This window comes from Caldimonas manganoxidans ATCC BAA-369 (assembly GCF_000381125.1).
Taxonomy (GTDB): Bacteria; Pseudomonadota; Gammaproteobacteria; order Burkholderiales; family Burkholderiaceae_C; genus Caldimonas; species Caldimonas manganoxidans.
On sequence record NZ_KB905949.1, the window covers coordinates 1 to 56,818 of the forward strand.

At 65.3% G+C, this 56,818-nt stretch carries 48 protein-coding genes, 1 other RNA gene and 1 pseudogene; 33 read left to right on the forward strand and 17 right to left on the reverse strand.

Translation table 11 applies throughout. The annotated features are described in order from the left end of the window. From F615_RS0111595 to F615_RS0111620, 6 genes and pseudogenes are all read left to right on the forward strand, one after another. Positions 1 to 883 (forward strand): annotated as a pseudogene (locus F615_RS0111595) (phage tail protein); the annotation flags it as partial. After that, complete coding sequence (locus F615_RS0111600) at positions 883 to 1,515, forward strand: glycosyltransferase family 2 protein (RefSeq protein WP_019561358.1); 633 nt, start codon at positions 883 to 885, stop codon at positions 1,513 to 1,515. The pseudogene F615_RS0111595 and the gene F615_RS0111600, both read left to right, overlap by 1 nt. Before the next feature lie 3 nt (positions 1,516 to 1,518). After that, a complete protein-coding gene (locus F615_RS0111605) occupies positions 1,519 to 1,869 on the forward strand; it encodes a DUF2793 domain-containing protein (RefSeq protein WP_019561359.1) in 351 nt (116 codons plus the stop codon). 68 nt (positions 1,870 to 1,937) lie between these two features. Continuing rightward, positions 1,938 to 2,243, forward strand: a complete 306-nt coding sequence (locus F615_RS0111610; protein ID WP_019561360.1) for a DUF6127 family protein — start codon at positions 1,938 to 1,940, stop codon at positions 2,241 to 2,243. Beyond that, entirely contained in the window at positions 2,240 to 2,716 is a 477-nt protein-coding gene (locus F615_RS0111615; RefSeq protein ID WP_019561361.1) for a hypothetical protein, read from the forward strand. The genes F615_RS0111610 and F615_RS0111615 overlap by 4 nt, the downstream gene beginning before the upstream one ends. Beyond that, the gene (locus tag F615_RS0111620) at positions 2,713 to 3,201 is read left to right on the forward strand and encodes a lysozyme (protein ID WP_019561362.1); all 489 of its coding nucleotides are present in this window, start codon (positions 2,713 to 2,715) and stop codon (positions 3,199 to 3,201) included. The genes F615_RS0111615 and F615_RS0111620 overlap by 4 nt, the downstream gene beginning before the upstream one ends. Here the strand turns inward: F615_RS0111620 and F615_RS0111625 are convergent. The 11 genes from F615_RS0111625 to F615_RS0111680 form a co-directional block, all read right to left on the reverse strand. Continuing rightward, on the reverse strand, positions 3,175 to 4,125 hold the full coding sequence (locus F615_RS0111625) for a toll/interleukin-1 receptor domain-containing protein (protein ID WP_019561363.1): 951 nt from the start codon (positions 4,123 to 4,125) through the stop codon (positions 3,175 to 3,177). The two genes, F615_RS0111620 and F615_RS0111625, sit on opposite strands and share 27 nt — an antisense overlap. Continuing rightward, positions 4,122 to 6,971: an ATP-binding protein gene (locus tag F615_RS0111630; protein WP_019561364.1), complete on the reverse strand. Its 2,850-nt coding sequence runs from the start codon at positions 6,969 to 6,971 to the stop codon at positions 4,122 to 4,124. Before F615_RS0111630 ends, F615_RS0111625 begins: the two co-directional genes overlap by 4 nt. A 4-nt stretch (positions 6,972 to 6,975) precedes the next feature. Then, on the reverse strand, positions 6,976 to 8,739 hold the full coding sequence (locus F615_RS0111635) for an acetate and sugar kinases/Hsc70/actin family protein (protein ID WP_019561365.1): 1,764 nt from the start codon (positions 8,737 to 8,739) through the stop codon (positions 6,976 to 6,978). A gap of 47 nt (positions 8,740 to 8,786) precedes the next feature. Continuing rightward, complete coding sequence (locus tag F615_RS0111640; RefSeq protein WP_156824623.1) at positions 8,787 to 10,253, reverse strand: hypothetical protein; 1,467 nt, start codon at positions 10,251 to 10,253, stop codon at positions 8,787 to 8,789. A gap of 10 nt (positions 10,254 to 10,263) precedes the next feature. Then, positions 10,264 to 13,140 carry a DUF1156 domain-containing protein gene (locus F615_RS0111645; RefSeq protein WP_026330260.1) on the reverse strand — a complete coding sequence of 959 codons (2,877 nt, stop codon included), beginning with the start codon at positions 13,138 to 13,140 and terminating at the stop codon, positions 10,264 to 10,266. A gap of 12 nt (positions 13,141 to 13,152) precedes the next feature. After that, entirely contained in the window at positions 13,153 to 13,770 is a 618-nt protein-coding gene (locus tag F615_RS0111650) for an NYN domain-containing protein (protein WP_019561368.1), read from the reverse strand. Positions 13,771 to 13,972: 202 nt separating this feature from the next. Next, a complete protein-coding gene (locus F615_RS0111655; RefSeq protein ID WP_019561369.1) occupies positions 13,973 to 17,509 on the reverse strand; it encodes a helicase-related protein in 3,537 nt (1,178 codons plus the stop codon). Positions 17,510 to 17,538: 29 nt separating this feature from the next. Then, positions 17,539 to 17,745 (reverse strand): hypothetical protein, encoded by a 207-nt coding sequence (locus F615_RS0111660; protein ID WP_019561370.1) that lies wholly within the window; start codon positions 17,743 to 17,745, stop codon positions 17,539 to 17,541. 66 nt (positions 17,746 to 17,811) lie between these two features. After that, positions 17,812 to 18,702, reverse strand: coding sequence for a BrxR family transcriptional regulator (locus F615_RS0111665; RefSeq protein ID WP_026330261.1), 891 nt, complete (start codon positions 18,700 to 18,702; stop codon positions 17,812 to 17,814). Between the two features lie 476 nt (positions 18,703 to 19,178). Then, complete coding sequence (gene rpoH / locus F615_RS0111675) at positions 19,179 to 20,108, reverse strand: RNA polymerase sigma factor RpoH (protein ID WP_019561373.1); 930 nt, start codon at positions 20,106 to 20,108, stop codon at positions 19,179 to 19,181. A gap of 116 nt (positions 20,109 to 20,224) precedes the next feature. Continuing rightward, positions 20,225 to 21,241: an LLM class flavin-dependent oxidoreductase gene (locus F615_RS0111680; protein WP_019561374.1), complete on the reverse strand. Its 1,017-nt coding sequence runs from the start codon at positions 21,239 to 21,241 to the stop codon at positions 20,225 to 20,227. Between the two features lie 147 nt (positions 21,242 to 21,388). On the opposite strand from F615_RS0111680, the gene imuA reads away from it, so the two are divergent. The 26 genes from imuA (at position 21,389) to F615_RS0111805 (ending at position 51,048) form a co-directional block, all read left to right on the forward strand. After that, complete coding sequence (gene imuA, locus F615_RS18410; RefSeq protein WP_156824624.1) at positions 21,389 to 22,168, forward strand: translesion DNA synthesis-associated protein ImuA; 780 nt, start codon at positions 21,389 to 21,391, stop codon at positions 22,166 to 22,168. Continuing rightward, positions 22,104 to 23,429 carry a Y-family DNA polymerase gene (locus F615_RS0111690; protein WP_051090241.1) on the forward strand — a complete coding sequence of 442 codons (1,326 nt, stop codon included), beginning with the start codon at positions 22,104 to 22,106 and terminating at the stop codon, positions 23,427 to 23,429. The genes imuA and F615_RS0111690 overlap by 65 nt, the downstream gene beginning before the upstream one ends. Before the next feature lie 8 nt (positions 23,430 to 23,437). Continuing rightward, entirely contained in the window at positions 23,438 to 26,602 is a 3,165-nt protein-coding gene (locus tag F615_RS0111695; RefSeq protein ID WP_019561377.1) for an error-prone DNA polymerase, read from the forward strand. Between the two features lie 63 nt (positions 26,603 to 26,665). Next, the gene (locus F615_RS0111700) at positions 26,666 to 27,757 is read left to right on the forward strand and encodes a 6-phosphofructokinase (protein ID WP_019561378.1); all 1,092 of its coding nucleotides are present in this window, start codon (positions 26,666 to 26,668) and stop codon (positions 27,755 to 27,757) included. After that, positions 27,754 to 28,677, forward strand: coding sequence for an ion transporter (locus F615_RS0111705; RefSeq protein WP_019561379.1), 924 nt, complete (start codon positions 27,754 to 27,756; stop codon positions 28,675 to 28,677). Before F615_RS0111700 ends, F615_RS0111705 begins: the two co-directional genes overlap by 4 nt. A 33-nt stretch (positions 28,678 to 28,710) precedes the next feature. Beyond that, positions 28,711 to 29,751, forward strand: a complete 1,041-nt coding sequence (gene pyrC / locus F615_RS0111710; RefSeq protein ID WP_019561380.1) for a dihydroorotase — start codon at positions 28,711 to 28,713, stop codon at positions 29,749 to 29,751. 8 nt (positions 29,752 to 29,759) lie between these two features. Further along, positions 29,760 to 30,512 carry a DUF3025 domain-containing protein gene (locus F615_RS18415; RefSeq protein WP_019561381.1) on the forward strand — a complete coding sequence of 251 codons (753 nt, stop codon included), beginning with the start codon at positions 29,760 to 29,762 and terminating at the stop codon, positions 30,510 to 30,512. Next, positions 30,511 to 30,841, forward strand: an RNA gene (gene rnpB, locus F615_RS19450) — RNase P RNA component class A. Before F615_RS18415 ends, rnpB begins: the two co-directional genes overlap by 2 nt. Positions 30,842 to 30,857: 16 nt before the next feature. Next, entirely contained in the window at positions 30,858 to 32,114 is a 1,257-nt protein-coding gene (locus tag F615_RS0111720; RefSeq protein WP_019561382.1) for a multidrug effflux MFS transporter, read from the forward strand. Positions 32,115 to 32,354: 240 nt separating this feature from the next. Next, positions 32,355 to 32,786 (forward strand): division/cell wall cluster transcriptional repressor MraZ, encoded by a 432-nt coding sequence (gene mraZ / locus F615_RS0111725; protein WP_019561383.1) that lies wholly within the window; start codon positions 32,355 to 32,357, stop codon positions 32,784 to 32,786. Positions 32,787 to 32,791: 5 nt separating this feature from the next. Beyond that, complete coding sequence (gene rsmH / locus F615_RS0111730) at positions 32,792 to 33,754, forward strand: 16S rRNA (cytosine(1402)-N(4))-methyltransferase RsmH (RefSeq protein ID WP_019561384.1); 963 nt, start codon at positions 32,792 to 32,794, stop codon at positions 33,752 to 33,754. Then, complete coding sequence (ftsL, locus tag F615_RS0111735; RefSeq protein ID WP_019561385.1) at positions 33,751 to 34,047, forward strand: cell division protein FtsL; 297 nt, start codon at positions 33,751 to 33,753, stop codon at positions 34,045 to 34,047. The genes rsmH and ftsL overlap by 4 nt, the downstream gene beginning before the upstream one ends. Beyond that, the gene (locus F615_RS0111740) at positions 34,044 to 35,867 is read left to right on the forward strand and encodes a peptidoglycan D,D-transpeptidase FtsI family protein (protein ID WP_019561386.1); all 1,824 of its coding nucleotides are present in this window, start codon (positions 34,044 to 34,046) and stop codon (positions 35,865 to 35,867) included. Before ftsL ends, F615_RS0111740 begins: the two co-directional genes overlap by 4 nt. Further along, positions 35,867 to 37,348, forward strand: coding sequence for a UDP-N-acetylmuramoyl-L-alanyl-D-glutamate--2,6-diaminopimelate ligase (locus F615_RS0111745; protein WP_019561387.1), 1,482 nt, complete (start codon positions 35,867 to 35,869; stop codon positions 37,346 to 37,348). The genes F615_RS0111740 and F615_RS0111745 overlap by 1 nt, the downstream gene beginning before the upstream one ends. Then, positions 37,345 to 38,790 carry a UDP-N-acetylmuramoyl-tripeptide--D-alanyl-D-alanine ligase gene (locus F615_RS18420; protein WP_051090242.1) on the forward strand — a complete coding sequence of 482 codons (1,446 nt, stop codon included), beginning with the start codon at positions 37,345 to 37,347 and terminating at the stop codon, positions 38,788 to 38,790. The genes F615_RS0111745 and F615_RS18420 overlap by 4 nt, the downstream gene beginning before the upstream one ends. Next, positions 38,784 to 39,962: a phospho-N-acetylmuramoyl-pentapeptide-transferase gene (gene mraY / locus F615_RS0111755; RefSeq protein ID WP_019561389.1), complete on the forward strand. Its 1,179-nt coding sequence runs from the start codon at positions 38,784 to 38,786 to the stop codon at positions 39,960 to 39,962. The genes F615_RS18420 and mraY overlap by 7 nt, the downstream gene beginning before the upstream one ends. A gap of 22 nt (positions 39,963 to 39,984) precedes the next feature. Beyond that, positions 39,985 to 41,769, forward strand: coding sequence for a UDP-N-acetylmuramoyl-L-alanine--D-glutamate ligase (murD, locus tag F615_RS0111760; protein ID WP_019561390.1), 1,785 nt, complete (start codon positions 39,985 to 39,987; stop codon positions 41,767 to 41,769). Next, entirely contained in the window at positions 41,766 to 43,034 is a 1,269-nt protein-coding gene (gene ftsW, locus F615_RS0111765; protein WP_019561391.1) for a putative lipid II flippase FtsW, read from the forward strand. The genes murD and ftsW overlap by 4 nt, the downstream gene beginning before the upstream one ends. A gap of 17 nt (positions 43,035 to 43,051) precedes the next feature. Further along, positions 43,052 to 44,137, forward strand: coding sequence for an undecaprenyldiphospho-muramoylpentapeptide beta-N-acetylglucosaminyltransferase (gene murG / locus F615_RS0111770; protein WP_083932465.1), 1,086 nt, complete (start codon positions 43,052 to 43,054; stop codon positions 44,135 to 44,137). Then, positions 44,134 to 45,543, forward strand: coding sequence for a UDP-N-acetylmuramate--L-alanine ligase (murC, locus tag F615_RS0111775; protein ID WP_019561393.1), 1,410 nt, complete (start codon positions 44,134 to 44,136; stop codon positions 45,541 to 45,543). The genes murG and murC overlap by 4 nt, the downstream gene beginning before the upstream one ends. Next, positions 45,540 to 46,508, forward strand: a complete 969-nt coding sequence (locus F615_RS0111780; RefSeq protein WP_019561394.1) for a D-alanine--D-alanine ligase — start codon at positions 45,540 to 45,542, stop codon at positions 46,506 to 46,508. The genes murC and F615_RS0111780 overlap by 4 nt, the downstream gene beginning before the upstream one ends. A 24-nt stretch (positions 46,509 to 46,532) precedes the next feature. After that, complete coding sequence (locus tag F615_RS0111785; protein WP_310732002.1) at positions 46,533 to 47,273, forward strand: cell division protein FtsQ/DivIB; 741 nt, start codon at positions 46,533 to 46,535, stop codon at positions 47,271 to 47,273. 8 nt (positions 47,274 to 47,281) lie between these two features. Then, complete coding sequence (gene ftsA, locus F615_RS0111790; RefSeq protein ID WP_019561396.1) at positions 47,282 to 48,511, forward strand: cell division protein FtsA; 1,230 nt, start codon at positions 47,282 to 47,284, stop codon at positions 48,509 to 48,511. A 72-nt stretch (positions 48,512 to 48,583) separates the two neighbouring features. Next, positions 48,584 to 49,795: a cell division protein FtsZ gene (ftsZ, locus tag F615_RS0111795; RefSeq protein ID WP_019561397.1), complete on the forward strand. Its 1,212-nt coding sequence runs from the start codon at positions 48,584 to 48,586 to the stop codon at positions 49,793 to 49,795. Positions 49,796 to 49,911: 116 nt separating this feature from the next. After that, positions 49,912 to 50,847, forward strand: coding sequence for a UDP-3-O-acyl-N-acetylglucosamine deacetylase (gene lpxC / locus F615_RS0111800; protein WP_019561398.1), 936 nt, complete (start codon positions 49,912 to 49,914; stop codon positions 50,845 to 50,847). Positions 50,848 to 50,859: 12 nt separating this feature from the next. Continuing rightward, positions 50,860 to 51,048, forward strand: a complete 189-nt coding sequence (locus F615_RS0111805) for a hypothetical protein (RefSeq protein WP_019561399.1) — start codon at positions 50,860 to 50,862, stop codon at positions 51,046 to 51,048. Here the strand turns inward: F615_RS0111805 and ruvC are convergent. Genes ruvC through dusB form a run of 6 tightly spaced genes read right to left on the reverse strand, consistent with a single transcriptional unit; the run spans position 51,042 to position 56,100 of the window. Next, positions 51,042 to 51,593: a crossover junction endodeoxyribonuclease RuvC gene (gene ruvC / locus F615_RS0111810; RefSeq protein WP_019561400.1), complete on the reverse strand. Its 552-nt coding sequence runs from the start codon at positions 51,591 to 51,593 to the stop codon at positions 51,042 to 51,044. The two genes, F615_RS0111805 and ruvC, sit on opposite strands and share 7 nt — an antisense overlap. Next, the gene (locus F615_RS0111815; RefSeq protein ID WP_019561401.1) at positions 51,590 to 52,579 is read right to left on the reverse strand and encodes a phosphatidate cytidylyltransferase; all 990 of its coding nucleotides are present in this window, start codon (positions 52,577 to 52,579) and stop codon (positions 51,590 to 51,592) included. The genes ruvC and F615_RS0111815 overlap by 4 nt, the downstream gene beginning before the upstream one ends. Continuing rightward, a complete protein-coding gene (locus F615_RS0111820) occupies positions 52,576 to 53,205 on the reverse strand; it encodes a lysophospholipid acyltransferase family protein (protein ID WP_019561402.1) in 630 nt (209 codons plus the stop codon). Before F615_RS0111820 ends, F615_RS0111815 begins: the two co-directional genes overlap by 4 nt. A gap of 19 nt (positions 53,206 to 53,224) precedes the next feature. Next, the gene (gene purH, locus F615_RS0111825) at positions 53,225 to 54,811 is read right to left on the reverse strand and encodes a bifunctional phosphoribosylaminoimidazolecarboxamide formyltransferase/IMP cyclohydrolase (RefSeq protein ID WP_019561403.1); all 1,587 of its coding nucleotides are present in this window, start codon (positions 54,809 to 54,811) and stop codon (positions 53,225 to 53,227) included. Positions 54,812 to 54,826: 15 nt separating this feature from the next. Then, entirely contained in the window at positions 54,827 to 55,063 is a 237-nt protein-coding gene (locus F615_RS0111830; RefSeq protein WP_019561404.1) for a Fis family transcriptional regulator, read from the reverse strand. Further along, a complete protein-coding gene (gene dusB / locus F615_RS0111835) occupies positions 55,060 to 56,100 on the reverse strand; it encodes a tRNA dihydrouridine synthase DusB (RefSeq protein WP_019561405.1) in 1,041 nt (346 codons plus the stop codon). Before dusB ends, F615_RS0111830 begins: the two co-directional genes overlap by 4 nt. A 116-nt stretch (positions 56,101 to 56,216) precedes the next feature. Between dusB and F615_RS0111840 the strand changes: the two genes are divergently transcribed. Beyond that, entirely contained in the window at positions 56,217 to 56,711 is a 495-nt protein-coding gene (locus F615_RS0111840) for a YqaA family protein (RefSeq protein WP_019561406.1), read from the forward strand. Positions 56,712 to 56,818: the final 107 nt, after the last annotated feature.

Genomic DNA, 56,818 nt, shown 5'->3' on the forward strand with positions numbered 1-56,818 from the left:
CGGTGGCCAAGGGCAGCTCAACTGGCAACTGGCCACCGGCGCATCCAGCGGCGATCTCGCGCCCGTGGTGGGCGAGGACTATGCGCCGCTGCTCACGCTCGATGCGGCACTGCCGGCGAGCGAGGCCGATGCGCTGGCCGTGCCGGTGACGGCCCTGGCCCAGCCCGAGCGCCTCACCATCGGCGACTACGCCTACCTGGTCGATGCGCTTGGTGCGATCCGCGAAGCCGTGGCGATCCTCGCCTTCGATGCCCCCGCGGGCACGGTGGATCTCGCCCGCGGGGTGCTCGACACCACGCCGCAGATGCATCCGGCCGGCACGCGGCTGGTGGGCGTGGGCGAGTGGCTCGCCGCCGAGACCACCGAACGCGCGCCGGGCGAGTCGGTGTTCGTCGCCGCCATTCCGCGCACCTCCACCGACCAGGGCGATGCCGTGCTCGCCGTCAACGGCCAGCCGCTGCTGCTCACCGGCCGCCAGGCACGGCCCTATCCGCCGGGGCGCATCCGCCTCAACGGCCAGACCGAGCCCGCCGTGGTCGCCGGCGACCTGACCCTCGCCTGGGCACACCGCGACCGCACCCAGCAGACCGCCTACCTCGTGCGCCAGGACGAGGGCGACATCGGCCCCGAGCCCGGCACCACCTACAGCGTGCGCCTGCGCGACCGCAACGGCGCGCTGGTGCGCACGCAGAGCGGCCTGGCCGGCACCACCTGGACTTGGGACGTGGCCAGCGCTGCGGCAGATGCGGGCAGCGCGGGCGATACCGTGACCATCGAAATCGAGTCCGAGCGCGACGGGCTGGCGAGTTGGCAGGCGCAGGTGCGCACCACCGAACGCGCCGGCTACGGCCTGCGCTGGGGGCAGTACTGGGGTGGGGTGTGATGCAAGCGCCCATCGACCTGCACCTCCAGCCGCGTATCGACGTGCACATGCTCACGCTCGATGAGCCGGCCGCATGGCGCGAAGCATGTCTTGCCAGCCTCGCAGAGGCCCCGATCCGTCTGCACGTGCTGCCGGGCATTCCGGGTCGGATCGGTGAGGCGCGCGCAGCCGGCTACGCGCGAGGGACATTGCCGCTGGTGTCCTTCGTCGATCCCGACGACGTGTACGAAGCCAGTGCCTTCACACACTTAGCCGATGCGCTGGAGGCCTGCCCGCAGGCCGTGATGGCCTACACCGACGAGGCGCTGATGGACGAGCAAGGCCGAGACGTCGGCGTGCGGCGGCTGGCCTACAGCGCCTTCCAGCACGCCCACTCGGCCAGCCATGTGCACGGGCTGATCGTGATGCGCCGCGCTGCGGTCGAGGCCGTGCTCGCTGCCACCACCGACATCCACCCCATGGCCGACTGGCTGTTGACCCGGCTGGTGGCCCAGCGCGGCCGTGTGCTGCACCTGCCCGTCGTCGGCCGGCACTGGCGGCAGCACCCACGGCAAGTCCATCGCACCGCGGACCTGAGCGTCATTCAGCGCATCCGTCAAACCATTCGGCAAACCTCGAATCCCTGGAGATAGACCATGCCATCGACCGATCCGAACCTGGGCCTTGCCTACGGCTGGACGTTGGGCGAATCCGGCTGGCACACCGACATGGATGCCAACCTCAAGCGCCTGGGCGCCATCGTCGGCCTGTCGGTCAAAGACCGCGACCTGACCACACCGCCGGCGAGCCCTACCGACGGAGACCGCTACATCGTGCCGGCCGGTGCCACCGGCGCCTGGGCCGGCAAGACCGACCAGATCGCCGTGCGCATCGCCGGTAGCTGGGAGTACCACGCGCCCCGGGTCGGGTGGCTCGCCTACGTCGAGGACGAGGCCAAGCTCTCGGCCTACAAGCCCACCGGCTGGAGCGCGGGCATCGCCATCTGACCCTCACACCGATCCGTCACCCCTGGACCCGCCCGCGTGGCGGGTTTCGCATTTTTGGGAGACCTGCAATGACCGAACCCGAACGACAACCCCCTGCGCTCGTCGAGAACATGCTGCTTCTGCGCCGTGAGGACTTCGACGAACTGCTCGACCGTGCCGCTGAACGAGGAGCCGAGCGTTGCCTTGCCCATCTCGGACTGGAGAACGGCAGTGCCGCCAAGGACATCCGCGAACTGCGCGACCTACTCGAAGCCTGGCGCGACGCCCGCCGCACGGCGTGGCAGACGACTGTAAAGGTCATCACCACCGGCATTCTGGCCGCGCTGCTGGTGGGGGCCGCGATCAAACTCAAGCTCATGGGAGGTGGCCAATGATCGAGACTCTGCTCGGCGGCCTCCTGGGAGGAGCCTTCCGTCTTGCGCCGGAGATCCTCAAGTGGCTCGACCGCAAGGGCGAGCGCAGCCATGAACTCGCGATGCAGGACAAGGCGCTGGAGTTCGAGAAGCTGCGTGGCGCGCAGCGCATGGCCGAGATCGGTGCGGCAGCGGATGCGGCGTGGAATACCGGGGCCATCGAAGCGTTGCGCGAGGCGGTGGCGGCGCAGGGGCGGCCCTCGGGGGTGAAGTGGGCCGATGCACTCTCCAGCAGCGTGCGGCCCGTCATCACCTACTGGTTCATGGCCCTCTACTGCGCCGCCAAGACCGCCGCCTTTGTGGGCACCGTCGATGCAGGTGCCGAGTGGATCCCGGCGATCCAGGCGGCCTGGACCGAGGCCGACCAGGCGCTGTGGGCCGGTGTCCTGAACTTCTGGTTCCTGGGCCGAGTCTTCGACCGGGTGCGGCCGTGATCGCAGTACCCCAGGCGGCCATCGACCTGGCCAAACGCTTCGAGGGCTTTCATCGCGTGCCGAAGCACGACCCCGGCCGCGCGCACCCGTACCTGTGCCCGGCCGGCTACTGGACGATCGGCTACGGTCACCTCTGCGATCCGGATCATCCGCCGATCACAGAAGCCGAAGCGGAAGTCTATCTGGCCCGTGACCTGCAGACGGCGCTTGCCGCCACACTGCGCTACTGCCCGGTGCTGGCGACCGAGCCCGAGGGGCGGCTGGCTGCCATCGTCGACTTCACCTTCAACCTCGGCGCGGGGCGACTACAGACGTCAACGCTACGGCGACGTGTCAACCAACGGGACTGGGTGGGCGCCGCGACGGAGCTGCGCCGCTGGATCTACGGCGGCGGGAGAGTGCTTCCGGGACTTGTGAGCAGGCGATTCGCTGAAAGCGATCTGATCCAGAGCCCGGACTCACACGCTCTGAAGCGCACGGCGTAGCGACGCTGAAACTTCCCAGACGTGAGATTGGCCGCCGAGGTACTTCGAGACCTTGATGTAGTTGTTGCTCTCCATCAGGTTGAGAACGAAGTCGACAAAGGCTACGGGCTTGTTCACCCTTGCAGCCAGTTCCTGATTCTGTCGAACGTCCTCGTTCACGAGCAGCGCGGCGATTTGATTCACCGTGCCTTGGTAGTCATCGACGTACGCTTCGGCGAACTTCAGGAAACCGAAGTCAGTCAGGACGACATGCGACAGCGGTGCTCCGATGACCTTGCCTACCTTGACGAAGTGGTGCTGCTCAAGAATCTGCAGCGAATCGAGCAGCTCTTGCTGCGGGACGTCTCGCAGAAGCGGTTCGGCTTTCAACCGATCCCACTCCACCAGTCCTGCGCCCTCGTCGATCTGTATCCGAGCAATTACACGGATGACCAGATCATCGACGCGCGACAGCCCTGCGATCAACGGCGCAGGACCGGCGAAGCGCGCTGGCGGTGCACCTAGCGCCGGCTTGTCGGTCACATCGAAGATGACCGACAAGATTCGTTGCAGGCTCGCGCCGTAGTCGTTGAGGTTATCGACCTTCTGCCAAACCGTGGATCGCAACGCCTCCGGAACCTCGCAGTCGTCGATGACGACGGGGATCAGCTTGGTCCCGCGGCTGAGCCGGTTGACTACGGATGCATTCAGCTCTTCCCGGACCCAGGGCTTCTGAACGCTCGTCGCGGACAAGACGATAACGACGGCACGTGCCTCCTTAAGCCCTTCCTCGAAGATCTTGTCTACAAGGCTGTCGCCTGGCTTCATCTCCCACTGGTCGAGCCACGCGTCTACGCCGTTCTCACGTAGGCGCCTTGCGAAGTCGACCACGAAGCGGGCTTTGTCCTCGCTCGCGTGGCTGACAAAGACCTTCGGAGCCGTCATTCTCCCGACTCGAACTCGGCGTTCTTGAACTTCAGCACGTTGCAGTTCTCCTTCACCACGCGCTGCAGGCCGTCATCGAATCCAGAGGGAGACTCGGCCTGGATCTCGATGGCGATCTTGACCTTTACATCGGGGCGCAAGGTGAATTGCTGGACCACCTCGTCCACCAGGTCTGCGAACTGCTTCTTGGCCAGGATGGGGTCGAGGTCGATGCTGCCGTAGAACTGCTTCTTGACGATCTGGCCGGCGGTCGCGCCACCGGCTTGGTAGCCCCCTTTGGCCGAGTCTTCGACGTGCGAGGTTTCGCCGCCGCCAGCCGGAGCCGTTGCGGTGCTTGCGCCCGTTCCGGCTTCAGCGGTCTTGGCACGCGAGGCCTCTTCAGACGCGCGCAGGGCTTCCATGTACGCGGCGGCCGTCAGCGGCTCGATCAGCAGCAGAGACGAGTCCATGATCAGGGACGTGCGCTTGCCGTAGCTGAAGCCGATGTAGCGCCCGTCTTCCTTGCCCTGCGCGAAGCCGAAGAACTCACGGCTCTCGGCGCCCGCTGCCATCGTGTTCTGGAACACGGTGTCGTCTTTTAGGCGGGGCAGGTAGAGCTGCTGGCAGCTCTGCTGCCAGACGGTAAGCGCCGGAACGTCCTTGACGTCATCCTTCCAGAACCAGTCCTTCAGCACCTTGGCCAGGTGGATCGGCGCCCACTCGGTGATGAGCAGCTCGTTCTCCTTGAGGACGCGTTCGATCTCCTGCGACCAGTTCTGCGCGCCGGGGTTGACTTGGAAGTGCTCCCATCGCAGCTCGGAAAGGCCTTTGCCGGGGCGCGCCTCCTGCATCGGCGCCACGAGCCACTTGTAGGTCTCGCGGATCATGCGGCGCACGGTCTCCTCGGCCTGCTCCAGGCTGGCGTTCGCCTGCTTGGCCATCAGGTTGTCGAGGACGATACGGTTGTCCTTGTAGTCGGCAACGATGCTGCGCCATGCCAGGAACGAGCGCACATGGTCCTTCAGCCGGCTCACGCTGTCGTAGTCGGCGGCCAGGAAGATCAGCCGGTTCTGCTTGAAGCGGGGCTGGTCGCCGCGCTTCTTCAAGATCTCGGTCGCGCGGTCGATGGCCAGGCTCTGGCCGCTCTTGCTGAAGGCGGCGTCTGGCGGTAGCACCACCAAACGCAGTGCCCAGTCGTCGGGCACGTCGCCGCTGTCCGTGAAGACGTGGATGCCGCCGAACACCCCGCTGGCGAAGCCGCGCTGGACGCGCTCGCGGACGGTCGGGAACACGTCTTCCTTGTCCTGGAACCGCCGCTTGCGCTCCTCCATCTCGCGCCGCAGGTTGGGCCGCGTGTCGAGCCAGAACCTGTTGTTGGCGTGGTTGAGGTAGTGCAGCCGGTCGGTGAGGCGCTTGAGCGCATCCTTGAACAAGCCGATCTGCTGGCCCGGTTGAATGACGCCGAGGATCACACGCTCTAGCTCAAGGCCCCGCACCAGCTGGTTCGTTGTGCTGGGCGCGCTGCCCAGGAACACCGCGCGTGCCGAACGACGGCAAGCCTGCACGCTGCCGAAGCGGGTGTCCTTGTTCTCGATCTCGGTGGTCTCGGCGCGCTCGCCGTCCACGTCACGCTCGATCACCGGGTCCCAGCCCGGGGGCAGGTAGTAAATGGCCTCATTGCGCACATCGGCGTCGTACAGCGGCAGGCTGCCTGGCAGTATCAAAAGATCATTGTTGCCATCTTTCCACAGCCGGTGAATGACTTTGGCCATCAATTTCAGCACGCCGCGGGTGCGCTGGAAGTTGTCCAGGGTCGACCAGTCTTTGTAGAGTCGTTCGAACACCTCGGGGTGGATCGGATAGGCGCGCACCAGCCGCTCGAAGTAGCGGCCCTCTTGCACCTCTTGCGGCAAGCCGTCGCGGTGGGCGGTGTAGAAGTCGGCAAAGGCGCGGCAGACCGACTCCATCGCCAGCTTGTCGTTGATCGAGGCGAACAGCCGCCGCCGCACGATCTCGAACGCCTCCTCGGTGGCCACCGGCTTCCACAGCGCCTGTACGCGGCCAAAGTAGTGTGCCAGCGCCTCCAGCGCCTTCACACCGCGCTGGCTGCCGGCTTCCTTGTCCGATTCGGGCAGGGATGCCAGCAGCACGGCGGTCGGCACGGCCTTCAGTGCCTCGGTAAGCGCCTGCACGAACGACAGGTTCGAGTCGAACGTTCCCCCGGTGAGCGTCTTGCCCTCCTCGAACTGGCGAACGTAGGCCACCAGTTCGTCAATCAGGATGACGCAGGGCGCACAGCGCGCGAGCAACGCCTCCAGCACCGCCTTGCCGGGCGAAGTACCCGAAGCATCAGCGTCAGCCACCAGGGCGTAGCCTTCGGCCCCCCCGAGTTGCCACGCTAGGTCGCCCCACAACGTGCGAATCGTCTGGCCCTCGCGCTTCACAGGCTGGTTGGGTGACGCCTTGATACCGTCGAGCACCGCAATGCGCGCGCGCGGCAATTCCATGATTCCGGCTGCATCGAGAATGGCGGAAATCCCCGGCAGATCACTCGGCGGTGCTTCGCCCTTGGCCAGGTGATACACCGCCAGCATGGTGTGCGTCTTGCCGCCGCCGAAGGCGGTTTGCAGCTGAATGACCGGGTCGCCGCCTTTACCGGCCAGGCGCTTGACCACCGAATCCAGCAGCAGGCGCATGCCCTCGGTGATGAAGGTGCGCTGGAAGAACAGCACCGGGTTCTGATACTCGCCGGTGGCGGTGCCTGCGTGCACGCGCGAAAGATCCGCCGCGAACTCGGCTTGCTGGAACGTGCCCTTGAGCACGTCTTCGTGTGGGACGGCGATCTCGCGCCAGGGTTTTACTGCCATCTATTTAGCCCCCGGTGATTTGTAGGTTACTGGCGACATAGCCGTGGTGTCTTGCCCCACCAAGGAAGACTGGTGGTGCGGTAAGCGTTTCAGGCATAGTTTCTGCGGTGCCACCGATTGCGACAGCCAACTGTGGGTAGACCGCCTTCAACTCAATCGGCATATCAGCCATCCAATCGGGCCGCGGGTCGACCGCCTCTCGAAGGATACGGTGCCCCTGCACGTCAATCAGTCCCTTGCCCAAAGCTTGCATCATCGGCAGGGGCGAACTGCCCCCTGTCAGGACAACCTTTAATCGGATGCCATCCGTAGCCAGCCAGCGAAGCCAGCTTTCATCAACAGCCTCCAGCGACTTCTTGAACCCAGCCTCCACTGCTTGAGTAAAGCGCTTCACCCTCTCGTCGGCAAGAAACTCGTCAAGGGTCACCTCGCCAGCGGTGCCATCTGCCAGAACGTACTCAAGCTTTCCCGTCTTAAAGAGGGTCTCTTTTAATCCGCGGATTCGACGATTTAGGTCTGCCAGGATCATGCGGCCCGAGTTGTCACTGGGATCGATCGACTCACGTCGGGCAATGAATCCGCGTAACAGACCATCCACCTTGTCACCGGCTTGCATCAGCCCCTGAATCGATGCGGGTACTTGGAATACGCGGAACTCGTCCTCACCAGGCCGACGCGTAGTGATAAACAGACCAAAGTCCGTGGTGCCAGCCCCAACGTCCACCACCATGAAGGCATCCCGCGCGTGCTCGCTTTCGGCAAGCGCACCAGCGGCAACGGCAACCGGTTCCGGAACCCCGTCATCGATCAAATACTCTGGCCGTTTGTTCAGAGCTTTGATCTGCTCTAGAGCAGACTTCAACTCGCCCACCGGAATGCCACCCTGCCATCGGCCTGTAAAGGTGTCCGCAAGGATCTGCGCTTCCGCCAACATCCTGCGCATCAAGCCATCTGCCCATTCAGTCTGCACCGGATCAGGCCAGCAAGGCCTAGCGAAGCGTCGCTTTGCGTACCTTGGCTGATCGACCCCTTGGTGGGCCAATGAGCTTTCCGCGATGTCTGTCAGGTAGGCCAGATAGATCCGTATCAAATCACCTTCAGTCAACCGATAGGGGGTCGGGTTCATTGCCGGCTTTAGCACACAGGCTTCGCCATCCAGGTTGCCCTCTCTTCGAAGGCTTAGCCAACTTTTGATGGAATCCAGCCGCTCACGACCTGAGTCAACCAAATCCTGACTTAGTTCAATGGCTTCGAAGCCAAAGTAGGCCTTTCCGTCTTCGGCAATAAAGATCGACGAGGGCAGCGTATACCCCTGACGTCCGGATTCTGTGCCCAATTCGAGATCCAGATATTTGTCCGGGAACACCGTCGCGAAGGCCTTAGACATTGCCGTTCCGAAGTCAAGGCACAGCAGCACCTTTGGATCGGTCACTTCATCGCGTTCGATAGACTCCAAAGCAAGCGCAACCCTAGGCAGCGCCGGTGCAGACAAGGTGGAGGCATCTTTGGTGTCAGCATCTATTGACTCTGTGGATGGCGGGAGTGACGTTGCGTCGCTGACAGCAGCTCCTGCCTCCCTTTGAGTGGTAGAGACAGGTCCAGCCTGCTTAATGGCCTCAGAGGCGGGAGAATTGACCTCCCTTTTCAAGGCAGCCAAGGCCATTTGCAGGGCCTCGCGCTCCAACGATGAAACCGCACCGATGGTCTGATCACGCTCGATGCGCTCCAGCAAGCTGGAGATTAAAATTGCAGCAATGTTCTTGTCCAAAGCTTCCTCCTTGAGGACTTGTCAACAAGCTGAGCGTGAGGCGCCTGTTACTCCACGAGCCCCTTGGTGACGACGTCACCTATGCCGCCATCAGGTCGCTTGCGAACAATGGCCGGCTGTTTGACCACCATTCGTTGCCGAGGTGTTCCGCCAACTACCGTAAAAAACTTCGTCGATATTTCGATCTCCTCCCCCGGCACACCATAAAGATCCAAACCTCGCAAGGCGGCTGCCTGCTCCACTTGAATAGCAAGCGCCTGAACGCTATCAAGCAGGGCCTGAGCGGACGACACCAGCCCAGGGTCATAAATTTCCAGATTCGACACCAACGAGACGCACAGGCTATCGCGAAGCGCCCGAGCCGTGCGTGCTGCTTGAAGGGCAAGGCCGATGCTTTCATCTGCAGTGCTGGCAGCAGCCTCGATTGCCGAGTTGCTGGCTTGTCTCAAGTTGCGAATCCGTCCATGTTCAAGCCAGTCTCGAACTTCCTCATTGAGCTCAGGATGGCGAGCGGCCAATTCACGCGCCAGAGCCCGAGCCCGCTCTGGGTGGTTGCAAAGCACCTCCAACTGTGACAACAGCGCTTGGTCGCGTTGACCCTGTCGTCCCAGCAGGACCAACGCCTCGGATACATCGGTGATCAACCGCTCCAGGGGCTTTTCCAATTCAGCAGGCCACGATCGTCTGCCACACAGACGGCGGCAGTAATCAACGACCCGGTACATGGTCGGATCTGCAACAACCGAAATACGGGTACGGGCGATGTCATGCACCAGCAATAATGCTTGGCGAATCAAGTCGATTTGTGCCTTCTCATCTTGTGGCTTGCCTGCAGCCATCAATGGCGCGCTGACCCACTCATACAGTGCCACCCCTAAGTCATTGCCCGCGTCAAGTTCACTGTCAAGGAGGGCCTCCCGCAATGCCTCGATGGCCCGTGCAAGGCGGCGTGCCATCGTGTCGCCTGGAGCTTGCGTGTCGGGACGGAAGGCCTCGAACGCAGTGGCCAAGCTGCGCAGCACGTCAGCCAGGTTGGCGGCTTGCGCCATCAAAGCCACCATCATCTCCAACCGGGCTTTTTCTGCCGTCGGCTCTTCGGCGATGGAACGAGCCAAATAGTTGGGCATCCAAGGCACTGGCATCTGAGCACAGGCTCGCGCCAGGTTCAATCGATCATCTCCGCTGGATAACAACTGCATACTGGGCAACGGCGCAGCAAAGGCAGGTCGTAACTGCTCCAGCATCTCTGGCGCCCAGCGCTTGACGATCTGTGTCAGGCGAATGCACTCAGCGATGGCCAATAACCGATGTTCAGGATTTTCGGCCGACCTCGATTGCCGCAACAGATGGTCCCGCCCAGACATGATGGCTGGATGGTCCGCATGTTTGGGCAAAACCTTAGTCGCGCTGAGGGTAGAAAGAGCTTCGCGCCGCTCTTCCGGTGAGGTCGACGCTTCTGAAAACGTCGTCAAAGCCGCGATAGCCTCTGGACTGAAAGATGTAGTCGTCGCCATGAAGCCTCCCTCAAATATCCAACGAGCTCTGCGAGCCGACGATGCCTGCCTCACCCGCTGCCTGCTCGATGCCGCTCCAGGCGGTGACCAGCTCGTTGTAGGCGCGGGCTTCCTCGGCCCAGCCCTTGCGCTCGCAGAGGGTGTAGAGGCGATAGGCCAGCGCACGAATGGGCTCGGCGCGGGCGGGCATGCGGGCGAGCAAGTTGCCTGCGGCCGATTCGCCGTCTTGATTCAGTGCTCGGATCAGTTGGTGCAGCGCCTCCCACACCGGGAGCCGCGCGTCGGACTCAGGCGACCAGTCGCGCGGCATCTCAGCCCACTTGAGCAGGCGCAGCTCCCCCTTGCCGGAGGCGACCACGCCCGACGCCTTTAGACCTTCGACGCTCGTGCCCTTGGCCTTGGAGAGCACCTCCGCTTCGCCATAGCGGCCAGTGGCCCAGCCGTGCGTCTCGAACCAATGCAGGCAGAACTGGGTGTCGTGATCGAAGTCGTCCTCGGCGAGAAAGCGGTTGATGAGCGCAAGCGCCGTGCGCACCGACATCGGCGTGCCGTCGGCTTCGAGCACCGCGGCGTACTGGCTGAAGATCGCCATGCCGGGGCCGATGATGGCCTGGGAGAGGTCCACGGGCGCGACGGGGGAATGGACGCCGCCGCGGGTCATCGCCTCCAGCGCCTCGGGCAGCGTCGCATTCAATTCGCGCACGAACTCGCGGCGGCTGACCACCGGCGCATCCGGCGCGCGCTGGCGGCAGACCAGCACGATGCTGGAGGCAAGTGCGTTGGTGCCTAGTCCGATTGAACGAGCGTCACGCTCGGTGCGCATGGGCCAGGTTCCAGTGATCGCAAAGCCGGCGCGAATCACCGCCTCTAGAAAGGTCTCCCAGCCGGTACTGGCGGTGCCGGCCTCGTCCGTGGTTTCGCTTTGCTTGAAGGCATAGTAGATGGTGATCGGAAAGGCCGGGTGCGCCTGCTTGGCCAAGTTGTGGATAGCGCGGGTCATGCCCTCAAGGAAGAACGCTTCGGCCTTTTCTTTGCTGCCATGGCGGTAAGGCGTAGCGACCAGCTCCTCGGCCTTGGGCACCGCCAGCGTGGCAAATAGGTTAGGGAAGATGGGCTTGAGGCTGCGGCGCAGCCAGACGTAAAAGAAGTCTGACAAATCAGCGTAGCCGATGTTGTCGTAGTAGGGCGGGTCCGTCGAAACTACTTTTTGTGCGCCTATATCTTGTGTTTGAGCATCAGCTTGCATGGCAGCGCCCTGCCAAAATGGCGCGAGGCTTGCGAAAGTCTCGCAGGCAGATTCAACGGTCGAGTACCAGGACCCCATTTTCGAGAATGGAGATAGCTCAACGTAGTCCCAATTCATGGGTATAGCCTGACGAGAGAACAGTGCCCTGACGTTCTGATTTGTGTTGTTCCATCCTGCGAGTGAGTTACTCATATCGCCCCACCGGGAGGTGGCAAGGCCAAGATAAACACCCACCGCCTGCGCATACGCCGTCGCCCCGGTGCCGCCGGCGTCGAGGCCGCGGCCGTCGTCGGGCATGCCGGCGGCCAGGGCATCGGCCCTGGCCTTGGCGATGGCTTCGCCCACGAGATCGGAGAAGGTGGTGAGCGCCACCAGTTGGCGGGGGGTGAAGAGGTCGCCGTAAACGTCCAAGCCATAGTTGGACACATTCACGCGGCATTTTCCGTGCAACTTGACATCGGGCCTCCACATCGGCTGCGCCTGATGAGCGATGGCTTCGTGTGCCTCGCTCGGCGGCAGATACACCCGGCCCCGTGCGCCTTCGGCGACGATGGCCATCAACCGCGCGCCCATGCGCCCAGCCTGTCCTTCGTTACGGATGTACTTGTAATCGATCGGTGACTTCGACAGCAGGCAATAGAAGCCACCCCGCTTGCCCGCAGCGGTGCCCGCTTTCGCCGCCTCGGTCGACTTGCCCACCTTCACCGTGAAGCGGTAACTATCTCCCTCCACCACCGGCTCCACATACGCCTCCTTGCCCGCCTTGCTGGAGAGCACGAAGGTCGAGGCCAGCGGCACCTCCACATGGCTGAATGCCGGGTTCGGGCTCTTCACCGTGCGTGCCCACAACCAGGCGATCACGGTGAGCTGTTGCCCCACCAGCGGCTTCAGGTCCGGACGCTCGGCCGCCATCTCGGCGGTGACGGTGATCTTCGGGTACAGGTGCCCGATGCGCTTCTCGGCCTCTGCGCGCATCCAGGCGCCGTAGCGGCGCACGTCTTCGGCCAGGCCGCGCGCGCCGCGCCAGTCCTCGTGCAGCTTGGCCTGCTTCTCGCCCGGGGGCAGAGGCCCCACCGGCGCGCGGCCGGCAAAACGCGGCGGGATTTCGATCATCGCCTTGTTGATCGTCACCGCCACGGGGTTGAGGTCAGACGCCCAGGCTTCCAGCCCCAGGCGCTGCGCCTCCAGCGGCAGCGCGCCGCCGCCGGCGAAGGGGTCGTGGAAGGCGGGGAGCTTCTCGGGGTTGAACAGCTCGGCGGCCTGCGGGTGGTGTTTGTTGAGTTCGCAGGTCTCGCGCCAGCTTTTGCGGATCTCTTCGCGGGCGCGCTCGAGCACGTCTTCGTTGTTGGTGTTCTCCCACTGCACCAGGTCTTCAATGATCTTGAACAGGCGCTCGCGCTCAGCGGCGGCCTTTTGCTTGTTGACGCCGCGGCCCAGGTGGCGTTCGTAGCCGGGGTCGTTGACCATCTGCGCAAAGATCACCGCCCGCGCCGCCGCCAGGGGCCGGCGCGCCCACCATATGTGAAGCGAGCGTGGGTGGCGCCTGGTAAATGGCTGCTTCTCAATTGCGCACGCTGCGTTAATGGCGTCGAGCGGTAGCGCCACTTCGATGAGTTTCTTGGGGGCTTTGATGCTGGTCATTCTTGAAGTCCTTCAGCGCCAGGTGGCAGGGCGTGCGAGCACGTAGCCATCGGGCTTGACGAGTTGTTCGGGCAGCTGGCTGGCGCGCAGCTTGTCTTCACCAATGTTGAGGTAGCCGTTGGCGCAGCGCTTGAGTTCGTTCGAATAACGACCGGGCGGAAAGGCAACGACAATGCGCTTTTGGGCAAAGCGCTCGCGCACCCTGCGGATGGGTGTCGTCAGATCGCTGTCGCCGGATATGACGAGCGCTGTGTCGAAGGCGTTGTCAAAGGCATCGCCGAGCAACTGAATGGCGATGTTCACGTCCGTCATCTTCTCTTCGTAGTCGGGCCAGTTCGCGCCGCACTGCCGGCACTGGCGTGTCTTCTGCAGGTAGTGGCCGAACTGGCAGCGCACGCCGCGCAGGGCCAGGGCTTCGAGGTAGTCGTTCTGCCGCTTCTGGTCAGCCGAGTTGCGGCCATTGGCGCGGATGCGGGCCGTGAAGTAGTGCGTGGCCAGCAGTTGCTGCCCAGGCTTGAGGAGGCTCTGTGCAAGCGCTGAGACGTCGAGCCAGTAGTAGCGCTTGAAGCTGGAATCCTTCAACCCGAAGTAGAGGTTGAAGCCGTCCACGTAGGCCATCACGCGCTGCATGGCTGGCCTCCGGAAACGCTGCTCGGCTTGACAGCAGAGCCTGGTCTGACGACAATATGGCGCATTAACCCCGCCGGAGATAGCATCTCCGGCCCGACGCCTCCCTCGGGAGGCGTCTCTTCTTGCAGCCCCGCCAAGGTGAGCAGCCCTGGCCCGACGCCCTCCCCGTGAGGGCGTTTCTGTTTCTGAGGGCAGCCCAGGCTCACAGCGAGCCCTCCGCGGTCGTGGCGCGCTCAAGCAGCGCATCCAGGTCCAGGTTGATGCTGGTCACCGCCCAGTCGGGCTCCTGGGTGAAGGGCTTGCGGATGTAGAACGGCCCGGCGTAGCCGTCGCCGTCCACGAGCACGATGGCCAGGATGAACTTGTCCGCCTGGTTGAGGCCATAGAGGATCTCGTTGCGGGTGACGGTGATCGTGGTCTGGCCTTTAGCGCGGCCCTTGACCTCGATGTGGCGCGAGGTGGGCAGACGGCCGTCGAGGGCTTTGGGGATGCTGGTGACGTCCCAGCCGCACTTCTGCGCCGAGACGTCGATGACCTCATGGCCCAGCGCGCGTTCGGCGTTCATCACCGCCTGCATGGCGATGTGCTCGATGCGGCTGCGCGCATCGGCATCCGCCGACCAGCCGGGCTCGCCCTTGCGTTGCATCAAGAGGCCCGCCGGGATCACCAATGCGCCGCCGACGATGACAGGCGTGGCGGAGATGACGTGGCGCATGGCCAGCAACTCCTTCTCGCGCGCTTCGCGCCGCGCGGTCAGGTCGTCGATGGTGCGGCGCACGTTCTCCAGCGTCAGGCGCACATCCTTGCCGGCAGCCAGGTCGTCTTGCAGCTTGATGTAACGGTCGGACCAGAAGTTGATTTCCTTCACCAGACGCTCATGTACGGCGGCCAGGGTTTTGTCCACCGCCTTCTCGCGGCGGGTGCGCACTTCATCGAAGTGTTCGGGCACAAGAGAGCTTCCGGCATGGGCCAAAGCCTGTTGCTCGAGGTCTTTGGCGATCCACGGGGCGGCCAGCACGTCTTCGATCAACTTGAGGTCGGCAGGCGCAATGGGCTCCAGGTCCAGGTGAGGCGCCCAACCGGCGTTGATCGCGTGTCCCTGCGGGTCGATCTCGACGAACTGCATGCGGCGCGAGACGATGCGCGCGGGGTCTGCCCCTTCCTTGACGGCGTGATCAACGACAAACATCACCTTCGGGGTGACGCCCATATCACTCGGGTCCACCAACACCGTGCCTTGCTTGAGCTTGTTGCGGTGAGCTTCCAGCACAAGGTCGGTGACCGCCTGCATCAAGGGGTGGCCGGGATGGATGAGGCTGGCCATCGGGGCGCCGACACGGTCGGTCAGCCGCACGTACTGCTTCTCGAAGCAGACGCGCTCGTAACGGCGTAGCACCGGGTCGGCATTGCGGCGGTCGCGGCCGGTGATTTGCCGGTCGCGCTCGCGGATGAGCGCCGGCACGTTGGTGATCTCGTAGCGCCCTTGCTCGCGCGGGCGCAGCTCGCCGCCGAATTGTTGGAAGGCCTGGTTGAAGAAAGCGCGGATGAAGAAGGGCTGCAGCTTGCGGGCCTCGGCCTTCTCCATCTCCTCCTTCACCGCGAACAGGCGCTTCTCGTCCATCACCTCTTCGCACAGCGCATTGCGCTTGATGATGTTCTCGAGGTGCTGGGTATCCAGCGCGCCTTCCACCTTCTTGAGCAGTCGGGCACGGACTTCGGGATCCGAGCCGTAGCGGATGGCCTCGATCAGCAGATCCTTGAGGGGCTTGTCCTCGAAGACCTCGCCCAGGATGTCGAACACGCGGCCGCCCAGGGCCTGGCGCTCCACCTCCAGCTTCTCGAACAGACGCTGGAAGACGTCGCCTTCGCGCGTTTCGATGGCCACCATGTTCCACAGGTGGCAGACCTCGGTCTGGCCGATGCGGTGGATGCGGCCAAAGCGCTGCTCCAGGCGGTTGGGGTTCCAAGGCAGGTCGTAATTGACCATCAGGTTGGCGTTTTGCAGGTTCACGCCTTCGCCAGCGGCGTCGGTGGCGATGAGTACGCGCACCGTGGGGTCGTTGCGGAATAGCTCCTGTACCTTGCGGCGTTCCTCGCGCTTCACACCACCGTGGATCATCACCACGGCTTCTTCACTGCCGAGCAGGCCGCGAATCTTGGTGGCCAGGTAGTTGAGCGTGTCGCGGTGCTCGGTGAAGAGGATTAGCTTGCGCTGCCGACCCGCCGCGTCGTGCATCTCAGGCGTGTCCTGCAGCAGGCGGGAGAGTTCGTCCCACTTGCGATCCTGCCCGGAATACACCACCTGGCGGGCCTGCTCCTCCAAGGCTTCGAGGATGATGATCTCGGCCTCGAGCTCCTGGATCGTCTGCGCGGCGGTGGCTTGGTCGACGACGGCTTCCTCGAAGTTCTCGAAGTCGTCGGGCGACATGGCGTCGGCCGATTCCCAAATGTCCTCAGGCACGCCGTTGGTGCCGGTGCCAGCCAACGTCTCGGCCAGTGCCTTGCCGCGCTGGCCCAGCTTTTCTTCCTCGACCCGACGCTTGAGTTTGTTGCGGCGGCGCTTGAGCGACTGGTAGATCGCCTCGGGGCTGGAGGCCAGCCTGCGCTGCAGCGAAGTCAGAGCGAACCCGACGGTGCCCTTGCGTCCGCCGTCGGCCAGCTGATCGGCCCTGGCGAACTCGGTCTTCACGTACTCGGTGACCGCGGCGTAGAGCGCGGCCTCCAGGTCGGACAGCTTGTAGTTGACGGTGTAGGCCCGGCGCTCAGGGAACAGCGGGGTGCCGTCGAACTTGAGCAAGTCTTCCTTGACCATGCGGCGCATCAGATCGGTGACGTCGACCTTGTGCGCGCCGTCGCGAAACTTTCCGTAGAAGCGGTCGGCGTCTAGCAGCGACATGAACAGCTGGAAGTCTTCCTCCTTGCCGTTGTGCGGCGTGGCCGTCATCAACAGGAAGTGCCGCGTGATCGAGCCCAGCAGCTCGCCCAGCTGGAAGCGCTTGGTTTTGTTGACCTTGTTGCCGAAGTAGCTGGCGGAGAGCTTGTGCGCTTCATCGACCACCACCAGGTCCCAGCGCGACAGGCGTAACTTCTCCTGGAGGTCGTCCGCGCGGGCCAGTTGATCGACGCGGGCAACCAGCAAATCGTGGTCGTCGAAGGGGTTGCCGCTGCGGGACTGCTCGACCTGCTCGCGCGAAAACAGCGAGAACGACAGGCCGAACTTCTCGAACATTTCGTCCTGCCATTGTTCAACCAGGCTGCCAGGGGCGACGATGAGCACGCGCTTGGCGTCCGCCCGCATCAGCAGCTCGCGGATGAAAAGGCCGGCCATGATGGTCTTGCCAGCGCCGGGGTCGTCGGCCAGCACGTAGCGCAGCGGCTGGCGCGGCAGCATGGACTCATAGACCGCGGTGATCTGATGCGGCAGCGGCTCTACGTTCGAGGTGTGCACCGCCATCATCGGATCGAACAGGTGGGCCAGGTTGATCCGGTAGGCCTCGGTGGCAAGTTTGAAGTCCTCGCCTGGGGCGTCGAAGGCCCATGGGCGGCCGGCTTCGGCCAACGACAGGTTGGCCTCGTCTGTGCGGAACAGCATCCGCTCGCGCAGCGAGCCGTCGGCGGTCTTGTAGTAGACGGTGAGGGCGTTGTCACCGACCGGCTCTGTCGTGACGATGCGCACGACCTGCCCGGGCTCCAAGCCCGAGATGGCCGCGTTCTTCTGGATCTGTTCGAGCTTCAGCACGGTGCGCCCCCTTGTTATTGCTTTCCGCCTCAGGGCTTGCGCCGGTTGTAGGGCGACTGGTTGGTAGGCTTGAGGGAGATGTTGTTCTCGCCCGCCTTGGCTCGCACCGCGTCCTCCGTGCGGCCCAGCTTCAGGCCGATAACCCGCGTGGGCGTGTTTTCTTGGGCGAGCTGCTTGAGCTGCTTGACCTCGGCAGGCGTCCATTGCTTGCCGTGGTTGGCGGGAGGCTTAGCCATGATGGGGCTCCTTTCGGCGGTGACGGTCGACGGAATTGCAGGTGGGGGTGATCGTCATGATTACCCTTACTTGCTGGATTCGCTGTAGCCCGGCGCGAGCACCAAGTTGGTGACGCCATAGAGGGCCTGGCGATTGCGGAGCCACAGGTGGTGCTCGCCACCCTTGAGGCTGTGATCTTCGGTGCAGTCCACGTTCCAGCGGCGCAACAGGTAGCCGGCCATCGCCGCACGGGTCCGCACCTTGAGCACGCCGCCGTCCATGCCGTACTCGGCCTCGATGGTGTCGGGGTGCTGCACGTTGGCCGGATGCGGTACGAGCTCGAGCTCGGTGATCCGGTTCCACTGGATGTCCTGATCGGGCTTCTCGTGGTCGGCCACAGGGCCAGGCAGGATGCGGGCGGCGTCGAGGCGGCCCAACACGAAGTCGCGGAACTCACCGCTGCGCCGGTCGAAGGCGCGGACGTGCCAACGAAGGCCGCTGTCGGCCAGTGCGAACGGGACGATCTCCCGGGTCGTCAGCCCGCTCGACAGTGCGCGATAGGCGACCTCAACAGCGGCGCCTTGGTGAATGGCGCGGGTCAGGACGGACAGCAGATCCAGATCAATCTTGCCCGGCAGGCTGGTGCCCTCCTGTGCCACGACACCCTTCCAGCGGATGGGCTCGCCGTCACCGTAGCCCTGGGACAACCAAGTGAGGATCCGCTCGGCGGGGAAGTCAAACAGGGGGCGGAACCAAGCGGCGCGGACGTAGACCTTGCCCTTGGTGTCGTACTCCATATTGCCTGGGGCCAGCTCCTTGTACTGGGCGATGTCCCGCGTGGCCGCCGCAGCCTGGATGCCGAAGCGCGTCACCAAGTCCTGCCGGCGGATCTCGCCGACGAACCGCAGGCGCAACTCGACGAACGCGAGCCGGTCGCGTTGCGCCTGGGTCATTTCCGGGAGTCGGTCGCTCGACATGGTTGTAGTGGCTCGGTTGTTTGGTGGTGAGCATACGAGCATCCAGATCGAACGTCAATACAGATGAAAACACGCCGTAAGTGCGTCGCAAAAAGATGATGATTTAACTATGCGAGGCGAGAGTTGGCTGGCTGGTAGCTGAGGGAGTCGTTCCGAGGCCCGAGCCGCGGCGCTCGGCCGATGGCCGTGGCCGATTCGTAGAAATGGCCGCCCTCAAGGGCGTTGGCTTACCATCGGACGCTATCGACGGACGCGGGTTCGGTTCCGTGTTCCGCCAGGAGCCGGTCCAGCACACCCCAGGTGAAGGCGCCATGGGCGCCGCCTCCCTGCAGCGCCAGATCGATGCGTCGGATGCGTCGCCGGCTCATGCCGTTCAGTCTACGGGTCGACCCCTGATCGACCAAACCAAAAACCGAGCGGCTTGAACGACAACGGCCCCCGAAGGGGCCGTTGTGTGCGAGGCGCAGGGGGCCGGGTCAGGCGTATTCGGCCAGGGCCTTGCGCATTTTCTTCATGGCGGCCGCCTCGATTTGGCGAATGCGTTCGGCGCTGACGCCGTATTCAGCGGCCAGCTCGTGCAGCGTCTTACCGCCAGTGCCGTTGTCATTCACCTTGAGCCAGCGCTCTTCGACGATGCGGCGGCTGCGAGGATCCAAGCTGTCCAGCGCCCGGGCGATGCCATCGGTGGCCAGCAGATCACGGCGCTGGGCTTCGATCACGCGGGTGGGCTCACGGCTTTCATCGGCCAGGTAGGCAATGGGCGCGAAGTTGTCTTCGCCGTCGTCGAGGCTGGGCTCCAGGGCCACGTCCCCACCGGACAGGCGGGTCTCCATCTCGATGACATCCTCACGCTTGACCTTGAGCTCGCGGGCCACCGCATCGATTTCCCGGTCGGACAGGGTGCTGCGGTGCGTGTCGACCTCGTCGGCTTCGCCTTTGAGGCTTTGCTTGAGGGAGCGCAAATTGAAGAACAGCTTGCGTTGGGCCTTGGTGGTGGCCACCTTGACCATGCGCCAGTTCCTCAAAATGAACTCATGGATCTCGGCCTTGATCCAGTGCAGGGCATAGCTGACCAGGCGCACGCCCTGGTCGGGGTCGAAGCGCTTGACGGCCTTCATCAAACCCACGTTGCCCTCCTGGATCAGGTCGCCATGCGGCAGGCCATAACCCAGGTACTGGCGCGAGACCGACACCACCAGTCGCAGGTGCGACAGCACCAGCTTCCCGGCGGCTTCCAGGTCGCGGTGATCTCGCCAGCGGCGCGCCAGCGTGGTTTCTTCTTCCTGCGTCAGCAGGGGCAAACGGTTGACGGCCGCGATGTAGGCATCCAGATTGCCCAGGGAGGGCACCAAGGCCCAGGGATCGCGGACGGTCAGGGCAGCGGTCGAGGTGTTCATGGTCGTCATAGACATCTCGAACCTCCTTTCAGTTCCCTTGATGTTAGCACTCGATGGCAGAGAGTGCTAATCCCTCCTCCGAGGGAACCCTTATGAATAGTAATAAACAATCGATTCGTTTGGGGTCATTTGGAAATTTCGAAGGCTTGGGCCAGCAGGGCATAAGACCGCCGGCGCACTGCCGGATCGTAGGCCCAGGTATTGATCACCAATTCGTCCAGGGCCAAGGCGTCGGCCAGGCGGCGCAGCTGCTCGGCCACCGTGGCGGCGCTGCCCACGAAGGCCTTGCGGCGCAGGGCGTCCACCGTGGGCCATTCCTCGGGGGTGAAACCGCGCTGGGCGATCTGGTCGGGGGGCTGCAGGGGACCGAGCCGCCCGTGCATGCGGTCCAGCCGCCAACGCTCCCGGCTGAGCGCATGGAAGCGGGCTTCTTCATCGGTGTCGGCGGCCAAGGCCCACACGCAGATCGTGGCTTGGGGCCTGGGGTGGCGTGGGCTGGGCCGGTAGAGGCGGCGGTAGAGGTCCAGGGCCTGTTCCACGCCCTGGCCATCCATGAAGAAATAGGCAAAGGCATAGGGCAGACCCAGGTGGGCCGCCAGCCGGGCGCCGTAGTCGGAGCTGCCCAGCACCCACACCGTGGGGATACGCGCCCAAGGGGCCTCGGGCGAGGGGGCGGGCGCACGGGGGTGGGCGACGATGCCTCGGTGCGGCTGGCCGGCCAGCCAGGCTTGCAGGTCCTGGATTTGTTCCGGGAAGCTTTCGGCCGCGGCATGGGCGTTCGGGTTGAGGGCCAGCGCCGTGCGCATGTCGGCACCCGGCGCACGGCCCACACCCAGGTCGATGCGGCCCGGGGCCAGGGCCTCGAGCACACGGAACTGCTCGGCCACTTTCAGCGCAGCGTAGTGGGGCAGCATGACTCCGGCACTGCCCAGGCGTATGCGTTGGGTGCGTGCGGCCATGGCGGCCAGCAAGATCTCAGGGGCGGTGCCGACGATGGTGGGCAGGCTGTGGTGCTCGCTCACCCAGAAGCGGTGATAGCCCAGGGCTTCGCAGTGAACGGCCATGTCGAGGGTATCGCGGATGGCAGCGTCTTCGCTGGCGCCGGCCAGCCAGATCGATTGATCGAGGACGGAAAGCTTCATGGGGGGCATTGTCGGCGCGTTGGGGGCGCCGGGCGGATGTGCGGACATCCGGCGGCTGGCCCGCCCCGCCGGGCCCACTTGACGACCGGGTGAAGGCCGGATCGCCGCGGCCAAATACTGTATATTTATACAGTTACTGGTGACGCCATGCTTTCAAGGTCCTTGTCTTCCGAGGTGGCTGCCGCCGTCTGGCAGGGGGATGCCTTGCCCGGCGCCCATGAGCTGCCTGTGTGCCCGACCGGCTTTGCCGCGCTGGATGCCGTGCTGCCTGGCGGGGGCTGGCCGGTTCAGGGATTGAGCGAGATCCTGCTGCCGGCCTGGGGGCTGGCGGAATGCCGTCTGACCGCACCGGCCCTGTCTCGGGTGCTGGCCGACGAGGGGCCGGGCAAGGCCGTGCTCTTCATCGGCCCGCCCGCGCCGCCCCATGCGCCCGGTTGGCGTGCGGCGGGCCTGAACGCGGATTCGATGATTTGGGTGAATGTGGTCCAGCCCGAGCAGCGCCTGTGGGCGGCCGCACAGGCGCTGCACTGCGCGGAGGTGGCTGCCGTGTTGCTGTGGCTGCCCGTCCAGCGGGGGCAGGTGGCGGGCTTGCGGCGGCTGCAAGTGCGCAGCTTGCAGGGGCAGCGGCTGGTGTTCGTGTTTCGGCCGCTGGCGGTGCAGGTCGAGGCTTCGCCTGCGCCTTTGCGTCTGGCCGTGCAAGCCAGTCGGCCGTTGAGCTTGGTGTTGCGTTTGCTCAAGCGCCGGGGGCCGCCCCATGACAGGCCGATCGAGGTGCCTGCGGCGCCGCAAGACTTGGCGGAGGTGCTGTCTCATGCGTTGGCGGCCCGTGGGGGGGCCTCCGCCGTTTCCATGCAGCGGTTCGATGTTGGCCGGTCCTTGCTGGATGGCGTTGTGCCTTCGCACGACCTGCGGGCCGTCACCGGCTGAGGAGCCGGCGCCGTCGCTGGCGGCTACGCCCGAGGCCTTGGGGTGGTGGGCGCTGCAGTTCACCCCTCGGGTGTGTCGCCATGAGGAGGCGGTGCTCATGGAGGTGGGTGGCAGCCTGCGCTTGTTTGGCGGGCCCCAGGCTTTGCGTGCACGCATCGAGACCGCTGCGGCCGAGCTGGGCTGGAAGCATTGCGCTGCCGCACCCACCGCCCTGGGGGCGCTGGCCTTGGCGCGTGGCGGACAAGTGGGCGCCTGGGGCGGTGAGTTGAGTGCTTTGCTGGATGGGTTGCCGCTGGACAGCTTGCGCCAGGTGGCCCTGCAAGCGGCCTGGCTCAGCCGCCTGGGCTGCCGGTGTCTGGGCCAGGTGCGCGCGCTGCCTCGTGCGGGCTTGGCGCGTCGCGCGGGCCCCGATGTATTGCGAGAGCTGGACCAGGCATATGGCGAGGCGCCCTGGTCGGCCCCATGGATCACGCCGCCCGAGGTGTTCGAGGCCCGGCTGGAGTTGCCCGGGCGGGTGGAATCGGCCCCGGCCTTGATGCTGGGGGTCCGCCGCTTGCTGCTGCAGCTGTGCGGCTGGTTGGCGGCCCGCCAGGCCGGGCTGCGCTGCTTCGTGCTGCGCTGGCGATACGACGGCCACGGCCGCGACGATGCGTGGGGGGGCGAGCTGCCGGTGCGCACGGCCGAGCCCACTCGTCGGGTCGATCACTTGTTGCGCTTGTCGAGCGAGTGGTTGGCCCGGGTGCGGCTGGCCGCGCCGGTGGGAGAGCTGTCTTTGTGCTGCGACGAGATCGAACCGCTGGCCGAGACGGCGTCTTCGCTGCTGCCCGGGGCCGTCGAGATCACCAGGGGAGAAGGCCTGTTGCAGTTGCTGGAGCGCTTGTCGGCCCGTTTGGGCCCGGATCGGGTGTGCCGCCCGGTGCCACGTGCCGACCATCGCCCCGAGACTCAGCAGACGTGGCAGCCAGCCATGCAGGTCGACAAGGTCGCTATGCCGTCTGGTCTGCCGGGGCCGCAACCCGCCTGGCTGTGGCGTGAACCGCTGCTGCTGGACATTTGCCGGGAGCGACCGCAGCTGCAGGGCGATTTGAGGATCTTGGCCGGTCCGCACCGGCTCGAGGCCGGCTGGTGGGACACCCCGGGCACGGTGGCCGCGCGCGACTACTACGTGGCTTGGAATGAGCGCAGCGGGCTGGTGTGGATTTACCGCGAACGTCGCCTGCGAGACGGCGGCAGCTGGTTCCTGCATGGGGGGTTTGGATGAGGTCGGCCATGATGGTGCTGCCAGACTATGCCGAGCTGCATTGCCTGAGCTACTTCAGTTTCCAGCGCGGGGCCTCGTCGCCGAAGGAGCTGGTGGAGCGTGCGATCGCGCTGGACTATCACGCGCTGGCGATCACCGATGAGTGTTCGCTGGCCGGGGTGGTGCGGGCCCATCAAGCCTTGGCCGAGGCGTGCGAGGAGGCCAAGGCTGAAGGTCGTTGCAAGCCTCGTCTGCGCTTGCTGATCGGCAGCGAGTTTCGGGTGGAGGCTTCGCCGCCCTTCCGGCTCGTGGTTTTGGCTCGCGACCGCGGGGGCTACGCACGCCTGAGCCAGTTCATCACCGACCTGCGGCGCGCCAGTCCCAAAGGCCACTACCGCCTGGACGTGGGCGAGCTGTGCGCCGACCGCTTGGCGGGCAACGAGCTGCTGTGGGTGCCCAAGCGCGGTGCGGCGCTGGAAGCCCTGTGCGCTCAAGCCGCCGAGTTTCGACGGACTTTCGGCGCGGCGGCCTGGGGCGTGGTCGAGCTGTTCCACGAGATCGATGATGCGCTGTGGCTGCACACCTTGCGCCAGGTGTCGCGGCGCAGCGGGCTGCCGCTGGTGGCCGCTGGCGACGTGCACATGCATGTGCGTTCGCGCAAGCCCTTGCAGGATGTGCTCACTGCCATTGGTCTGGGCCGTCCGCTGGCTGAGTGCGGCACGGATTTGCAGTCGCATGGTGAGCGTCATCTGCGAGCGCGCGCCACGCTGGCACATCTCTACGGCGCCGAGCTGATGGCCGCCACGATCGAGGTCGCTGCACGCTGCCATTTCTGCTTGGATGAGCTGAAGTACGAGTATCCCGAGGAGGTGGTGCCGCCGGGCTGGCATCCGGCGGCTTGGTTGCGTCACCTCACTGAGCAAGGCGCCCGCCAGCGTTATCCCGCAGGCGTGCCCGAAGGCGTGCAAAGCCAGATCGACCAGGAGTTGGCGCTGATCAGCGCCAAGCACTACGAAAAGTACTTCTTGACGGTGCACGACATCGTGCAGTTCGCTCGCTCGCGCGGCATCCTTTGCCAGGGGCGTGGATCGGCGGCCAATTCGGCGGTGTGCTATTGCCTGCACATCACCGAGATCGACCCGGCGCGAGCGAACTTGTTGTTCGAGCGCTTCATCAGCATGGAGCGCGATGAGCCGCCGGACATCGATGTCGACTTCGAGCATCAGCGCCGCGAAGAGGTCATTCAGTATCTGTATGCCAAGTACGGTCGCCACCGCACGGCGCTGGTGGCCACCGTCATTGGCTATCGCACGCGCAGCGCCATTCGGGATGTGGGCAAAGCGCTGGGTTTCGAGCAGGCGCAGGTCGAGGCCCTGGCCAAGAGCCATTTCTGGTGGGATCAGCCGCAGGTGGTGTCCCAGCGTCTGGCCGAACTGGGGCTGGATGCCTCCGATCGCCGCGTGGCGCAGTGGATCGAGCTGGTCGAGCAGTTGCGCGGCTTTCCGCGCCACTTGAGCCAGCATGTGGGCGGTTTCGTGATCGCCAAGGGGGCGTTGTCGCACATCGTGCCCATCGAGAATGCCGCGATGCCCGAGCGCACCGTGATCCAGTGGGACAAGGACGACCTCGAAGCCTTGCGCTTGATGAAGGTCGATGTGCTGGCGCTGGGCATGCTCAGCGCGCTGCGCCGCGCGCTCGAGCTCGTCAGCCTTCGGCGCGGTGTGCCGTTTGGACTGCAAGACATTCCCGACGGGGACGAGGCCACCTACGCCATGATCCGCCGTGCCGATACCGTGGGCGTGTTCCAGATCGAAAGCCGCGCGCAGATGAGCATGCTGCCGCGTTTGCAGCCGCGCACCTACTACGACTTGGTGGTGCAAGTGGCCATCGTGCGCCCAGGCCCCATTCAAGGGGGCATGGTGCATCCCTACCTGAAGCAGCGCGAAAGACAGCGCGCCGGATGCGACGTGGTGGCCGAGTTGCCCACTCCGGCCTTGCGCAAAGCCCTGGGTCGCACCCTGGGCGTGCCAATCTTTCAAGAGCAGGTGATGCAGCTGTGCATGCTGTGTGCGGGCTTTACCGCTGGCGAGGCCGACCGCCTGCGCCGCGCGATGGCCGCTTGGAGGCGCCACGGCAACGTCCATCCGTTTCGTCAGCGCATCATCGATGGCATGACGGCACGGGGCTACGAGCGTGCCTATGCCGAACGGATCTTCCAGCAGATCGAAGGTTTCGGGGAGTACGGCTTTCCGGAAAGCCATGCCGCGTCATTTGCGCTGCTGGCCTACGACAGCGCCTGGCTGAAATGCCATGAGCCCGCTGCCTTTTTGGCCGCGCTGCTCGATGCGCAGCCCATGGGGTTTTACTCTCCCAGCCAGCTCGTGCAGGACGCGCGCCGCCATGGGGTGGAGGTGCGCCCGGTGGACGTGAGTCACAGCGAGGTCGAATCCACGCTGGAGGACCTCGCGCGCCAGCCGCAGCCGGCGGTGCGCTTGGGGCTGCAGCTGGTGGCCGGCCTGAGCATCGCAGCGGCCCGGCGCATCGTGCAAGCGCGTGCCGCAGGCCCGTTCATCGACGTACAAGACCTGGCACGCCGCGCTCGACTGCAGGCCCAAGATCTGCGTCACCTGGCCGCCGCCGATGCCTTGAGGAGCCTGGCAGGCCATCGCCGTCAGCAGGTTTGGCAGGCCACGGCCTGGATGCCTCTGCCAAACTTGCTGCAAGACGCGCGCATCGACGAGCCGCCTTTGCAACTGCCGCTGGCGGCCGAGGGCGAGGAAATCGTCTTCGACTACGCGGCATTGGGCCTGACGCTGCGCCGCCATCCGCTGGCTTTGTTGCGTGGGCAGCTGCGCCGCCGGGGCTTGCTCACGGCGCGTGAGATGCGCGACCTGCCGCACGGCCGGTGGGTGCGTGCCTGCGGGCTCGTCACGGTTCGCCAACGGCCTCAAACCGCCAAGGGCACCGTCTTCGTGTCCTTGGAGGACGAAAGCGGCATGGTCAATGTCATCGTCTGGCGCGATGTGCAAGAGCGCTTCGGCCGCGAGCTGTTGCTCTCGCGCCTGCTGGCCGTGCAGGGCTGGTGGCAGCGTGAGGGCGAGGTGCGCCACCTGGTGGCGCAGCGGCTGGAAGACCTCACGCCGCTGCTGGGCCGCTTGGCGCACGCAGGGCTGCAAAGCCGGGACTTTCATTGAGCCGTGGCCGCGGCCCGCTGCGGCCGCGCTACGCTTGCGTCTTCACCGATACGATGAATGATGATGATGACGAAGACGGCTTCCCTACACGTGGGCGTGCTCACCGGTGGAGGCGATTGTCCCGGCCTCAATGCCGTGATTCGCGCAGTCACCAAGTCCCTCATCAATGATTGCGGCGCGCGCGTCACCGGCATCGAGCGGGGCTTTCTCGGCCTGATCGAGCGTCGCGTGGTGGCGCTGGACCGCCGGGCCGTCAGTGGCATCCTGCACCAAGGCGGCACCATCCTCGGGGCGCACAACCAGGCCGATCCATTCGCTTGGTTCGGCGCCGGCGGGGCCGATGTCTCCGGTGCGGTGATGGACTACGTGCGCGAGCTCGGCCTGGACGCGCTGGTGGCCATCGGCGGCGATGGCACCATGGGCATTGCCCACCGTTTCCAGCAGCTGGGCTTGCCCGTGGTGGGCGTGCCCAAGACGATCGACAACGACCTGATGCACACCGAGCGCAGCTTTGGCTTCGACAGCGCGGTGGCCGTGGTCGCCGAGGCCCTGGCGCGGCTGGAAACCACGGCGCGCAGCCACGGCCGGGTGATGATCGTCGAGACCATGGGGCGCTATGCAGGCTGGATCGCGCTGGAAGGCGGCTTGGCTGGTGGGGCCGATGTGATCCTGCTGCCTGAGATTCCCTACGACCTGGAGGCCGTGGCAAGGCTGTGCCGCCAGCGCGAGGCCGCCCAGGGCTTCACGCTCATTTGCGTGGCCGAAGGCGCCCGGCCGGTGGGCGGCACCATGACCGTGTCGGCCCATTGGGCCGACCGCCCCGACCCCATCCGTCTGGGCGGTGTGGGCCACGTGCTGCGCGAGCAGTTGCAGCCGCACCTGCGCAGCGAGGTGCGCAGCACCTTGCTCGGTCATGTGCAGCGCGGCGGCTCGCCCACCCCCTACGACCGCGTGCTGGCCACCCGCTTGGGCTGCCATGCGGCCGCCATGGTGGCCCGTGGCGAGTTCGGCCGCATGGTCGTGTTGCGTGGCGATGCTTGCCACAGCGTGCCCCTGAGCGAGGTCGCCGGTCGCAACCGCACGGTGCCGCTGGATCACCCCTTGCTGAAAGCTGCACGGTCACTGGGCATTTCTCTGGGGGAGGGCCGAGCTTGAAAGCGCATCCACACCATCGATCTGGGGACCATGGGCACAGCCCCGCGCAGGCTGCTGCTTGGGCTGACGCGCAGCGCTTTGGCAAACCCGAGGCTGGCTGGCGACACAAGGCTTATGTGGTCATCTTCGAAGCCGATACCCGAGCCGGCAAGCGTTTCGACCAGTGGTTGATCGCGCTGATCCTGCTCAGCGTGTTGACCGTGGTGCTCGACAGTGTGGCCAGTGTGCGCGCCCAGCATGGCGCCATGCTGCGCGTGCTGGAATGGGGGTTCACGGCTGTCTTCACGGTCGAGTATCTCGCGCGCTTGGTGTGCGTGCGTCGCCCCTGGCGCTATGCCACGAGCTTCTTTGGCCTCATCGACTTGATCGCCATCTTGCCTTCATACATTGCGTTTTTCGTTCCCGAGGCCCATCTGTTGATCGATGTTCGCATCCTGCGGCTGTTGCGCGTCTTTCGCATCTTCAAGCTCACGGGGTATGTGGCCGAGTACACGGCCTTGGGGCAGGCCTTGAAGGCCAGCCGGCGCAAGATCGCGGTGTTTTTGTCTTTCGTGTTCATGGTGGTGCTGGTGATGGGCACCTTGATGTATGTGGTGGAAGGGCCGGAACATGGCTACACCAGCATTCCCGTGGCCATGTACTGGGCCATCACCACGATGAGCACCGTGGGCTTTGGTGACATCACACCGCAAACCGAGTTGGGCCGATTCATCGCCTCGGTGATGATGCTATTGGGCTGGGGGGTGCTGGCCGTGCCCACCGGCATCGTCACCACCGAGATGGCGGCGCAGCGCCTGCGACGGCCGACCACGACTCGAACCTGTCCGGAATGTCTGTCCGAGGGACATCTTCCCGATGCGAAGTTCTGTCGCGACTGTGGTGCGCGCCTGCCGCGCTACGCGCACGATCCGCAGGCCTGAGCGCCGAATCGCGAAGGTGGGACAATCGCCTCCATGAGCTCGACCTCTTTGACCTTCACCCGCCCGGACGACTGGCATTTGCATGTGCGCGACGGCGCCGCCATGGCCTCGGTCGTGCCGCACACGGCGCGACAGTTCGCTCGCGCCATCATCATGCCCAACCTCAAGCCGCCGGTGACCACGGCCGAGCAGGCATTGGCCTACCGGGCGCGCATCCGTGCGGCCGTGCCTCCGGGGCTGAGTTTCGAGCCGCTGATGACGCTGTACCTCACTGACAACCTGCCTGCCGAGGAGATCGAGCGGGCCAAGGATGCCGGGGTGGTGGCGGTCAAGCTGTATCCGGCCGGGGCCACCACCAACAGTGATGCTGGCGTCACCGACATCCGCAAGACCTACAAGACGCTGGAAGCCATGCAAAAGCATGGCTTGTTGCTGCTGGTGCATGGCGAGGTGACCGACCCCGAGATCGACCTCTTCGACCGCGAGAAGGCCTTCATCGACGACAAACTCATCCCGCTGCGCCGCGACTTTCCCGAGTTGAAGATCGTTTTTGAGCACATCACCACGAAGGAAGCCGCGCAGTACGTGGCCGAGGCCGATCGCTTCGTGGGCGCCACCATCACGGCGCATCACTTGCTCTACAACCGCAACGCGATCTTCCTGGGCGGCATCCGGCCGCACTACTACTGCCTGCCCGTGCTCAAGCGCGAGGAACACCGCCGCGCCCTGCTGGCTGCGGCCACCTCGGGCTCGCCGAAGTTCTTCCTCGGCACCGACAGTGCGCCGCATCCGGCCCACCTGAAAGAGCATGCCACTGGCTGCGCCGGCTGCTACACCGCGCTGTCGGCCTTGGAGCTTTATGCCGAGGCGTTCGAGGCAGCCGGTGCGCTGGACAAGCTGGAGGGGTTTGCCAGCTTTTTCGGTGCCGATTTCTACGGCCTGCCGCGCAACACTGGCACCGTGACGCTGAAAAAGACGCCTTGGCAACTGCCCGAGACCCTGCCTTTCGGCGAGGCCACGCTCAAGCCGTTGCGTGGTGGCGAGACCCTGGCGTGGCGCGTGATGGAGCGCTGAACCCGGCGATGACCTGGCCGGCTTTGGATTGGCGCAGGCCCTGGTGGGCGCCGTTGGCCCAGGTGGGGGCTTCGGTCGAAGCGCGGGTGCGTGCCGGCGCCAGCGTGGCCGACGCACTCAACACCGGTGGCGGCTCGGTGCGTTGCCCGGTGCGTTTCGTGCCTCAGGAGGCCTTGCCCGACGGCGAGCCCTATGAGGCCTTCATCTTCCGCACCGGTTGTGTGCCCACGCGCAACAACCTGCACGATTTCTTCAATGGCTTGATGTGGCTCGTGCGGCCTGCGCTGAAGCGCCGCTTGAATGAGCTGCAAGCCGCCGAAATCGCGCAGCGCGGGGTGGGCGCCACCCGTGGGCCGGTGCGTGATGCCTTGACGCTTTTCGACGAAAACGCCGCCTTGCTGCGCGCGCCGGTCGAGCTGGTCCAGGCGCTGCGCGAGCGACGCTGGCGCGCGCTCTTCATCGATCACCGTACGTTGTGGGCCCAGGCGCGCTTGGAGCTCTTTGGCCACGCGCTGCTGGAAAAGTTGGTCACCCCCTACAAAAGCCTCACCGCCCATGTGTGGGTGGTGGAAGAGGGTGCCGCGCCCGACCTCGGGCTTACCCCCGAACGCCTGGCGCCCAAGCCTTTCCTGCCGCTGCCCGTGCTCGGGGTGCCCGGCTGGTGGCCGGCCAATGAGGAGGCCGCTTTTTACGACGATGCCGAGGTTTTCCGCCCGCACCGCCGGCGGCCTGGCCACCAGCCTGAGATAATGACGATGTGAAGCAAGCCAGACCGCCGCTGGTGCAAGTGCCGAAAGGCCGCACTGGAGGAAGGTCCGGACTGCGCAGGGCAGCGTAGCAGGTAACACCTGTCCGCCGTGAGGCGAGGATCAGAGCAACAGAGACGAGTCGGGCCGCGGCGCAAGCTGCGGTTCGGGTGAAACGGGCAATCTCTACGCGCAGCAACACCAAATAGGCACACGTCGATCCGGCCCGGGGAGTGTGCGGGTAGGTGGCATCGAGCCGCATCCGTGAGGGGCGGCCCAGAGGAATGGCGGTCACGGCGGGGCGACCCGCCGCACAGAATCCGGCCTATCGGCTTGCTTCACACACGCCAAAGAACGCCGATGAATCCCGACGCCCACAAGATCTGGCCCGCTCCGCGCTGGGCCCTGGCCCTGTTGCTCGCGCTGCTGGGCATGCTCGGGCCGTTTTCCATCGACACCTATCTCCCGGCCTTTGCGGGCATTGCTGGCGCATTGGGCGCCACGCCGGTGCAAATGCAGCAGACGCTGTCGGCCTATTTGTTGGGCTTTGCCTTCATGAACCTCTTCCACGGCGCGCTGTCGGACAGCTTCGGACGCCGCCCGGTGGTGCTGTGGGGGCTGGCGGTGTTTACGATCGCCTCGGCGGGCTGCGCGCTGTCGCAAACCATCGGCCAACTCGTCTTCTTCCGTGCCTTGCAGGGCTTGTCCACCGGGGCGGGCATCGTGGTTTCGCGCGCCATCATCCGTGACATGTTCCCGCCCGCGGATGCCCAGCGCGTGATGGCCCAGGTGACGATCTATTTCGGCGTGGCACCGGCGATCGCTCCCATCATCGGCGGCTGGATCTTCGTGCTGTCGGATTGGCACTTGATTTTCTGGTTTCTTGCCTTGCTGGGCGTGGCATTGTGGGTGGCCAATCACCGGCTGCTGCCCGAGACGCTGCATATGGACCATCGCCAGCCCTTCGAGCTGCGCCACCTGATGCGCGGCTACTGGCAGCTGTGCAGCGACCCGCGCTTCGTGCTGCTGGTGCTGGCCAGCGGGGTGCCCTTCAATGGGCTGTTCCTGTATGTGCTGTCGGCGCCGGCCTTTCTGGGCGTGCACTTGGCGCTCGCGCCGACCCAGTTCTTTTGGTTCTTCGTGCTGAGCATCGGCGGCATCATGGCCGGGTCGTGGTGCAGCGGTCGGCTGGCCGGCCGGATCGCGCCCAAGCGACAGATCCGCCACGGTTTTCTCATCATGACCGTGGTGGGGGGGCTCAATCTGGTGGCCAATGTGCTGTTCCAGGCCCATGTGTCCTGGGCCCTGTGGCCGATCGCGGTGTTTGCCTTCGGCTGGGCGCTGATGGTGCCGGTGGTCACACTGCTGGTGCTGGACCTGTTCCCCCAGCGCCGCGGCATGGCCTCCTCGCTGCAGGCGGCCGTGGGCTCATTGGCCAATGCCCTCGTGGCCGGGGTGCTGGCGCCGCTGGTGATGGGCAGCACGGTCGCGCTGGCCGCCGCCTCGCTGGGCTTGATGGGCGTGGGGCTGGCGGCTTGGGTCTATCTCCATCACCGCTGGCCTGAGATCGGCCGCTGCACGCATCGGTCCGAAGCCATCGCCTCGGCGGCGTCCTGAGCGCGCCCGCCGGGCGGCGCTTGCTGGCGCCCCCTCGTTCCGGCGGGTGAAGCTCCTCAAACTCCACTTTCACACCTGTTTGCAAGTCCTTATTTTTGCTGGACTTTTTTTGTCTTCGTTTCTTGGAAATCAATTGTAAGTAGTTGATTTCATTGGCAATTTTTCAAAATTTCCTTGACCGCCGAAGGGGCGCTCGCTAAAGTGGGAGAAAGTGCAACTTAGTGGGGCTTTGTGTCTTCAGTGGTCTTCCAAGGGGCGTCTGCCCTGTCGCTCGATGCCAAGGGGCGCCTGACCGTCCCGGCGCGGCATCGCGACGTGTTGGCCGCCCTGTGCGCGGGACGGCTGACCCTGACCAAGCATCCCGAGGGTTGCCTGATGGTCTTTCCTCGTCCGGCCTGGGAGCAGTTTCGCGACAAGATCGCGGCGCTGCCGATGTCGGCGGCTGGCTGGAAGCGCATCTTTCTGGGCAATGCCCAGGATGTGGAAATCGATGGGGCCTCGCGCGTACTGATCTCGCCCGAATTGCGCGCAGCGGCCGGCTTGAACAAGGACGTGATGCTGCTGGGCATGGGCAGCCATTTCGAGCTATGGGATGCCGAGCGCTATGCCGCCCACGAGGCGGCGGTCATGCAGCAGGGCATGCCCGAGGTGCTCAAGGACTTCAGTTTCTGACGGCCATGAGCGGCGCCACGCCCCCTGTTCACGAGCATCGCACGGTCTTGCTGCACGAGGCCGTGCAGGCTGTGCTGACCACGCCCGACGGCACCTATATCGATGGGACCTACGGCCGCGGCGGCCACTCAAGGTTGCTGCTGTCGCGTCTGTCGCCGCGTGGCAGGTTGCTGGTCTTCGACAAGGACCCACAAGCCATTGCCCATGCCGCGCGGGTCCAGGACCCGCGTTTTGCCATCGAGCATGCGGGTTTTTCGACGATGGCGCAGGTCTGCGCGCGCCGCGGTATCGACCGCGTGGATGGCGTGCTGCTGGATCTGGGGGTCTCCTCGCCGCAGATCGACGATCCTGCGCGCGGATTTTCTTTCCGTCACGACGGCCCCTTGGACATGCGCATGGATCCGTCGCGCGGAGAGTCTGCGGCCGAGTTCCTTGCGCGCGCCGACGAAAAACTCATCGCGGAGGTCATACGCCATCATGGGGAAGAACGGTTTGCTGTACAGATTGCAAAGGCGATTGTTGCTCGCCGCCAAAGCGGGCGCCCGGTTCGAACCACGGGCGAGCTTGCCGAGCTCGTGGCTCGTGCGGTCAAGACGCGCGAGCCGGGCCAGGATCCCGCCACGCGCACCTTTCAGGCTCTTCGGATTTTCGTCAACGCCGAGCTTGAGGAGCTCGAACAAGGGCTGAACGCCGCGCTGTCGCTGTTGGCGCCAGGGGGGCGGCTGGCGGTGATCAGTTTCCACTCGCTGGAGGACCGTCGCGTCAAGCAGTTCATCGCGGGTCATGCGCGTGCCCCCATCGAGCGCGGCAGTCCTCAGGCGCTGGGTCTGGCGCCCGTGCCCGAGCCGCTGCTCAAGGCGGTGGCGCGCATTCGTCCCTCACCGGCCGAGGTCGAGGCCAACCCACGTGCGCGCTCGGCCATCTTGCGCGTGGCCGAACGCACCGCCGCGCCTTTGGGGGGAGCATGAGCCGTCTCAATGTCCTCCTGTTCGTGGGCTTGATCGTCAGTGGCTTGTACTTGGTGCATGTGTCGCACCAAGCCCGCCGGTTGTTCGTGCAAGTCGAGCGTGCCCAGGCCGAGGAGCGCGCGCTGGAGACCGAGCACGAGCAGCTTCAGCTGGAAAAGCGCGCGCAGGCCACGCCGTTGCGGGTGGAAAAAATCGCACGCGAAAAACTGCAGATGCGCACGCCCACGGCGGCCGTGACGCAGTATGTCCATTACGAAGGGGCGGCTTCGGCTGCGCAGGGGGGCGCTCGATGAGCTGGCTTGCCCGTCTGGTGTCGCGTTCGGACCGCCGGCCTTCGGCACCGCGGCGCCGCCCTCGCAAATGGGCCACTCATGCGCTGCACGAGGTGCGGTATGCCACCAGTCCGCTGCTGGCGTCCAAAACGCCGCCTTGGCGCTCGAAGTTCCTCGTGGCTTGCATCGGCTTGTCGTTCATGGTGCTTTTGTGCCGTGCGGCCTACGTGCAAATCTTTGGCAATGACTTCTTCCAGCGTCAGGGCGAGAGTCGCTATGCGCGCACCCTCGAGCTGCCGGCCAACCGCGGTCGCATCCTCGACCGCAACGGCCTGATTCTTGCCTCCAGCGTGCCGGCGCCGTCCATTTGGGTCATTCCCAAGGACTTCGAGGCCGACCGAGCGCAACGCCGCGAACTCGCCCGTCTGCTGGGCATGACCGCAGCCGAGTTGGAAAAACGTTTGAGCGACAATCCGAATTTCGTCTGGCTGCGTCGGCAGATCGACGAAGACGTGGCCGAGCGCGTCAAGGCGCTGGGGCTCAAGGGTGTGCACCAGGTCAAGGAGTACAAGCGCCGTTATCCCGAGGGTGAGGCCGTGGCCCATGTGGTGGGCTTCACCGACATCGAGGATCGCGGCCAGGAAGGCGTGGAGTTGGCCTTTCAGCGCGAGCTGGCCGGCCGCCATGGGCAGCGTCGTGTCATCCGCGATCGGCTGGGGCGCATCGTCGAGGACATCGGCGAGAGTGTGGCGCCGGTCGATGGGCAGGACATTCAGCTGTCCATCGACTCGAAGATCCAGTTCTTTGCCTATCAGCGTCTGCGCGATGCCGTGGCCGAGCACAAAGCCCAGGCCGGTTCGGTGGTGGTGCTGGACGTGCGCAGCGGCGAGGTGCTGGCCCTGGCCAATTACCCGAGCTACAACCCGGCCAAGCGCGAGAATCTCAGTGGCGCCCAGTTGCGCAACCGGGCACTGACCGACACCTTCGAGCCTGGCTCGACGATGAAGCCTTTCGTGGCGGCCTTGTCGATGGAAACCGGGCGCGTCTCGCCCAATACCGTGATCGACACCGGGGCCGGCTGGATCAGCATCACCGGTTCGACCATCCGAGACACCCATGCCTATGGCCGCCTGACGGTGGCCGAGGTGATCCAAAAATCCAGCAACGTCGGCACCGTCAAGTTGGCTCAGCAAATTCCCTCGCGCGAGCTGTGGGAGATGTTCACCGAGATCGGTCTGGGGCAAAAGCCCCAACTGCCGTTCCCGGGCGTGGCCAGCGGGCGGCTGCGGCCTTACAAGACGTGGCGGCCCATCGAGCATGCCACGATGAGCTACGGCTATGGCCTGTCGGTCTCGTTGTTCCAGTTGGCACGGGCCTATACCGTGTTTGCGCGCGATGGGGAGCTCATCCCCGTCACCTTGTTGAAAAACCCCGATCCGGCCCCTGGCGTGCGGGTGTTCTCTCCGCGTGTGGCCCAAACCACGCGACGCATGTTGCAGATGGCTGCCGGCCCGGGCGGGACGGCGCCGCTGGCCCAGACCGTGGGCTATTCGGTCGGCGGCAAGACCGGCACGGCGCGCAAGCAAGAGGGCAGGGGCTATGCCGACAAGAAATACCGAGCGTGGTTCGTCGGCTTGGCGCCGGTGGAACAGCCGCGCATCGTCGTGGCGGTGATGATCGACGAGCCTTCGGCGGGCAAGTTCTACGGTGGCGTGGTGGCGGCGCCCGTGTTTGCCGAAGTGGTGCAGCAAAGCCTGCGCATGTTGGGTGTGCAGCCCGACATTGCCGTGCAGCCGCAAATCGTCGCGCGCCATGCCTACAGCGTGGAGGAGAGTTTTTGATGTCCGTGCGCGTCTTTGACACCGTGATGGCCGCGCAAGACTGGCTGCGCCAGCAGGGCTGCACCGACCTGGCCATCGACAGCCGGCGCATCCGCGGTGGTGAGGCTTTCATTGCCTGGCCGGGGCATGCCACCGATGCGCGCCAGCACGTGGCTGCGGCCCTGGCGGCGGGCGCGCGGGCCTGCCTGGTGGAGCGGCACGGGGTCGAGGCCTTCGGTTTCGACGATGAGCGCATTGCCGCTTTGTCTGGCTTGAAGGCCGCCGCCGGCGTGCTGGCCGACCATTGGTTTGGGCACCCTTCGTCCCAGCTGGACCTCGTGGCCGTGACGGGCACCAATGGCAAGACCTCGACCGCGTGGTGGGTGGCGCAGGCATTGACGGCCTTGGGGCGCCCCTGTGGTTTGGTCGGCACCTTGGGCGTGGGGCGGCCGGGCGCGCTCAGCGCCACCGGGTTGACCACGCCCGACCCCGTCACGTTGCACCGCAGCTTGCGCGCCTTCGTCGATCAGGGCCTGCAGGCCTGTGCCATCGAGGCCTCCTCGATCGGCCTGGAGGAGCGGCGTTTGGACGGCACACGCATGGCTGTGGCGGCGTTTACGAACTTCACGCGCGACCACTTGGACTATCACGGCGGCATGGCTGCCTACTGGGAAGCCAAGGCGCAGCTCTTTGCTTGGCCGGGGTTGCGTGCGGCGGTCGTGAACCTCGACGACCCCAAGGGAGAAGACCTGCTGGAGCGCTTGCGTGGACGTAGCGCCGATGTGTGGACCTATGGCCTGCACGGCGCAGCCGGCTTGCAGGCCCGCGCAGTGGGCTACGGCAGCAGTGGCCTGGGCTTCGATTTGTGTGAAGGCTCGCAGTGCGTGCCGGTGCGCACCGCGCTGATCGGCCAGTACAACGTATACAACCTGCTGGCCGTGGCCGGGTGTCTGCGAGCCCTGGGGGTGCCGCTGGAGCAGGCCGCGCATGCTTTGCAGTCGCTGGGGCCCGTGCCCGGGCGCATGCAGCGCCTGGACGAAGAGGGCGTGGCCTCGGTGGTCGTGGACTACGCCCACACGCCCGATGCCTTGGACAAGGCGCTGAGCGCCTTGAGGCCCTTTGTTCGCGAGCGAGGCGGGGCGCTGTGGTGTGTCTTTGGCTGCGGCGGCGATCGCGACAGCAGCAAGCGTCCCCAGATGGGCGCGATCGCCCAAGCGCGTGCTGACCGTGTCATCGTCACCAGCGACAACCCGCGCAGCGAGCCGCCGATGCGCATCATCGAGCAGATCGTCGCGGGCATGCGTCCGGCTCCCACGTTGCAGGCGATCGAAGACCGGCGTCTGGCGATTGCCACCGCGGTGGCGGCGGCCGACCCGCGCGACGTCATCTTGCTGGCGGGCAAGGGCCACGAGGACTATCAAGAGATTGCCGGCCAACGCCTGCCCTTCTCGGACGTGGAGGAGGCCCGCGCGGCGCAGCGGGCGCGGAGGTTGCGCGCATGATGACCTTGTCCTTGGCTCACAGCCTGCTGCCCGGCTCCACTCTGGTGGGCGATGGGCAGACTCGGCTGCTGCGCGTGCACACCGACACGCGCAGCTTGCAAGCGGGGGACTTGTTCGTGGCGCTGCGCGGCCAGCGCTTCGACGCGCACGAGTTCTTGGCGCAAGCGCGCGCCGCCGGTGCGGCCGCCGCCGTGGCCGAGCGCGGGCTGAACGAGGTCGGTCTGCCGGGCTTGTTGGTGCACGACACGCGCGCTGCGTTGGGACAGCTGGCCGCCGGATGGCGAGCACGCATGCAATTGCCGCTCATTGCGGTGACCGGCAGCAACGGCAAGACCACCGTCACGCAGATGATCGCCTCCATCCTGCGGGCCTGGGTGGGAGACGCGGCTGCTTTGGCCACGCAAGGCAACTTCAATAACGACATTGGTGTGCCACTGACCCTGTTGCGCCTGCGGCAGGACGACCAGACCTGGCACCGGGTGGCCGTGGTCGAGCTGGGCATGAACCACCCGGGCGAGATCGCTCAGCTGGCGCGCTGGGCTGCCCCCACGGTGGCCTTGGTCAACAACGCGCAGCGCGAACACCAGGAATTCATGCACGGTGTGGAGGCCGTGGCTCGCGAAAACGGGGCGGTGATCGAGGCCTTGGGGCCCAAGGGCGTGGCCGTCTTTCCAGCCGAGGATGCCTACACGGAACTGTGGCGCAGCTTGGCGGGCGCGCGGCCGGTTTGGGTCTTCGGCGAGCAGCAGCAGGCCGATGTGCGAGGTCAAGCCCAGTGGAGCGACACCGGTTGGATGCTGCAGGTCGATACACCCATGGGCCGGTTCGAGACGCAGCTGCACATTGCCGGGCGTCACAACATCCACAACGCGCTGGCCGCCACGGCCTGTGCCTTGGCGGCCGGTGCGCCGCTGGAAGCGATCGCGCAAGGCCTGCAACGCTTCGTGCCCGTGCGTGGGCGCTCGCAACTGCAGGCGCTGGTGCTCGACGGGGCCCCGCTGCTGCTGGTCGATGACAGCTACAACGCCAACCCTGACTCCGTGCGGGCGGCCATCGACGTGTTGGCCGAACTGCCTGCTCCGCGTTGGTTGGTGCTGGGAGACATGGGCGAGGTCGGAGACCAGGGCCCGGCCTTTCACGCCGAGGTCGGGGCTTATGCGCGCGAGCGCGGCATCGACATGTTGTGGGCCGTGGGAGCGCAAAGCCTGCATGCCGCCCGTGCGCATGGGGCGGGGGCGGTCCATTTCGCCTCCACCGCCGATGCCGTGGCGGCGTTGGGGCAGCGGCCAAGTGGCGCACGCAGTGTGCTGGTCAAAGGATCGCGATTCATGAAGATGGAACAGATGGTGCAGGCGCTGCAGGCACGGGCTGCTGCGGTGCCTGCCGAGGCGGGCCGTTTCCAAGGGCCCACCCATGTGCAGGGAAAGGACCAGCCATGCTGATCACGTTGGCGCAATGGCTGCAAGGGCTGTCGCCGGAACTCGGGTTCTTGCGGGTGGTGCAGTACCTCACCTTCCGCGCGGTCATGGCGGCCATGACGGCATTGCTCATCGGCTTGGTGTTCGGTCCGTGGGTCATCCGCAAGCTCACCGAGCTGAAGATCGGTCAGCCCATCCGCGAGTACGGTGTGCAAGCCCATCTGTCCAAGCGCGGCACGCCCACCATGGGTGGCGTGTTGATCTTGCTGGGCATGACGGTGTCGACCCTGCTGTGGTTCGACTGGTCCAACCGCTTCGTCTGGATCGTGTTGCTGGTGACCTTGGGGATGGGCGCCATCGGCTGGGTGGATGACTGGCGCAAGGTCGTGCAGAAGAACCCCGAGGGCATGCGCTCGCGCGAGAAGTACTTCTGGCAATCGGTGATCGGTTTGACCGCGGCCACATTCTTGGCGTTCGCGGTGTCGGAGTCGTCCAACCTGCGCGTGCTCGAACTGTTCGTGCGCTGGGTGCAGTCGGGATTTTCCAACCCGCTGCCACCCAATGCGGATTTGTTCGTGCCCTTCTTCAAGACGGTGAGCTATCCGCTGGGGGTTTGGGGCTTCATCATCCTGAGCTATCTGGTCATCGTCGGTTCGAGCAATGCCGTCAATCTCACCGACGGCCTGGACGGCCTGGCCATCATGCCGGTGGTGATGGTGGGCTCGGCCCTGGGGGTGTTCGCCTACGTGGTGGGCAATGCGGTGTACTCGCGCTATCTGCTGTTTCCCTACATCCCTGGCGTGGGCGAGCTGTTGATCTTCTGCGCGGCGATGGCCGGTGCGGGGCTGGCGTTTCTGTGGTTCAACACCCATCCGGCCCAGGTTTTCATGGGCGATGTCGGGGCCTTGGCCCTGGGCGGTGCGCTGGGCACGATCGCCGTCATCACGCGTCAGGAGATCCTGCTGGCCGTCATGGGGGGCATCTTCGTCGTCGAAGCCCTGTCCGTGATGGTGCAAGTCGTCTATTTCAAATACACCAAACGCAAGTACGGCGAGGGCCGGCGCATTCTCAAGATGGCGCCACTGCACCACCACTTCGAGAAATCCGGCTGGGCCGAGACGCAGGTGGTGGTGCGCTTCTGGATCATCACCATGCTGCTGTGCCTGATGGGCTTGGCCTCGTTGAAGCTGCGTTGAACGGGAACATCGCACACTGACCATGAAGGACCTGCAAGGCATCACCGTTCTCGTGCTCGGGCTGGGCGCGTCGGGCTTGGCCATGGCGCGCTGGTGCGTGCGTTGCGGGGCCCGGGTGAAGGTCTGGGATTCGCGTGCGCAGCCCCCGCAGGCCCAGGTGCTGCGCCAGGAACTGCCGCAAGTCGAGTTGTTCTGTGGCGAGGCCATGCCCTCGTGGGTCGAGGGCGTGCAACGCATTCTCAAGAGCCCTGGTCTGTCCCCCCACGACCCGCGGTTGCAGGGCCTGCTGGCCGAAGCGGCGCGGCGGTCCGTGCCGGTGCAAGGGGAATTGGATCTCTTTGCCCGCGCACTGGCCGATCTGAAGGCCGAGCGCCGCTATGCGCCCAAGGTCGTGGCCATCACCGGGACCAATGGCAAGACCACCACCACGGCGATGGCCGCGCTGCTCATCGAGCGTGCCGGCCGTCGCGTGGCCACGGCCGGCAACATTGGGCCGACCATGCTCGACACCCTCGGGCAGGCCTTGGACCTCGAACCCGAGGTGCCCACCGCAGTCGAGCCGACGCACACCGGCCCGCAAGCGCAGGACACCGCGCCGCTGGCCGAGGCGGCCGAATCGCATAAAGACGTCGCCGCCCCGGACGAAGACGCCCAGGCCGTCGATGCCATCCATGCGGCCGAACGCCACATCGAGGAGACGCTGGAGGCCGTTGCGGCCCTCACCGGTGAAAGCGAGCCAGTGCTGCCGCTGGCGCCGCCCCCGCCTGCGCCGCCGGTGTTCGAGCACCTGCCAGAGGTGTGGGTGTTGGAGTTGTCGAGCTTTCAGCTCGACGGCGTGCAAGGCTTCGAGCCGAGCGCGGCCACGGTGCTCAACCTCAGCCAAGATCATCTGGACTGGCACGGCAGCATGGATGCGTATGCGGCGGCCAAGGCGCGCATCTTTGGTCGCGAGGCGGTGATGGTCATCAACCGTGACGACCCTCGGGTCGAGGCGATGGTGCCGGCGCCACAGACCGTCGGCAAAGGGCGTACGGCCAAAGTGATCGAACGGTCCGTGGTGCGATTCGGGTTGGATGCGCCCAGCCATCCGGGTGATTTCGGGTTGGTCGTGGATGCGGGCATGGCCTGGCTGGTGCGAGCCCTGCCCAGCGATGAGCCGCACAAAGCGACCCGTCGCCGCAAGGATGAAGCCGATGAGGAACTGGTGCTCCAGCGCTTGATGCCCGCCGATGCGCTGCGCGTGCGAGGCCGACACAATGCCGCCAACGCCTTGGCGGCCCTGGCCTTGGCCACGGCCATCGGCTGTCCGTTGGCGCCCATGCTGCACGGCTTGCGTGAGTACGCCGGCGAGCCCCACCGGGTGCAGCATGTGGCCACCGTCGGCGGTGTGGACTATGTGGATGACAGCAAGGGCACCAATGTCGGCGCCACGGTGGCGGCGCTGCTCGGGCTGGGGGCCGACCGCCTGGGGCGCCGGCTGCTGGTGATCTTGGGCGGTGACGGCAAGGGCCAGGATTTCACGCCACTGGCCGATCCGGTGTCGCGTCATGCACGCTTCGTGGCATTGATCGGGCGTGATGCCCCGGCCTTGGAGGCGGCGCTGGCCGGCACTGGGGTGGCGCTTGCGCGTTTCGACAGTCTGGAAGCCGCCGTGCGCGGCTGTGCCGAGCGGGCCGAAACTGGCGATGTCGTGCTCATGAGTCCGGCGTGTGCGAGCCTGGACATGTTCCGCAACTACGAGCATCGCGCCGAAGTGTTCGTGGCGGCCGTGCGCGCTTTGGCCCAAGAGCGGGGTGAGGTGGTATGACCGCGGCGTCTCGCACCACCGGCTGGGACGCCTTCAAGGCGCGCCTGCGCTGCCTGTGGCCGGCCGCCGGCGGCCGAAAAGGGCGCGACGTGCCGGTGCGCGACTGGGTGGCCACTGGCCGGCCTGCTCGTCTGCAAGGCTTCGACCAAACCTTGGTGTGGGTGGTCGTGGCCTTGCTCGCGCTCGGCTTGGTGATGGTGTATTCGGCTTCCGTGGCTTTGCCGGACAATCCGCGCTTCTCGCGTTATGCGTCCACGCATTTCCTCCTCCGGCATGCACTATCGATCGGACTGGCTTTCATCGCCAGCCTGGCCGTGCTGCAAGTCCCGATGCAGGCCTGGGAAAAATACGCGCCTTGGCTGTTCGTGGGGGCGCTCGCGTTGTTGGTGGTCGTGTTGCTGCCCTTCATTGGCAAAGGCGTCAATGGCGCGCGTCGCTGGATTCCGATGGGCTTTTTGAATTTCCAGCCCTCCGAGCTGGCCAAGCTGGCCATCGCGATGTATGCCGCGGGCTACATGGTGCGAAAGATGGAGGTCAAGCAACGCTTCTTCCAGGCCATGGCGCCCATGGCCGCCGCGCTGGTGGTGGTGGGCCTGCTATTGCTGGCCCAGCCCGACATGGGGGCCTTCATGGTGATCGCCGCCATCGCGATGGGCATTCTTTTCCTGGGTGGGGTGAACGGACGCATGTTCTTCCTGATGGCTGCGCTCATCGTGGCGGCCTTCGTCGTGATGATCAGCGTCAGCGAGTGGCGGCGCGAGCGCATCTTCGCCTATCTCGATCCGTGGAACGAGGCTTACACCCTGGGCAAGGCCTACCAGCTGTCGCATTCGCTCATTGCCTTCGGTCGCGGCGAGATTTTTGGCCAGGGATTGGGCTCCAGCGTCGAGAAGCTGCACTACTTGCCCGAGGCTCACACGGACTTCCTGCTGGCCGTGATCGGCGAGGAGCTGGGCTTCGTCGGCGTGGCTGCGGTGATCGTCGCATTTTTCTGGCTCACGCGACGCATCTTTCACATTGGTCGCCAAGCCATTGCGCTGGACCGCGTCTTTTCGGGTCTGCTGGCCCAGGGCATCGGGATTTGGATGGGGGGGCAGGCCTTCATCAACATGGGCGTGAATCTGGGCGTGCTGCCCACCAAGGGTCTGACCTTGCCGCTGTTGAGCTACGGTGGGTCGGCCATCTTGATGAATTGCATCGCCATTGCCGTGGTGCTGCGCGTGGACATCGAAAACAGGCAGCTCATGCGGGGGGGACGCACGTGAGCCATCACCTCGTCATCATGGCCGCCGGCACCGGGGGGCACATCATTCCGGGGTTGGCCGTGGCCCAGGAGATGCAGCGCCGGGGATGGAGCGTGAGCTGGCTGGGCACCACCACCGGCATGGAAAACCGCTTGGTGCCGGCCGCCGGTATCGCGCTGGATACCATTGCTTTCACGGGGTTGCGCGGCAAGGGCTGGTGGCACACCCTCACCGGAGGACTGCGTTTGCTGGCAGCCTTCGTCTCGTGCTGGCGCATTCTGGGCCAGCGCCGGGCCGATGCCGTGCTGGGCATGGGCGGCTATGTGTGTTTCCCTGGTGGCCTGATGGCCGCTGCGCGTCTGAAGCCGCTGGTGTTGGTGAACGCCGACGCCTCTTTGCTGATGAGCAACCGTGCGCTGTTGCCCGTGGCCGATGCGGTGGCGTTCGGCTTCGACGGCGCCGCTGCGGTCAAGACCAAGCGCGCGGTGGTCACTGGCAACCCGGTGCGCGAAGACATCGAGGCCTTGCCCGGCCCCGAGGAGCGCTTTGCCGGCCGACACGGGCCCTTGCGCGTGTTGGTGGTGGGCGGCAGCCTGGGCTCGCGCGTGCTCAACGAGACGCTGCCCAAGGCACTGGCGCGGATTCCCGTGGACCAGCGGCCGCGCGTCGTGCATCAGACCGGTGCGCTCAACCGCGATGCGGTCAAGGCCCTGTACCGGGCCGAAGGCTTGGATCCCGACCACGAGGTCGAGGTGCTGCCTTTCATCGATGACATGGCGCGCCGCTTGGCCGAGTGCGATGTGGTCGTGTGCCGAGCCGGCGCGGTCACCGTCAGCGAGTTGTGCGCCGCCGGCGTGGCCAGCGTGCTGGTCCCGCTGCTGGTGAGCACCACTTCCCACCAGCGCGACAACGCCCAGTACATGGCTCAGCATGGGGCGGCCCTGCACCTGCCGCAAGACGAACTCACGCCCGAGCGTTTGGCCGAGCTGCTGCGCGGCCTGGACCGCGACACCCTCGTGGCCATGGCGCGCAAAGCCCGCAGCCTGGCACGCCCGCGTGCAGCCGCCCGCGTGGCCGACGAAATCGAAAAACTGGTGCAAGCCCACCATGGAGGGGCGCGATGAAACACGCCGTCAAACACATCCATTTCGTCGGCATCGGTGGGGCCGGGATGAGCGGCATCGCCGAAGTGCTGTTCAACCTGGGGTACACCGTGTCCGGCTCCGACCAGGCCGACAGCGCCACCGTGCGCCGATTGGCCGCTTTGGGCCTGAAGGTGATGATCGGCCACGATGCGCAGAACATCGCTGGAGCCGACGCCATCGTCATCTCCACGGCGGTGCGTGGCGACAACCCCGAGGTGATCGCCGCGCGCGCGCGCCGCGTGCCGGTGGTGCCGCGCGCGGTGATGCTGGCCGAGTTGATGCGGCTCAAGCAGGGCATCGCCATCGCTGGCACGCATGGCAAGACCACGACCACCAGCTTGGTGGCCAGTGCGTTGGGCGAAGCCGGCGTCGATCCCACCTTCGTGATCGGTGGGCGCTTGAACAGTGCCGGCGCCAACTCTCGATTGGGATCGGGTCAGTACATCGTCGTCGAGGCCGATGAATCCGACGCTTCATTTCTCAACCTGATGCCCATCGTCTCGGTCGTCACCAACATCGATGCCGACCACATGGAAACCTATGGGCACGACTATGCGCGGCTGAAGGCGGCTTTCGTCGATTTCCTGCACCGCATGCCGTTTTACGGCGCGGCGATTCTGTGCGCCGACGACCCCGGTGTGCGCTCGATCATTCCGATGATTTCACGCCCGGTGATCACCTACGGTTTCGGGGAGGATGTGCAGGTGCGTGCCGTCGACGTTCGCGCCGAGGGGGCGCAGATGCGCTTCGTCTGCCAGCGTCGCAATGGCGTGGCCATGCCCGACCTGGAAGTCACGCTCAACCTGCCGGGTGAGCACAACGTGCTCAACGCCCTGGCCGTCATCGCAGTGTGCACGGAGCTGGAACTGCCCGATGCGCCGGTGCTCAAGGCCTTGGCCGAGTTCAAAGGGGTGGGGCGGCGCTTCCAGCGCTATGGGGACCTGCCGGCCCAGGGGGGCGGTCGATTCACCCTGATCGACGACTATGGCCATCACCCGGCGGAGATGGCTGCCACGCTGGCGGCTGCACGCGGGGCGTTCCCGGGCCGCCGACTGGTGTTGGCATTTCAGCCGCACCGTTACACCCGCACGCGCGACTGCTTCGAAGACTTCGTCAAGGTCATTGGCCAAGGGGCCGATGTGGTGCTGCTGACCGAGGTCTATGCCGCTGGCGAGACGCCCATCGTGGCTGCCGATGGGCGCTCGCTGGCGCGTGCCCTGCGTGTGGCGGGCAAGCTCGATCCGGTGTTCGTCGACGAGATCGGCGACATGGCCCAAGCCATCCTGGACCATGCGCGCGATGGCGATGTGGTCATCACCATGGGGGCGGGCAGCATCGGCGGGGTACCCGCCCAGGTGCTCGAGTTGTTGAAGGAAGCCGCATGAAGTTCGATCCGTCTTCGATCGATGTCAAAGCGCTGGGCAAGGTGGCCGTGCTGATGGGCGGCCTGTCTGCCGAGCGCGAAGTCTCGCTGATGTCTGGCACCGGGGTGCTGCAGGCGCTGCTGTCTCAAGGGGTCGATGCCCACGCCTTCGATCCGGCCCAGCGCGACTTGTCCGAACTCAAGCGGGAAGGCTTCGATCGCTGCTTCATCGCCCTGCATGGCCGCTTCGGTGAGGACGGCACCGTCCAAGGCGCCCTGGAGCTGCTGCGCATTCCCTACACGGGCTCGGGCGTGATGGCTTCCAGCATGGCCATGGACAAGGTCATGGCCAAGCGAGTGTGGCGTTTCGAGGGGCTGCCTACGCCGGATTGGCGTTTGGTGACCAGTGCCGAAGAAACCCGCGCGGCCTTGCAAGCCCTGGGCGCGCCGATGATCGTCAAGCCTGCGCGGGAAGGCTCCACCCTCGGACTGACCAAGGTGGAACGTGTGGAGCAATGCGACGCTGCCTATGCGCTGGCCTCGTCCTATGACACCGAGGTGTTGTGCGAGGAGTTCATTGCCGGAGACGAGACCACCTGCCCGGTGCTGGGGGAGGGGGCCTCGGCCCAGGCGCTGCCGGTCATCCGCATCGTGGCGCCGCAAGGCAATTACGACTATCAGAACAAGTATTTCACCGACACCACGCAGTACCACTGCCCAAGTGGTCTGCCCGCCGAAGAAGAGCGCGAGATTCAACGCATCGTCGTGCAGGCCTATCGCACCCTGGGGTGCCGAGGGTGGGGGCGTGCCGACGTGATGATTCGCGCCAGCGACCGCCGTCCGTTCCTCTTGGAGATCAACACATCGCCGGGGATGACGGGCCATTCCTTGGTGCCCATGTCGGCGCGCGCGGCCGGTTTGTCGTATGAGCAGCTGTGCCTGTGGTTGGTGTCGCAGGCCGCGTTGGAACACACCGTGCACCCCTGAACCATGCCGCTGGACATTCGCCTCATGAACGCCGCTGCCGCCGTGCTGTGCGCACTGGCTGCGCTGGTCTTTCTATGGGCTGCGGCCAGCTGGGTGGTGCGTTGGCCTGTGTTCTCGATCCGGGCCATCCGCATCGATGGTGACGTGGCGCGCAACTCGGTGGCCACGATTCGTGCCAATGCCTTGCCGCGTTTGAGTGGCAACGTGTTCACGATGGATTTGGCGCAAGCCCAGCAGGCTTTCAAGGCCGTGCCATGGGTGCGTCAGGCCGTGGTGCGCCGCGTGTGGCCCAACCGGCTGGCCGTCACGCTGGAAGAGCACGTGCCGGCCGCTTATTGGCGTGGTCCGAAGGGCGAGGACCGGATCGTCAACACTTTCGGCGAGGTGTTCGAGGCCAACCTGGGCGACATCGAAGACGAAAGCCTGCCCACTTTGACCGGTCCCGAAGGCAGCGCGGCGCGGGTGTTGGCCTTGTACCGCGAGGTGGCCCCCGTGTTGGCCCGACTGGGTTCGCCAGTGGTGCAGCTTGGGCTGTCCGAGCGAGGGCACTGGCATGCGCAGCTCGACAGCGGCGCGCGCATCGAGTTGGGCCGAGGCAGCGCCGAGGAAGTGCTGGCGCGCGTGGACCGGCTGGTGGCCACCATCGGTCAGGTCACCGCCCGCTACCCCGGACCGCTCGAATATGCCGACTTGCGCCACCGCGAAGGCTATGCCGTGCGCATCCGCGGGGTGACCACACAGACGATCCCGGCAGCAAAGAACTGAGGAACTTCATGGCCAAGGAATACAAGGATCTCGTCGTCGGCTTGGACATCGGCACGGCCAAAGTGATGGCGGTCGTGGCCGAAGTGTTGCCCAGCGGGGAACTGCGCTTGGCGGGGCTGGGCGTGGCTCCTTCACACGGACTCAAGCGTGGTGTGGTGGTCAACATCGACGCGACCGTGCAGTCCATCCAGCAAGCGCTGAAAGAGGCCGAGATGATGGCCGACTGCAAGATCACGCGCGTCTATACCGGCATCACCGGTAGCCATATCCGAGGGCAAAACAGCACGGGCATGGTGATCGTGCGCGACAAAGAGGTCACGCCCACCGATGTGGCGCGCGTCATCGAGACCGCCAAGGCGATCAACATTCCCAACGATCAGAAGCTGTTGTTGGTCGAGCCGCAAGAGTTCGTGATCGATGGTCACGAAGTCAAGGAGCCCATCGGCATGAGCGGTGGGCGTTTGGAGGTCAAGGTGCATATCGTCACCGGGGCTCAGAGCGCGGCCGAGAACATCGTCAAATGCGTGCGCCGTTGCGGCTTGGAGGTCGAGCAGCTCGTGCTCAACCCCAGCGCCTCGGCTGCGGCCGTGCTCACCGATGACGAGAAGGACCTAGGGGTGTGTCTGGTCGATATCGGTGCGGGCACGACCGACGTGTCCATCTACACCGATGGTTCCATCCGTCACACGGCGGTCATTCCCATCGCGGGCGACCTCATCACCAGCGACATCGCGATGGCCTTGCGCACGCCGACGAAAGACGCCGAGGAGATCAAGGTCGAATCCGGCGTGGCCAAGCAGATGCTGGCCGACCCCGACGAGCAGGTCGAAGTGCCCGGGTTGGGCGATCGTGCCCCGCGCATGCTCAGTCGCCAAGCCTTGGCCGGCGTGATCGAGCCTCGCGTGGAAGAGATTTTTTCGCTGGTGCACCAAGTCATCCGCGAAAGTGGCTACGAGGAACTGCTGTCCTCGGGCATCGTGCTGGCCGGCGGCTCGGCGGTGATGCCGGGGATGGTCGAGCTGGGCGAAGACATCTTTCTGAAGCCCGTGCGCAAAGGCATCCCGACCTATTCGGGGGCCTTGCATGACATGGTGGCCAATCCGCGCTCGGCCACCGTGATGGGCTTGTTGGAGGAGGCGCGACTGTCGCGCGTGCGCGGTCACCGGGCGGCCCAGCAGGTCGGTTCGGTGCAGTCGTTCTTTGGTCGCGTGAAAGACTGGTTCATTGGGAATTTTTGAGCGTGGGGCCGACAGAAGACCCCGCATGTGTTTCTTGTGTGATGGCAACTGCAACGACGAAGGAGGTTCATCATGGCTATCGAGATGATTGAAGAGTTCAACCTGGGCACGCAGATCAAGGTGATCGGTGTGGGCGGCGGCGGCGGCAACGCGGTCGAGCACATGATGGCCCAGGGCGTTCAAGGCGTGGAGTTCATCTGCGCCAACACCGACGCCCAGGCGCTCAACCGCTCGTCGGCGCACAAGCTCATCCAGCTTGGCACCACGGGCCTGGGCGCCGGATCCAAGCCCGAGGCCGGCAAGGCTGCCGCCGAGGAGGCCGTGGACCGCATCCGCGAGGCCGTCGATGGCGCCCACATGCTCTTCATCACCGCCGGGATGGGCGGTGGCACGGGCACGGGGGCGGCGCCCGTGATCGCCCGGGTGGCCAAGGAAATGGGCATCCTCACCGTCGGCGTGGTGACCAAGCCGTTCGATTTCGAGGGGCCGCGTCGCATGAAGCAGGCCGATGCCGGCCTGGCCGAGCTGGAGGCCAATGTCGATTCGTTGATCGTGGTGCTCAACGAAAAGCTGCTGGAAGTCCTCGGCGATGACGTCACCCAAGAAGAGGCGTTCGCCAAAGCCAATGATGTGTTGAAGAACGCCGTGGGCGGCATCAGCGACATCATCCACATCCCTGGTTTGGTGAACGTCGACTTCGAAGACGTGAAGACCGTGATGAGTGAGCCTGGCAAGGCCATGATGGGCACGGCGGTAGCCTCCGGCCCGGACCGCGCGACCAAAGCGGCCGAAGCGGCCGTGGCCTGCCCGCTGCTCGAAGGCATCGACCTGTCTGGCGCCCGTGGCGTGCTGGTGTTGATCGCAGCCAGCAAGAGCAGCTTCAAGCTGAGCGAGTCGCGCAACGCGATGAACACCATCCGTCGTTACGCGGCCGAGGACGCCCACGTCATCTACGGCACCGCCTACGACGAGAGCCTGGGCGACCAACTGCGCGTCACCGTCATCGCCACGGGCTTGTCGCCGCAGGCGCGCCGCCAGCAGGCCCCCATCAGCGTGGTGCACTCTCAGCCGGCCTTGCGCACGGGGACCGACAACATCCCGGTGCTCAATGCCACCGTCTCGATGCCTGCGACGGCAACCTCCACGCACGACTACGCCAGCCTGAACACCCCCAGCGTCTGGCGCAATGGGCGCACGCAAGCCGCCGCCAAAGTCGATGCCTTGGCCAGCAACGGCATGGACGAAATCGAGATTCCGGCGTTCTTGCGCAAGCAGGCCGACTGAAGCGCCCTCAAGGGGGGCGGTCGGGCGTGGGCTATCGACACGATAGCCTGCGCCGGCCCGCCCTTGCGTCCATGGACACTGCAAGGGCTATAGGCATTGCCTAAAATCGAGGCATCATGCTCCAACAACGCACCTTGAAGTCGCTGACTCGCGCCGTCGGCGTCGGGCTGCACAGCGGACAGCGCGTGGAACTCACGCTGCGCCCCGCAGCCCCAGACACCGGCATCGTGTTTCGGCGGGTCGACCTGCCCGTGCCGGTCGAGATTCCCGTGTCGGCCACTGCCATCACCGACACGCGTTTGAACTCGACCTTGTCCGCCGGGGGGGACCCCGGAGCGCCGGGGGTGCATACCGTGGAGCACCTGATGTCCGCGTGTTGCGGCTTGGGCATCGACAATCTCTACATCGATATCACGGCCGAGGAAGTTCCGATCCTGGACGGCTCTGCCGCCTCCTTCGTCTATCTCCTGCACAGCGCCGGGATCGAACTTCAGCGCGCGCCCAAGCGCTTCGTGCGCGTCCTCAAGCCCGTGGAGGTGCGCGAAGGGGAGGGCCGCAGCCTCAAGTGGGCGCGGCTCGACCCGTACCATGGATTCAAACTCAGTTTCGAGATCGATTTCGACCATCCGGCCGTCAACCAGACCGGCCAACGCTACGAGTTCGACTTCGGCAGCGGCCGCTACAGCCGTGACATCGCTCGAGCCCGCACTTTCGGGTTCACCAAGGACGTCGAGATGATGCGTTCGCGTGGCCTGAGTCTGGGCGGCAGCATGGACAATGCCATCGTCGTCGACGACTACCGAGTGCTCAATGCCGAGGGCCTGCGCTATGACGATGAGTTCGTCAAGCACAAGATCCTGGATGCCATCGGCGACCTCTATGTCATTGGCAAACCCATGCTGGCGGCCTACAGCGCCTACAAATCCGGCCACGCCTTGAACAACAAGCTGCTGCGAGCGCTGCTGGCCGACGCCAGCCAGTACGAGATCGTCAGCTTCGAAGACGAACGCCAGGCGCCACAGGGCTTTGCGCAACTGGCGCCGGCTTGGTGAGCGGCCCCGCCGATGGTCGTCTTTCGCCTGGCGATCCTGCTGTTGCTGTTGGCGGCGATCGTCTGTTTGGGTCTGTATTTGCTGCGCAACGATCGGCGCTGGCTCCACCTGGGGGTGGCCATCATCAAATGGACCCTCGTGGCGGCGCTGGGCTTCTTTGCGGTGTTGATCGTCGAGCGGATCTTCTGGCCGGCTCAGTAGGTGCGACCGCCCTTGATCTGCGCGTGCGTGCGCCGACGTGGTTTGCCGCCGGCTTGACTCAGGGCGGCAAAGGCCGAGCTGGCGTGGGCATGGCAAATCGCCAAACCCAGCGCGTCTGCCGCATCTTTGCCGGGCTCGCCGGGCAAACGTAGCAGCCGCCTCACCATGGCCTGGATTTGATCCTTGCGCGCCAGACCATGGCCCGTGATGGCCTTCTTCATCTGCAAGGCGGTGTACTCGTACACCGGCAGCTCGCAACTCACCAGGGCTGCCAAGGCCGCGCCGCGGGCTTGGCCCAGCAGCAAGGTGGACTGCGGGTTGACGTTGACGAAGACGATTTCCACGGAGGCCGCGGTGGGTCGATAGCGTGCGACCACTTCGCGGATGCCCTCGTAGAGGATCTTCAGGCGGGCGGGCAGGTCGCCCTGGTCGGCATGGCGGGTCTGGATGGTGCCGCTGGCCACGTACTGCAGGTGCGGGCCTTCCACGTCGACCACGCCAAAGCCCGTGGTTTGCAAGCCCGGGTCGATGCCAAGCACCCTCATGGCCGCAGCTCGAAATACCAACGCACCGAGTGCAGGAACACCGGTGCTGCGAAACTCAGCGCGGCGATGCGGTCGAGCAGCCCCACGGCGCCGGTCACGGGGTGGCCCTCGGCATGCCACGCCGACTGCACCCCCGCGTCTCGTTTGAGTGCCTTCATCACGAAATGCCCGAACATGCCGGCGGTGCAAGCGATGAAGCTCATGGCAAAGGCCTGACCGGCCTTGAACGGCGTGATCCAGTACAGCAGGGCGCCGCACAGGCTGCCGACGCACACACCGGCGCCGGCCGCCCCCCAGGAAAACGAGGTGCTGATGGCCGGGGCCACGGGTGTGAGCCGATGATGGCGGGCCACGTAGGCTTGAACCAACAGGCTCGTCTGCACCACGAAGACCAGCAGGAAAAGCAAGAAGGCGCCACGCTGCGCATAGCCGGCAAACTCCAGCAGCAATAGCGCAGGGGCGTGGCTGAGGCCGTAGATGCAAACCATGATGCCCCACTGGATCTTGGCGTTGCGCTCCAGAAAGCGTTCGGGGTCGTTGGCCAGCGCGCTGATCACCGGGATCGCGAAGAAGACATAGACCGGAATGAACACCGAAAACAGGTCGAACTGGCGCGTGCCAACGAGCCAGTACTGCAGCGGCAGCACGATGAAGAACGCCAAGATGAGGCTGCGGTGATCGCCGCGGCGGGTGTGGCTGAGCGTGATGAACTCCCGCAGTGCGTAGAACGACAGCAGCCCAAACAACAACATCGAAACGAAGGCGCCAGCGACCCACGCGATCCAGAACACCGACACCCACACCCATGAATCGCGCAGCACGCGCTTGAAGCGCTCGACCCGGGCATGCTGCGCATCGGTCTGCGCCTTCAAGCTCATCACCATGGCGAGCATGGAGGCCAGCACCAGCAGGCCGAACACGATGAGGAAGAGCAGGCCGATCTGCTCGCTGGCGGACCAGCTGCGCAGGGTCTTCAGGACATTCATGCCGTGCCTCTCCCGGGCCTGCGCAGGCCGACCACCGCGGCTCGGGCGCGTTCCAGGAAGTCGCGCTTGTCCTCGCCAGGCGCCAGCTGCATCGGTGCGCCGAACGTCACCGAACACAGAATCGGCACCGGCACCACCTCGCCCTTGGGCATGACGCGTTGGACGTTGTCGATCCAGCAGGGAATCAAGGGAACGTCAGGGAATTGCTGGGCCAAGTGATACAGCCCGGATTTGAAGGGCTGAGGTTCTCCCAGGTTGTTGCGTGTGCCTTCAGGAAAGATCACCAGCGAGTCGCCGTGTTGCAGGGCATCGACCAGCGGCTCCAGAGGGTCTTGATCATCGGTGCGGTGACGGTTCACATACACCGCGTTGAACACTTCGCGGGTGATCCAATGCTTGAACCTGCCGGACGTCCAGTAGTCCTTGGCGGCGATCGGTCGCGTCCGGGTGCGCAGCTCGTGCGGCAGCGCGCACCAGATCAGCAGCCAGTCGAGGTGACTTTGATGGTTGGCAAAGTAGATGCGCTGCTCGGCTTTGGGGATGCAGCCCAGCCAGTGGCCCTGCGCGCCGGTGATCAGGCGGGCCAGGGCCGACAGCAGCAAGCCGGTGGCATGCGCAAGCGTCATGGACTTTGCCAGGCCGGGCTCAGTGACGGAAGTGACGCACGCCCGTGAACACCATGGCGATGCCCCGCTCATTGGCTGCGGCGATCACCTCGTCATCGCGCACGCTGCCGCCGGGCTGGATCACGCAGGTGGCACCAGCGTCGCACACCACATCCAGTCCGTCGCGGAAGGGGAAGAAGGCGTCGCTGGCCACGACCGAGCCTTGCAACGACAGCCCTGCATTGGCAGCCTTGATGGAGGCGATGCGCGCCGAGTCGATGCGACTCATCTGACCCGCCCCCACGCCCAAGGTCATGCCGCCGCCGCAGAACACGATGGCATTGGACTTTACATATTTCGCCACACGCCAGGCGAACAACAGATCGGCCAGTTGCTCGGGCGTGGGCTGCTTGTGCGTGACGACCTTCAGCTCGTCCAGGCGCACGTCGCGGTTGTCGGCCGTCTGCAGCAGCAGGCCCGAGCCCACGCGCTTGACATCCATCTGATTGCGACCCTGTTCCCAGGCCGAGGGGCCTCCTGGCGGCAGGGCAATCTCGAGCAGGCGGGTGTTGGGTTTGGCGGCGAAGATGGCGCGCGCTTCGTCCGAGAAGCCCGGGGCGATGAGCACTTCGACGAATTGCTTGGCCACCAGCTGTGCGGCTGCGGCGTCGACCGGGCGGTTGAATGCGATGATGCCGCCAAAGGCAGAGGTCGGATCGGTCTTGAAGGCCTTGGCATACGCTTGCGCAGGATCGGCGCCCAGGGCCACACCGCAGGGATTGGCATGCTTGACGATCACGCAGGCCGGCGTATCGAAGGACTTGACGCACTCCCAGGCCGCGTCGGCATCGGCGATGTTGTTGTAGGAGAGATCCTTGCCTTGGAGCTGCCGGGCCGTCGCCAAGGAGCCGGCAGCGGGGTGCAAGTCGCGGTAGAAGGCCGCTTGCTGGTGAGGATTTTCGCCGTAGCGCAGGTCCTGCACCTTCACGAAGCGGCCATTGCTTTGGCCCGGGAAGAGGCTGCGGGTGCCGTCGGGTTGCAGCGACGAGAGGTAGTCGCTGATGGCACCATCGTAATCGGCGATGCGGTTGAACGCTGCCACGGCCAGCTTGAAGCGCGTCTCGGCTCGCGTGGTGCCATGGCGTTGCAGCTCGTCGATGACCTCGGCGTATTGGCTCGGATCGGTCAGGACGGTGACGTCTTTCCAATTCTTGGCCGCCGAACGCACCATGGCCGGCCCGCCGATGTCGATGTTCTCGATGGCTTCCTCCAGCGTGCAGCCGGGTTTGGCCACGGTGGCCTCGAAGGGATAGAGGTTGACCACCAACAGATCGATGGTGCCGATACCGTGCTCATTCAGTGCGGTCATGTGCTCAGGCACGTCGCGACGGGCCAGCAATCCGCCGTGCACGCGCGGATGCAAGGTCTTCACGCGGCCGTCGAGCATCTCTGGGAAGCCGGTGAGCTCGGCCACCTCGGTGACCTTCAAGCCTGCATCAGCCAGCAGCTTGGCCGTGCCGCCGGTGGAGACCAGGCGGACGTTGAGCGCTGCCAGCGCACGGGCGAATTCGACGATGCCGGTCTTGTCCGAGACCGAAAGCAAGGCAGTAAGGGCTGGGTTCGACATGGTGGGGCCTGGGGCTTACTTGATCAACTTGTGTTCGATGAGCTTGCGTCGCAGGGTGTTGCGGTTGATGCCCAGCCATTCGGCGGCGCGCGATTGGTTGCCCTGCGCGTGCTGCATCACCACCTCCAGCAAGGGCTTTTCCACGACGGAGATGATCATCTCGTGCATGGAATGCGGCTCCTCCCCGCGCAAATCCTTGAAATAGGACTCCAAACTCGCGCGGATGCATTCTTCGATTTGCTTCTTGCTCATGCGACCTCGGCGTCGAACGGCTCGCCTTGGAGGGCCGGTGCATCGGGCAGATGCACATGGCGCTCCGACAGCGCTTCAAAGTATCGATTCAGGGCGGAGAGCTGCGCATCGCAGCTCTCCAGGGTATTGATGTGCCGGCGCAGGGCTTCTCCGCCGGGCAGGCCACGCACGTACCAGCCGATGTGCTTGCGGGCAGTGCGCACGCCGCTCCATTCGCCGTAGAGACTGTAGTGGTCGTGCAGGTGCTCGATCAGCCAGGCTTGCACTTCACGCACCCGCGGCGGCGCGCGATGGGTGCCGGTGGCCAGGAAGTGCTCGATCTCTCGGAAGATCCAGGGCCGCCCCTGGGCCGCGCGCCCGATCATCAGGGCATCGGCCTGGGTATATCGCAGCACGGCCAGCGCTTTCTCGGGCGAATCGATGTCGCCATTGGCCACCACCGGCACCTTCACCGCCGCTTTCACCGCGGCGATGGTGTCGTATTCGGCCTGACCGGAGTAACCTTGCTCGCGGGTGCGGCCGTGCACGGTGATCATCGCCACACCGGCCTGCTCGGCTGCGCAAGCCAGACGGACCGCGTTTTTGTGTCGCTGGCACCAACCGGTGCGCATCTTCAAAGTCACTGGCACGCCCCGCGGGGCACAAACCTCCACCAACGCCTCGATGATGGACAAGGCCAGAGCTTCATCTTGCATCAAGGCCGAGCCGGCCCACTTGTTGCACACCTTCTTGGCCGGGCAGCCCATGTTGATGTCGATGATCTGCGCGCCGCGGTCGATGTTGTAGAGCGCCGCCTCGGCCATCATGGCCGGCTCGGTGCCGGCGATTTGCACGGCAATGGGTTCGACCTCGCCGTCGTGGTTGGCCCGGCGCGAGGTCTTCAGGCTGTGCCACAAGTCCTTGCGCGAAGTCACCATTTCGCTCACCGCATAGCCCGCACCCAGCCGCTTGCACAACTGGCGGAAGGGCCGATCGGTGACCCCGGCCATGGGCGCGACGAACAGCGCGTTGGGCAGCTCGTGAGGGCCGATGCGCATGGGAGTGTGGCAGGGGATGTGCTGAAAAAGGAGGCAGAGTATAGCCTTGCCCGCTTTCAGGAAATGAAATGTGCGGTCTGCAGCCTTGCTGCAGCGCACACCGATAATCGCCAGCCATGGAAGCCTGGCTCTATTCCTTGCTCAGCGCCCTGGCTCTGCCGCAATTCGGCTTGAGCACCGTGTTTGTCGTGGCCTTCGTCTCGGCCACCCTGCTGCCCATGGGGTCGGAGCCAGCGGTGTTTGGCCTCATCAAGCTCAACGCCGAGCTGTTCTGGCCGGCGATCCTGGTGGCCACGGTGGGCAACACTTTGGGCGGGGCGCTCAACTGGTGGTTGGGCTACGGGGCGCATGAAGCCTATGACCGCCTCACGCACAAAGAGCATCCGGTCAAGGCGCGTGCGCTGCTGTGGCTGCGCGATTTTGGTCCCCGGGCCTGCTTGCTGTCATGGTTGCCGGGGGTCGGTGATCCCTTGTGCAGTGTGGCCGGCTGGCTCAAGCTGCCGTTTTGGCCTTGCGTGTTCTACATGGCCGTGGGCAAGTTCCTGCGCTATCTGATCATGACCTCGGCGCTGCTGTGGCTGTTCCCGGGCATGGTCGAGTTGCCGCGCTAGGGAAACGCTGATCAAGCCCCGCGCCGCGGCGAGATTGTCCTGCGCGGGGCGAAACGGAGCGTTTTTGGCGCGTTCTACGGCCTCGAGGGCCTTACTGGCGGGCCCTT

Bases quoted from the DNA above. Each gene is read 5' to 3' on its own strand.
- F615_RS0111640 (WP_156824623.1), bottom strand. From the start codon at position 10,253: ATGGCGACGACTACATCTTTCAGTCCAGAGGCTATCGCGGCTTTGACG.
- F615_RS0111630 (WP_019561364.1), bottom strand. From the start codon at position 6,971: ATGGCAGTAAAACCCTGGCGCGAGATCGCCGTCCCACACGAAGACGTG.
- F615_RS18420 (WP_051090242.1), top strand. From the start codon at position 37,345: ATGATGACCTTGTCCTTGGCTCACAGCCTGCTGCCCGGCTCCACTCTG.
- ftsL (WP_019561385.1), top strand. From the start codon at position 33,751: ATGAGCCGTCTCAATGTCCTCCTGTTCGTGGGCTTGATCGTCAGTGGC.
- ftsA (WP_019561396.1), top strand. From the start codon at position 47,282: ATGGCCAAGGAATACAAGGATCTCGTCGTCGGCTTGGACATCGGCACG.
- F615_RS0111780 (WP_019561394.1), top strand. From the start codon at position 45,540: ATGAAGTTCGATCCGTCTTCGATCGATGTCAAAGCGCTGGGCAAGGTG.
- F615_RS0111785 (WP_310732002.1), top strand. From the start codon at position 46,533: ATGAACGCCGCTGCCGCCGTGCTGTGCGCACTGGCTGCGCTGGTCTTT.
- F615_RS0111700 (WP_019561378.1), top strand. From the start codon at position 26,666: ATGATGACGAAGACGGCTTCCCTACACGTGGGCGTGCTCACCGGTGGA.
- F615_RS18415 (WP_019561381.1), top strand. From the start codon at position 29,760: ATGACCTGGCCGGCTTTGGATTGGCGCAGGCCCTGGTGGGCGCCGTTG.
- F615_RS0111610 (WP_019561360.1), top strand. From the start codon at position 1,938: ATGACCGAACCCGAACGACAACCCCCTGCGCTCGTCGAGAACATGCTG.
- F615_RS0111605 (WP_019561359.1), top strand. From the start codon at position 1,519: ATGCCATCGACCGATCCGAACCTGGGCCTTGCCTACGGCTGGACGTTG.
- F615_RS0111665 (WP_026330261.1), bottom strand. From the start codon at position 18,702: ATGTCGAGCGACCGACTCCCGGAAATGACCCAGGCGCAACGCGACCGG.
- F615_RS0111745 (WP_019561387.1), top strand. From the start codon at position 35,867: ATGTCCGTGCGCGTCTTTGACACCGTGATGGCCGCGCAAGACTGGCTG.
- F615_RS0111720 (WP_019561382.1), top strand. From the start codon at position 30,858: ATGAATCCCGACGCCCACAAGATCTGGCCCGCTCCGCGCTGGGCCCTG.
- rpoH (WP_019561373.1), bottom strand. From the start codon at position 20,108: ATGACGACCATGAACACCTCGACCGCTGCCCTGACCGTCCGCGATCCC.
- F615_RS0111660 (WP_019561370.1), bottom strand. From the start codon at position 17,745: ATGGCTAAGCCTCCCGCCAACCACGGCAAGCAATGGACGCCTGCCGAG.
- F615_RS0111690 (WP_051090241.1), top strand. From the start codon at position 22,104: ATGTTGGCCGGTCCTTGCTGGATGGCGTTGTGCCTTCGCACGACCTGC.
- murG (WP_083932465.1), top strand. From the start codon at position 43,052: ATGGCCGCCGGCACCGGGGGGCACATCATTCCGGGGTTGGCCGTGGCC.
- rsmH (WP_019561384.1), top strand. From the start codon at position 32,792: ATGAGCGGCGCCACGCCCCCTGTTCACGAGCATCGCACGGTCTTGCTG.
- imuA (WP_156824624.1), top strand. From the start codon at position 21,389: ATGCTTTCAAGGTCCTTGTCTTCCGAGGTGGCTGCCGCCGTCTGGCAG.
- F615_RS0111695 (WP_019561377.1), top strand. From the start codon at position 23,438: ATGATGGTGCTGCCAGACTATGCCGAGCTGCATTGCCTGAGCTACTTC.
- F615_RS0111830 (WP_019561404.1), bottom strand. From the start codon at position 55,063: ATGAGCAAGAAGCAAATCGAAGAATGCATCCGCGCGAGTTTGGAGTCC.
- F615_RS0111840 (WP_019561406.1), top strand. From the start codon at position 56,217: ATGGAAGCCTGGCTCTATTCCTTGCTCAGCGCCCTGGCTCTGCCGCAA.
- F615_RS0111615 (WP_019561361.1), top strand. From the start codon at position 2,240: ATGATCGAGACTCTGCTCGGCGGCCTCCTGGGAGGAGCCTTCCGTCTT.
- ftsZ (WP_019561397.1), top strand. From the start codon at position 48,584: ATGGCTATCGAGATGATTGAAGAGTTCAACCTGGGCACGCAGATCAAG.
- F615_RS0111645 (WP_026330260.1), bottom strand. From the start codon at position 13,140: ATGACCAGCATCAAAGCCCCCAAGAAACTCATCGAAGTGGCGCTACCG.
- F615_RS0111805 (WP_019561399.1), top strand. From the start codon at position 50,860: ATGGTCGTCTTTCGCCTGGCGATCCTGCTGTTGCTGTTGGCGGCGATC.
- F615_RS0111600 (WP_019561358.1), top strand. From the start codon at position 883: ATGCAAGCGCCCATCGACCTGCACCTCCAGCCGCGTATCGACGTGCAC.
- lpxC (WP_019561398.1), top strand. From the start codon at position 49,912: ATGCTCCAACAACGCACCTTGAAGTCGCTGACTCGCGCCGTCGGCGTC.
- F615_RS0111740 (WP_019561386.1), top strand. From the start codon at position 34,044: ATGAGCTGGCTTGCCCGTCTGGTGTCGCGTTCGGACCGCCGGCCTTCG.
- ftsW (WP_019561391.1), top strand. From the start codon at position 41,766: ATGACCGCGGCGTCTCGCACCACCGGCTGGGACGCCTTCAAGGCGCGC.
- F615_RS0111680 (WP_019561374.1), bottom strand. From the start codon at position 21,241: ATGAAGCTTTCCGTCCTCGATCAATCGATCTGGCTGGCCGGCGCCAGC.
- purH (WP_019561403.1), bottom strand. From the start codon at position 54,811: ATGTCGAACCCAGCCCTTACTGCCTTGCTTTCGGTCTCGGACAAGACC.
- F615_RS0111650 (WP_019561368.1), bottom strand. From the start codon at position 13,770: ATGCAGCGCGTGATGGCCTACGTGGACGGCTTCAACCTCTACTTCGGG.
- murC (WP_019561393.1), top strand. From the start codon at position 44,134: ATGAAACACGCCGTCAAACACATCCATTTCGTCGGCATCGGTGGGGCC.
- F615_RS0111820 (WP_019561402.1), bottom strand. From the start codon at position 53,205: ATGACGCTTGCGCATGCCACCGGCTTGCTGCTGTCGGCCCTGGCCCGC.
- ruvC (WP_019561400.1), bottom strand. From the start codon at position 51,593: ATGAGGGTGCTTGGCATCGACCCGGGCTTGCAAACCACGGGCTTTGGC.
- mraY (WP_019561389.1), top strand. From the start codon at position 38,784: ATGCTGATCACGTTGGCGCAATGGCTGCAAGGGCTGTCGCCGGAACTC.
- F615_RS0111625 (WP_019561363.1), bottom strand. From the start codon at position 4,125: ATGACGGCTCCGAAGGTCTTTGTCAGCCACGCGAGCGAGGACAAAGCC.
- F615_RS0111815 (WP_019561401.1), bottom strand. From the start codon at position 52,579: ATGAATGTCCTGAAGACCCTGCGCAGCTGGTCCGCCAGCGAGCAGATC.
- murD (WP_019561390.1), top strand. From the start codon at position 39,985: ATGAAGGACCTGCAAGGCATCACCGTTCTCGTGCTCGGGCTGGGCGCG.
- pyrC (WP_019561380.1), top strand. From the start codon at position 28,711: ATGAGCTCGACCTCTTTGACCTTCACCCGCCCGGACGACTGGCATTTG.
- dusB (WP_019561405.1), bottom strand. From the start codon at position 56,100: ATGCGCATCGGCCCTCACGAGCTGCCCAACGCGCTGTTCGTCGCGCCC.